General features: G+C 70.1%; 50 protein-coding genes and 1 tRNA gene. 24 read left to right on the top strand and 27 right to left on the bottom strand.

Annotated elements, in window-relative coordinates; all coding sequences use genetic code 11:
- Window positions 1-13: 13 nt before the first annotated feature.
- Complete coding sequence (locus GUY59_RS48465) at window positions 14-820, bottom strand: pseudouridine synthase (RefSeq protein WP_252374860.1); 807 nt, start codon at window positions 818-820, stop codon at window positions 14-16.
- Between the two features lie 6 nt (window positions 821-826).
- Here GUY59_RS48465 and GUY59_RS48460 point away from each other — a divergent pair, with 6 nt between their 5' ends.
- Window positions 827-1,771, top strand: coding sequence for a hypothetical protein (locus GUY59_RS48460; protein ID WP_236667006.1), 945 nt, complete (start codon window positions 827-829; stop codon window positions 1,769-1,771).
- An 86-nt stretch (window positions 1,772-1,857) separates the two neighbouring features.
- Here GUY59_RS48460 and scpB read toward each other — a convergent pair whose 3' ends face one another.
- The 6 genes from scpB to GUY59_RS10220 form a co-directional block, all read right to left on the bottom strand.
- The gene (gene scpB / locus GUY59_RS10245) at window positions 1,858-2,586 is read right to left on the bottom strand and encodes an SMC-Scp complex subunit ScpB (RefSeq protein WP_138199953.1); all 729 of its coding nucleotides are present in this window, start codon (window positions 2,584-2,586) and stop codon (window positions 1,858-1,860) included.
- A gap of 343 nt (window positions 2,587-2,929) precedes the next feature.
- The gene (locus GUY59_RS10240; RefSeq protein WP_138199927.1) at window positions 2,930-3,748 is read right to left on the bottom strand and encodes a segregation and condensation protein A; all 819 of its coding nucleotides are present in this window, start codon (window positions 3,746-3,748) and stop codon (window positions 2,930-2,932) included.
- The gene (locus GUY59_RS10235) at window positions 3,745-4,680 is read right to left on the bottom strand and encodes a ParA family protein (protein ID WP_425465074.1); all 936 of its coding nucleotides are present in this window, start codon (window positions 4,678-4,680) and stop codon (window positions 3,745-3,747) included. The genes GUY59_RS10240 and GUY59_RS10235 overlap by 4 nt, the downstream gene beginning before the upstream one ends.
- A 122-nt stretch (window positions 4,681-4,802) precedes the next feature.
- Entirely contained in the window at window positions 4,803-5,708 is a 906-nt protein-coding gene (locus GUY59_RS10230; RefSeq protein ID WP_171055333.1) for a site-specific tyrosine recombinase XerD, read from the bottom strand.
- Window positions 5,709-5,722: 14 nt separating this feature from the next.
- Window positions 5,723-6,373 (bottom strand): NUDIX domain-containing protein, encoded by a 651-nt coding sequence (locus GUY59_RS10225; protein ID WP_252374859.1) that lies wholly within the window; start codon window positions 6,371-6,373, stop codon window positions 5,723-5,725.
- A complete protein-coding gene (locus tag GUY59_RS10220; RefSeq protein WP_138199925.1) occupies window positions 6,370-8,037 on the bottom strand; it encodes a CTP synthase in 1,668 nt (555 codons plus the stop codon). The genes GUY59_RS10225 and GUY59_RS10220 overlap by 4 nt, the downstream gene beginning before the upstream one ends.
- Window positions 8,038-8,147: 110 nt before the next feature.
- Between GUY59_RS10220 and GUY59_RS10215 the strand changes: the two genes are divergently transcribed.
- The 4 genes from GUY59_RS10215 (at window position 8,148) to GUY59_RS10200 (ending at window position 11,428) form a co-directional block, all read left to right on the top strand.
- Window positions 8,148-8,798 carry an acyltransferase gene (locus GUY59_RS10215; protein ID WP_132332446.1) on the top strand — a complete coding sequence of 217 codons (651 nt, stop codon included), beginning with the start codon at window positions 8,148-8,150 and terminating at the stop codon, window positions 8,796-8,798.
- A 38-nt stretch (window positions 8,799-8,836) separates the two neighbouring features.
- Window positions 8,837-9,961, top strand: coding sequence for a nitronate monooxygenase (locus tag GUY59_RS10210; RefSeq protein WP_138199924.1), 1,125 nt, complete (start codon window positions 8,837-8,839; stop codon window positions 9,959-9,961).
- Between the two features lie 84 nt (window positions 9,962-10,045).
- The gene (locus tag GUY59_RS10205) at window positions 10,046-10,651 is read left to right on the top strand and encodes a pyridoxamine 5'-phosphate oxidase family protein (protein ID WP_138199923.1); all 606 of its coding nucleotides are present in this window, start codon (window positions 10,046-10,048) and stop codon (window positions 10,649-10,651) included.
- Between the two features lie 18 nt (window positions 10,652-10,669).
- A complete protein-coding gene (locus GUY59_RS10200; protein WP_138199922.1) occupies window positions 10,670-11,428 on the top strand; it encodes a GntR family transcriptional regulator in 759 nt (252 codons plus the stop codon).
- On the opposite strand, the gene GUY59_RS10195 is transcribed toward GUY59_RS10200, so the two are convergent.
- A complete protein-coding gene (locus GUY59_RS10195; RefSeq protein ID WP_138199921.1) occupies window positions 11,406-13,769 on the bottom strand; it encodes a GcvT family protein in 2,364 nt (787 codons plus the stop codon). The genes GUY59_RS10200 and GUY59_RS10195 overlap by 23 nt on opposite strands.
- A gap of 68 nt (window positions 13,770-13,837) precedes the next feature.
- Here GUY59_RS10195 and GUY59_RS10190 point away from each other — a divergent pair, with 68 nt between their 5' ends.
- The gene (locus GUY59_RS10190) at window positions 13,838-14,743 is read left to right on the top strand and encodes a phosphotransferase (RefSeq protein ID WP_138199920.1); all 906 of its coding nucleotides are present in this window, start codon (window positions 13,838-13,840) and stop codon (window positions 14,741-14,743) included.
- 4 nt (window positions 14,744-14,747) lie between these two features.
- A complete protein-coding gene (locus GUY59_RS10185) occupies window positions 14,748-15,353 on the top strand; it encodes a DUF4126 domain-containing protein (RefSeq protein WP_138199919.1) in 606 nt (201 codons plus the stop codon).
- Window positions 15,354-15,393: 40 nt separating this feature from the next.
- Here the strand turns inward: GUY59_RS10185 and GUY59_RS10180 are convergent, their stop codons facing one another.
- Complete coding sequence (locus GUY59_RS10180; RefSeq protein ID WP_138199918.1) at window positions 15,394-16,194, bottom strand: alpha/beta fold hydrolase; 801 nt, start codon at window positions 16,192-16,194, stop codon at window positions 15,394-15,396.
- A 4-nt stretch (window positions 16,195-16,198) separates the two neighbouring features.
- On the bottom strand, window positions 16,199-17,005 hold the full coding sequence (locus GUY59_RS10175) for a glucose 1-dehydrogenase (protein WP_252374858.1): 807 nt from the start codon (window positions 17,003-17,005) through the stop codon (window positions 16,199-16,201).
- A 224-nt stretch (window positions 17,006-17,229) separates the two neighbouring features.
- On the opposite strand from GUY59_RS10175, the gene GUY59_RS10170 reads away from it, so the two are divergent.
- On the top strand, window positions 17,230-17,799 hold the full coding sequence (locus GUY59_RS10170; protein WP_252374857.1) for a hypothetical protein: 570 nt from the start codon (window positions 17,230-17,232) through the stop codon (window positions 17,797-17,799).
- A gap of 346 nt (window positions 17,800-18,145) precedes the next feature.
- Window positions 18,146-19,015, top strand: coding sequence for a serine protein kinase RIO (locus tag GUY59_RS50625; RefSeq protein WP_138199916.1), 870 nt, complete (start codon window positions 18,146-18,148; stop codon window positions 19,013-19,015).
- Window positions 19,016-19,124: 109 nt separating this feature from the next.
- Here the strand turns inward: GUY59_RS50625 and uvrB are convergent, their stop codons facing one another.
- Both uvrB and GUY59_RS10155 read right to left on the bottom strand, forming a co-directional pair.
- On the bottom strand, window positions 19,125-21,233 hold the full coding sequence (gene uvrB / locus GUY59_RS10160; RefSeq protein WP_138199915.1) for an excinuclease ABC subunit UvrB: 2,109 nt from the start codon (window positions 21,231-21,233) through the stop codon (window positions 19,125-19,127).
- Window positions 21,234-21,269: 36 nt separating this feature from the next.
- A complete protein-coding gene (locus tag GUY59_RS10155; RefSeq protein ID WP_138199914.1) occupies window positions 21,270-21,503 on the bottom strand; it encodes a helix-turn-helix transcriptional regulator in 234 nt (77 codons plus the stop codon).
- Window positions 21,504-21,660: 157 nt separating this feature from the next.
- Between GUY59_RS10155 and GUY59_RS10150 the strand changes: the two genes are divergently transcribed.
- The 3 genes from GUY59_RS10150 to GUY59_RS10140 are packed head-to-tail and all read left to right on the top strand — an operon-like array spanning window position 21,661 to window position 25,367.
- On the top strand, window positions 21,661-23,295 hold the full coding sequence (locus tag GUY59_RS10150) for an SPFH domain-containing protein (protein WP_138199913.1): 1,635 nt from the start codon (window positions 21,661-21,663) through the stop codon (window positions 23,293-23,295).
- Window positions 23,296-23,341: 46 nt separating this feature from the next.
- The gene (locus GUY59_RS10145) at window positions 23,342-24,583 is read left to right on the top strand and encodes an SPFH domain-containing protein (protein ID WP_138199912.1); all 1,242 of its coding nucleotides are present in this window, start codon (window positions 23,342-23,344) and stop codon (window positions 24,581-24,583) included.
- A gap of 10 nt (window positions 24,584-24,593) precedes the next feature.
- Entirely contained in the window at window positions 24,594-25,367 is a 774-nt protein-coding gene (locus tag GUY59_RS10140; RefSeq protein ID WP_138199911.1) for a sporulation protein, read from the top strand.
- Here the strand turns inward: GUY59_RS10140 and GUY59_RS10135 are convergent.
- Entirely contained in the window at window positions 25,364-26,149 is a 786-nt protein-coding gene (locus GUY59_RS10135; RefSeq protein ID WP_138199910.1) for a class I SAM-dependent methyltransferase, read from the bottom strand. The genes GUY59_RS10140 and GUY59_RS10135 overlap by 4 nt on opposite strands.
- Window positions 26,150-26,324: 175 nt before the next feature.
- Between GUY59_RS10135 and GUY59_RS10130 the strand changes: the two genes are divergently transcribed.
- Entirely contained in the window at window positions 26,325-26,567 is a 243-nt protein-coding gene (locus GUY59_RS10130; protein WP_138199909.1) for a hypothetical protein, read from the top strand.
- Between the two features lie 4 nt (window positions 26,568-26,571).
- Here the strand turns inward: GUY59_RS10130 and GUY59_RS10125 are convergent, their stop codons facing one another.
- Window positions 26,572-27,144, bottom strand: coding sequence for a TetR/AcrR family transcriptional regulator (locus tag GUY59_RS10125; protein ID WP_132332463.1), 573 nt, complete (start codon window positions 27,142-27,144; stop codon window positions 26,572-26,574).
- A 95-nt stretch (window positions 27,145-27,239) separates the two neighbouring features.
- On the opposite strand from GUY59_RS10125, the gene GUY59_RS10120 reads away from it, so the two are divergent.
- The gene (locus GUY59_RS10120) at window positions 27,240-28,064 is read left to right on the top strand and encodes an SDR family NAD(P)-dependent oxidoreductase (protein WP_138199908.1); all 825 of its coding nucleotides are present in this window, start codon (window positions 27,240-27,242) and stop codon (window positions 28,062-28,064) included.
- Window positions 28,065-28,067: 3 nt separating this feature from the next.
- Here the strand turns inward: GUY59_RS10120 and GUY59_RS10115 are convergent, their stop codons facing one another.
- The 7 genes from GUY59_RS10115 to polA form a co-directional block, all read right to left on the bottom strand.
- Window positions 28,068-29,459, bottom strand: a complete 1,392-nt coding sequence (locus GUY59_RS10115; RefSeq protein WP_138199907.1) for a family 43 glycosylhydrolase — start codon at window positions 29,457-29,459, stop codon at window positions 28,068-28,070.
- A 122-nt stretch (window positions 29,460-29,581) separates the two neighbouring features.
- Window positions 29,582-30,184: a dephospho-CoA kinase gene (gene coaE / locus GUY59_RS10110; RefSeq protein WP_138199906.1), complete on the bottom strand. Its 603-nt coding sequence runs from the start codon at window positions 30,182-30,184 to the stop codon at window positions 29,582-29,584.
- 43 nt (window positions 30,185-30,227) lie between these two features.
- On the bottom strand, window positions 30,228-30,695 hold the full coding sequence (locus GUY59_RS10105; RefSeq protein WP_132332478.1) for a GNAT family N-acetyltransferase: 468 nt from the start codon (window positions 30,693-30,695) through the stop codon (window positions 30,228-30,230).
- Between the two features lie 13 nt (window positions 30,696-30,708).
- Complete coding sequence (locus tag GUY59_RS10100; RefSeq protein ID WP_138199905.1) at window positions 30,709-32,358, bottom strand: alpha/beta hydrolase; 1,650 nt, start codon at window positions 32,356-32,358, stop codon at window positions 30,709-30,711.
- Between the two features lie 758 nt (window positions 32,359-33,116).
- Window positions 33,117-34,604 (bottom strand): 30S ribosomal protein S1, encoded by a 1,488-nt coding sequence (gene rpsA, locus GUY59_RS10095; RefSeq protein WP_132332469.1) that lies wholly within the window; start codon window positions 34,602-34,604, stop codon window positions 33,117-33,119.
- A gap of 192 nt (window positions 34,605-34,796) precedes the next feature.
- Window positions 34,797-35,870, bottom strand: coding sequence for a polysaccharide deacetylase family protein (locus GUY59_RS10090; protein WP_252374856.1), 1,074 nt, complete (start codon window positions 35,868-35,870; stop codon window positions 34,797-34,799).
- A gap of 131 nt (window positions 35,871-36,001) precedes the next feature.
- Window positions 36,002-38,692 (bottom strand): DNA polymerase I, encoded by a 2,691-nt coding sequence (gene polA / locus GUY59_RS10085; RefSeq protein WP_138199903.1) that lies wholly within the window; start codon window positions 38,690-38,692, stop codon window positions 36,002-36,004.
- 80 nt (window positions 38,693-38,772) lie between these two features.
- On the opposite strand from polA, the gene GUY59_RS10080 reads away from it, so the two are divergent.
- From GUY59_RS10080 to GUY59_RS10060, 5 genes are all read left to right on the top strand, one after another.
- On the top strand, window positions 38,773-39,168 hold the full coding sequence (locus tag GUY59_RS10080) for a PaaI family thioesterase (RefSeq protein WP_236667004.1): 396 nt from the start codon (window positions 38,773-38,775) through the stop codon (window positions 39,166-39,168).
- 394 nt (window positions 39,169-39,562) lie between these two features.
- Entirely contained in the window at window positions 39,563-40,855 is a 1,293-nt protein-coding gene (locus tag GUY59_RS10075; protein WP_236667003.1) for a branched-chain amino acid ABC transporter permease, read from the top strand.
- Between the two features lie 16 nt (window positions 40,856-40,871).
- Window positions 40,872-41,870, top strand: a complete 999-nt coding sequence (locus GUY59_RS10070; protein ID WP_132340397.1) for a branched-chain amino acid ABC transporter permease — start codon at window positions 40,872-40,874, stop codon at window positions 41,868-41,870.
- A gap of 4 nt (window positions 41,871-41,874) precedes the next feature.
- The gene (locus tag GUY59_RS10065; RefSeq protein ID WP_236667002.1) at window positions 41,875-42,798 is read left to right on the top strand and encodes an ABC transporter ATP-binding protein; all 924 of its coding nucleotides are present in this window, start codon (window positions 41,875-41,877) and stop codon (window positions 42,796-42,798) included.
- On the top strand, window positions 42,795-43,580 hold the full coding sequence (locus tag GUY59_RS10060) for an ABC transporter ATP-binding protein (RefSeq protein ID WP_132340393.1): 786 nt from the start codon (window positions 42,795-42,797) through the stop codon (window positions 43,578-43,580). Before GUY59_RS10065 ends, GUY59_RS10060 begins: the two co-directional genes overlap by 4 nt.
- A 237-nt stretch (window positions 43,581-43,817) precedes the next feature.
- Here the strand turns inward: GUY59_RS10060 and GUY59_RS10055 are convergent, their stop codons facing one another.
- Entirely contained in the window at window positions 43,818-45,119 is a 1,302-nt protein-coding gene (locus GUY59_RS10055) for an ABC transporter substrate-binding protein (RefSeq protein WP_138199901.1), read from the bottom strand.
- Between the two features lie 188 nt (window positions 45,120-45,307).
- On the opposite strand from GUY59_RS10055, the gene GUY59_RS10050 reads away from it, so the two are divergent.
- Window positions 45,308-46,144 (top strand): hypothetical protein, encoded by an 837-nt coding sequence (locus GUY59_RS10050; protein WP_138199900.1) that lies wholly within the window; start codon window positions 45,308-45,310, stop codon window positions 46,142-46,144.
- Between the two features lie 43 nt (window positions 46,145-46,187).
- Here the strand turns inward: GUY59_RS10050 and GUY59_RS10045 are convergent, their stop codons facing one another.
- Together GUY59_RS10045 and GUY59_RS10040 are read right to left on the bottom strand one after the other, a co-directional pair.
- Complete coding sequence (locus GUY59_RS10045) at window positions 46,188-47,489, bottom strand: ABC transporter substrate-binding protein (protein ID WP_138199899.1); 1,302 nt, start codon at window positions 47,487-47,489, stop codon at window positions 46,188-46,190.
- A gap of 466 nt (window positions 47,490-47,955) precedes the next feature.
- Complete coding sequence (locus tag GUY59_RS10040) at window positions 47,956-48,600, bottom strand: ANTAR domain-containing response regulator (protein ID WP_132340385.1); 645 nt, start codon at window positions 48,598-48,600, stop codon at window positions 47,956-47,958.
- A gap of 48 nt (window positions 48,601-48,648) precedes the next feature.
- Between GUY59_RS10040 and GUY59_RS10035 the strand changes: the two genes are divergently transcribed.
- Together GUY59_RS10035 and GUY59_RS10030 are read left to right on the top strand one after the other, a co-directional pair.
- Window positions 48,649-48,731, top strand: a tRNA-Leu gene (locus GUY59_RS10035).
- Between the two features lie 257 nt (window positions 48,732-48,988).
- Window positions 48,989-49,741 (top strand): YbaB/EbfC family nucleoid-associated protein, encoded by a 753-nt coding sequence (locus tag GUY59_RS10030; RefSeq protein WP_138199898.1) that lies wholly within the window; start codon window positions 48,989-48,991, stop codon window positions 49,739-49,741.
- A 132-nt stretch (window positions 49,742-49,873) separates the two neighbouring features.
- Here the strand turns inward: GUY59_RS10030 and GUY59_RS10025 are convergent, their stop codons facing one another.
- Window positions 49,874-51,736, bottom strand: a complete 1,863-nt coding sequence (locus GUY59_RS10025) for a LysM peptidoglycan-binding domain-containing protein (protein WP_161714477.1) — start codon at window positions 51,734-51,736, stop codon at window positions 49,874-49,876.
- Between the two features lie 401 nt (window positions 51,737-52,137).
- On the opposite strand from GUY59_RS10025, the gene GUY59_RS10020 reads away from it, so the two are divergent.
- Complete coding sequence (locus tag GUY59_RS10020; protein ID WP_138208533.1) at window positions 52,138-53,079, top strand: methionyl-tRNA formyltransferase; 942 nt, start codon at window positions 52,138-52,140, stop codon at window positions 53,077-53,079.
- Here GUY59_RS10020 and panD read toward each other — a convergent pair.
- Window positions 53,066-53,473, bottom strand: a complete 408-nt coding sequence (gene panD, locus GUY59_RS10015; protein ID WP_138208534.1) for an aspartate 1-decarboxylase — start codon at window positions 53,471-53,473, stop codon at window positions 53,066-53,068. The two genes, GUY59_RS10020 and panD, sit on opposite strands and share 14 nt — an antisense overlap.
- A 116-nt stretch (window positions 53,474-53,589) precedes the next feature.
- Between panD and GUY59_RS10010 the strand changes: the two genes are divergently transcribed.
- The gene (locus GUY59_RS10010) at window positions 53,590-54,555 is read left to right on the top strand and encodes an ABC transporter substrate-binding protein (RefSeq protein ID WP_212746360.1); all 966 of its coding nucleotides are present in this window, start codon (window positions 53,590-53,592) and stop codon (window positions 54,553-54,555) included.
- Here the strand turns inward: GUY59_RS10010 and GUY59_RS10005 are convergent.
- The coding region (locus tag GUY59_RS10005; protein ID WP_138208536.1) for a non-ribosomal peptide synthetase at window positions 54,548-57,671 on the bottom strand (3,124 nt) is incomplete at its 5' end. The two genes, GUY59_RS10010 and GUY59_RS10005, sit on opposite strands and share 8 nt — an antisense overlap.

Below are 57,671 nucleotides of genomic sequence, written 5' to 3'. Positions count from 1 at the left end.
GCGTCCGGCCAGATTACAGCTTCACGGCGGCGTAGAGCTCGCCGACCTCCTTCAAGCTGAGCGCCCTCATGGTCCCGGGCTTCGTACGGCCGAGCTTGACCGGGCCGAACTCGATCCTCGCCAGGTCGATCGCCCGGTGGCCGGCCTCCTCCAGCATGCGGCGTACGACGTGCTTGCGGCCCTCGTGCAACACGACCTCGACCAGCGCCTGCTGCCCGTGCTCCTGCACGACGGTGAAGCCGTCGGCCCTGGCGATGCCGTCCTCCAGCTCGATGCCCTGCTTGAGCCTGCGGCCCAGGTCACGCGGGATCGGGCCGGGCACCTTGGCCCAGTATTTCTTCTGCACACCATAGCTGGGATGCGTCAGCCGGTTGGCCAGCTCGCCGTCGTTGGTGAGCAGCAGCAGGCCCTCGGTCTCGGTGTCGAGCCTTCCCACGTGGAACAACCGCGGCGCCGGCTCCTCGACGTAGTCGGCCAGGCACGGTCGGCCCTGCGGGTCGTCCATCGTGGACACGACGCCGATGGGCTTGTTGAGCGCGTAGTAGACCAGGTCGGGAGCGGTGGGGATGCGCTTGCCGTCGACGTGGATGACCTGCGTCGCGGGGTCGACCTTGGCGCCGAACCTCCGTACGACCTGGCCGTTCACCGTGACCCGGCCCTCGCCGATCATCTCCTCGCACGCCCTGCGGCTGGCGACGCCCGCCTGGGCGAGCACCTTCTGCAGCCGTACGCCGTCAGGGACCTCGGTCGTGTCGCGCTCGTCGGAGTAGCCCTCCGGGTAGAAGTCGCGGTCACGCAAGGGCTGGCGGGCCGCCTTCACCCGGTCGTGCTGGGGGCTGCCGTAGCCACTGCCGCCACCGCGCCTGCCCCCTACGGTCGGTACGTCGTCCCGCCGGGAGGACCGGCCGGTGCGCCCGGCGTCGCGCCCGGTCCGGGCATCGCCGTCGCGCCTTCCGTAGCGGGACCTGCTGGACTCGGCGTTCCGCGGAGTGCCCTCACGACGCCCGCTCCGGTCGGCCCGGAACCCGCCACGCTCATCACGCCGCTCAACTCCGTAACCATCCCGGCCCGACCTGCCACCCGGTTCGGACCGGTATCCGCCCCGCTCGTCACGCCGCTCAGACCCGCCGCGCTCGGAACGGTAACCGCCGCCGCGCTCGTCACGCCGCTCGAACCTGTCACCACGCGCGGAGCCGTAACCGCGCTCGGACCTGTCACCACGATCGGAACGGTAACCACCCGGACGCTCATCACGACGCTCCGAGCGATAGCCGCCCGGACGCTCATCACGACGCTCCGAGCGATAGCCGCCCGGACGCTCGTCACGGCGATCGGAACGGTGACCGCCCCGGTCGCCACGAGGACGCTCGCTCCGCCCGTAACGATCCTCACGGCCATCGCGCTCGCCGCGCGCGCCGGGGACGTAACGGTCATCGCGGTCGCCGCGGGAGTTGCGGTCGTCACGACCGTCACGGTTGTTGTAGGTGTGGCGGTCGCGGTCGGCTCCTCGCGGGTTACGGCCGCCGGCGTCGTCGCCGCCGGAGGGCCTGCCGTACCGGGCTCGGGTGCCGCCGCGGTCGGCGCGGAGGGCGTCACGCGACGGCCGGGAGTCGCTCCCGGAGCCTCGGCCCCGGTCACGATCGTCACGGCGGGAGTCGTCGCGCCGGAAGTCGTCACGGCGGGACCCGCCTCTGGAGTCTGTTCGGCCGGCCCCACCGCGGTAGTCGTCACGCCGGGAGTCGCCACGGGCGTCGCCACGAGCGTCGTCTGAGCGGAAGGCGGGACGCCCGCCACGACCGGAGCCGCCCGTGCGTCCACGACCGCGTCCATCACCGGACGGGGTACTGCGCCTGTTGATCACTTTGTTGTCTCCTCGAGGTTTTCCACGTCGTCCGGGAGGAAGGGCGCGAGCTCGGGGAGCTCGCTCAGATTCCGTAGTCCCAGACGTTCAAGGAAGTATGAGCTTGTCCGGTAGAGCACCGCTTGGCTCTCCGGGTCGGTGCCGGCCTCTTCGACCAGGCCCCTGGCGACGAGTGTGCGCATGACACCGTCGCTGTTGACGCCGCGTACGGCGGCGACGCGGGAACGGCTCACCGGTTGCCGGTAGGCCACGACCGCGAGTGTTTCGAGCGCGGCCTGGGTCAGCCGCGTCTGCTGGCCGTCGCGTACGAACCGCTCGACCAGCGGCGCGCAGTCAGCACGCGTGTACAGACGCCAACCGCCCGCCACTTCTCTCAAGTCGAAACCCCGTCCGGCGGCGGTGTATTCCGCCGCCAGCCCACGCAGCGCCAGTGCGACCTCGTGGGTGGGCCGTTCGAGCACCTGAGCCAGCGTCACTTCGGCGACCGGCTCGTCAACGACAAGCAGGATAGCCTCAAGCGCCGCTTCGAGCCTCGGCCCCTCCCCCGGCTCAGCATCCGTCGCGCCCGCCGTGGGCTCGGCGCCACCGCCCTCGGCCTTCCCGCCGGCCTCGGGTACCGCCTGGTCAGCCGCTACGGACTGCCCGGCCGCCCCCGGTCTCTCGCCCGGCGCCGGGTCCTCGCTGCGCGCCGGCTGTGGCTCGGGGTCCGCGTCCTGGGCCGGCACCACGTCCGCGGCCGGCGGCGGCTCTTCCAGGGAGGGCGGATCGTCCTGGGACGGCGTCTCTCCATGGACTGGCCTGTCCTCCTGCACCACCGGCCCGTCCACGTCAGCGGTACCGCCCCGAACCGGCGCCTCCGCACCGGACCGCGGGTCGCCCCGGACGGAAGTCTCCGCATCGGACCCCGGGTTGTCCTGGGGTGGGGTTTCGTCGCGGGGTGCCTGGTCGTCGGGTGGGGAGGTCTCCGGCTCCGGTGCGCCCGGCTGGACGAGGGAGCCGGGAAGGGTCATCCAGGCGGGCAGCGGCGGCTCCGAGTCGGGAGACTTGCGGGGGTTGGGCAGTGGGTTGTCAGTCATGGGATGATTTCTCCGCGGATTCTTCGTAGTCGTCCCCCACCGCGACGTCGCCGTCGTCAGCGCCCGTCCAGGTCACGTGCAGGTCGCCCAGCGGCTCGACCTGTTCGAACGTGACCGCCGACTCCCGGAACAGCTCCAGCACGGCCAGGAAGCGGGCGATGACCTCGAAGGTGCCCTCACAGTCGGCCACCAGCGCTCGGAAGGTGGCCCGCCGCATCCGCCGCAGGTGCATGACCAGGATGGCCGCCTGCTCCTTGACGCTGGCCAGCGGCTGGTAGATGTGCCCCACGCTGACCGTGGGCGGCAGCTTGGGCGTGAACGCCCTGGCGGCGATCCTGGCGAGTTGTTCGGGCCCGATGCCGAGGACGAGCTCGGGCAGCAGGTCGGCGAACTGCGGCTCCATCGGCGCCGTACGGGGAAATCGCAGCGACTCCTCGGCCATCCGCCCGGCGAAGATCTTGGCGACCTCTTTGTAGGCTTTGTACTGCAGCAGCCGCGCGAACAGCAGGTCTCTGGCCTCCAGCAGGGCCAGGTCCTCCTCGTCCTCCACCTCGCCCGAGGGCAGCAGCCTGGCCGCCTTGAGGTCGAGCAGCGTGGCCGCGACGAGCAGGAAGTGGCTGGTCTGGTCGAGGTCCCACTCGGGGCCGCGGGAGCGGATGTAGGCGATGAACTCGTCGGTGACCTTGGAGAGCGAGACCTCGGTGATGTCGAGCTTGTGCTTGGCGATGAGGCCGAGAAGCAGGTCGAAGGGACCCTCGAAGACGTCCAGGTGAACCTGGAACCCTTGGGGCTCGGTCTGCTCTGCGGTCACCTGGCCATTGTGGCAGGCGCCGGCCAGCGCGAGAGCACTTCGCGGGCCAGCTCACGATAGGCGTTGGCGCCGAGGGACGACGGGTCGAACGTCGTGATCGGCTCGCCGGCGACGGTCGCGTCGGGGAAGCGCACCGTGCGGTTGATGACGGTGTGGAACACCTTGTCGCCGAACGCGTCCACCACGCGGGCCAGCACCTCGCGGCCGTGCAGGGTGCGGGCGTCGTACATGGTGGCGAGCAGGCCCTCGATCTCGAGGTCCTCGTTGAGCCGCTCCTGGACCTTGGAGATGGTGTCCATCAGCAGGGCAACGCCGCGCAGCGCGAAGAACTCGCACTCCAGCGGCACCATGACGCCGTGGGCGCAGGTGAGCGCGTTGATGGTGAGCAGGCCGAGCGAGGGCTGGCAGTCGATGAGGCACACGTCGTAGTGCGGCAGCAGCGGCTTGATCACGCGGCCGAGCACCTGCTCGCGGGCGACCTCGGTGACGAGCTGGACCTCGGCGGCGGACAGGTCGATGTTGCTCGGCAGCAGGTCGAGCCCCTCGACGCCGGTCTCGAGCAGGACGTCCTCGGCGGTGACGCCGCGCTCCATCAGCAGGTTGTAGACGGTCAGGTCGAGCTGGAGCGGGTTGATGCCCAGGCCGACGGAGAGCGCGCCCTGCGGGTCGAAGTCGACGAGCAGCACCTTGAGCCCGTATTCGACGAGTGCCGCGCCCAGGTTGATGGTGGTCGTGGTCTTGCCGACCCCGCCCTTCTGGTTGACCATCGCGACCACGCGCGCCGGGCCGTGCACGTCGGGCACCACCGGCTCGGGGAACACGGGTCTGGGCCGCTGCGTGGGCCCGAGGTTGACGCCGTTGGAAGGCGCGTTGGTCTTCGTGTCGCCCCAGGGGTTGTCGGGGGTCCCCGGGGTCGAACCCTTGGTCGTCACAGTCACCAGCTCGAACCTCCCTGACGATCCCGAACCGGACCGTCCGGACGGACACTATGGCGTCACCACTTAACGCGGCAAGGCGGCACGCCGAGGGTGCCGCACACCGCAAAGACTATAGATCACTGCCGGGCCCGTGGATGCGCCGCGGCGTAGACCTCGCGGAGCTTGTCGACCGTGACCAGGGTGTAGACCTGGGTGGTCGTCACCGAGGCGTGGCCGAGCAATTCCTGGACCACCCTAACGTCCGCGCCGCCGTCCAAGAGATGAGTTGCGAAGGAATGTCGGAGAACATGGGGAGATATCTTTTTTAGCCCGGCTCGTTCGGCGGCCGCGTGGAGCACCTCCCACGCCCCCTGCCTGGTCAGACGGCCTCCCCTGGCGTTCAGGAAGACGGCCGGTGTGCCCCGCCCGTGGGCGAGCAGACCGGGCCGGGCGCGGACGAGATAGGCGTCGAGGGCGGAACGGGCATAGCGCCCCAGCGGGACGACCCGGGTGCGGCCGCCCTTGCCGCGCAGGCGCACCTGCTCGTCCTCGAGGTCGTCCACGGCCAGCCCGACGGCCTCGGAGATGCGGGCGCCCGTGCCGTACAGGACCTCCAGCAGGGCGCGGTTGCGCAGCGTGAGGGGTGCGCCGTCCGGGCCCGACGCGGCGATGAGCCGCTCGACCTCGTCGACGGCGATGGCCTTCGGGAGCCTGCGCATCGGGCGTGGCGGGCGTACCTCGTGGGCAGGGTCGTGGGCCGTGACGCCTTCGCGCAGAGCGAAACGGTGCAGCCCGCGTACAGCGGACAGGGCGCGGGCGGCGGAGCTGGCGACGAGCGCCGGATGGTCCCCGTCACCCTCGCGCAGCGCGGCGAGGAAGGCCAGGACGTCGGCCTCGCCCACCTCGTCGAGCTCCAGCCGCCCGCGCGCCCGCAGGTGCGCGTAGTAGCGGCGCAGGTCACGGCGGTAGGACGCGAGCGTGTTGGCAGCCACGCCCTGCTCCACCGCCAGATGGGCGAGGTAGCTGGAGAGCACGGCCTCCACGATCGGTCCTTCCGTCACGCCTCCGGGGCGTCGGCGGGGCGCAACAGGGCGAGTCCCTCAACCGAAGCCGCGTACGCGGCGAGGATACCGGCCACGGCCGGGGAATTGTGGATCATTCCCATGAGCGCCTTTTCCACCGCGTCGGGCAAAGGGACCCATTTGACCGGCATGTCGATCTCCTCGTGCCGGTGCACGAAGCCGTTGTCCTCGTCGGGGATCTTGGTCAGGTCGCGGGCCAGGAACACCCTGATGCGCTCGTCGCTCATGCCGGGCGAGGTGCGCAGATCGATGAGCGTGTGCCAGGTGGCGGCGCGGTAGCCGGCCTCCTCGGCGAGCTCACGCGCGGCCGCGTCGACCAGCGGCTCGCCCGGCACGTCGCGCAGGCCGGCGGGCAGCTCCCACATCAGGTGGCGGGTGGGGTGACGGTATTGCCTGATCAGCAGGACGCGGTCCTGGTCGTCTAGAGCGAGCACGGCGACGGAGCCGGGATGGACCACGTAGTCGCGCTCGGCCGCCTCGTCGCGGGGCATCCTGACGGTGTCGGTCACCACCTTGATGACGTGGCCGTCGAACCGCTCCTTCGACTCCAGCACGTCCCATGACTCGGGCGTGTCGGCGATCGGTTCCGCGGTCCGCTGGAAGCGCACGCCGTCGCCGGAGTTCACTGGCCCACCGTCGTCGCGCCCACGCGGCCGTCGGCGTAGGCGAGGGCGGCCCCGATGAGGCCCTTGAACATGGGGTTGGCCCGGGTGGGTCGGGAGCGGAACTCCGGATGCGCCTGGGTGCCGATGAAGAACGGGTGGATGTCGAACGGCAGCTCGGTGTACTCGACCAGGCGCCCGTCGGGCGACACGCCGGAGAAGACCAGGCCGACCCTCTCCAACTGCTCGCGGTAGGCGTTGTTGACCTCGTAGCGGTGGCGGTGGCGTTCGTCGGCCTTGGCCACGCCGCCGTAGAGCCGGCGGGCGAGCGTGTCCTCGGCGAGCTTGGCGGTGTAGCTGCCCAGCCGCATCGTGCCGCCCATGTCGCGCTCGCCGGCGACGACGTCCTCCTGGTCGGCCATGGTGGAGATGACCGGGTGCTTGGTGTCGGGGTCGAACTCCGTGGAGTTGGCGCCCTCGATGCCCGCCATGTTGCGGGCGGCCTCGATGACCATGCCCTGCATGCCGAGGCAGATGCCGAGCAGCGGGATCTTGCCCTCGCGGGCGTGGCGGATGGCGCCGATCTTGCCCTCGATGCCGCGCACGCCGAAGCCGCCGGGGATGAGCACGCCGTCGACGCCGTCGAGCTCGCGCGCGGCGCCCTCGGGGGTCTCGCAGTCGTCGCTCTTGACCCACCGGATGTTGACCCGCGCGTCGTTGGCGAACCCGCCGGCGCGCAGCGCCTCGGTCACCGAGAGGTACGCGTCCGGCAAATCAATATATTTCCCCACAAGGGCGACGGTGGCCTCCTTCGCCGGGCGGTGCACGCGGCGCAGGAGCTGCTCCCACTCCTTCCAGTCGACGTCGCGGAAGGGCAGGCCGAGCCGGCGCACCACGTACGCGTCGAGGCCCTCGGAGTGGAGCACCTTGGGGATGTCGTAGATCGAGGCCGCGTCGACGGCGGACACGACGGCGTCCTCGTCGACGTCGCACATCAGGCTGATCTTGCGCTTGATCGCCGTCTGCACGGGCCGGTCGGAGCGCAGCACGATCGCGTCCGGCTGGATGCCGATGCTGCGCAGCGCCGCCACGCTGTGCTGCGTCGGCTTGGTCTTCAGCTCGCCCGAGGGCCCGATGTACGGCAGCAGCGAGACGTGCAGGAAGAACACGTTGTCGCGCCCCACCTCGTGCCTGATCTGCCGCACGGCCTCCAGGAACGGCAGCGACTCGATGTCGCCCACGGTGCCGCCGACCTCGGTGATGACGACGTCCACCTCGGGACCGGCCATGCCTCTGATCCGGTCTTTTATCTCGTTGGTGATGTGGGGGATGACCTGGACCGTGTCGCCCAGGTATTCGCCCCGCCGCTCCTTGGCGATGACGTTGGAGTAGACCTGCCCGGTGGTGACGTTGGCCGAGCCGTGCAGGTCGGTGTCGAGGAACCGCTCGTAGTGGCCGACGTCGAGGTCGGTCTCCGCGCCGTCGTCGGTGACGAAGACCTCGCCGTGCTGGAACGGGTTCATCGTGCCGGGGTCGACGTTGAGGTAGGGGTCGAGCTTCTGCATGGTGACCCTGAGGCCGCGCCCCTTGAGCAGGCGGCCGAGGCTGGATGCCGTGAGCCCCTTGCCGAGACTGGAGGCGACACCGCCGGTGACGAACAGATGTTTGGTTTGCGATGCGCTGCGCAAAGGGGCTCCCGTGGCTCGAGGTGTGGTCGAAGTGTCCACGGGCTCTCAGGATATCAAACAACGCCCCTCACATGGGCGAACGGCATGACCTGAGGGTAGCTTTGGACTTTATGTCACTAGTACGCCGGGCGACGGGCGCACTGATTCACCGTGCCTACCGGGCGATCCGCCACGCGGGCGCGATCACTCCGGGGAGCCCGGCGGGCCACCGGTTCCGCCGGCTCGGTGACGGCGTCAGCATCGCGTTCCCCCCTGGCGCGATCTTCGGCGAACAGTGGATCGAGATCGGCGACCACACGCTGATCGGCGAGCGGGTGTCGCTCTCGTGCGGCATGGGCCCCGGCGTGGACCTCGGCCCGGCGTCGATCCTGCGCATCGGCGGCGGCTGCTCGATCGGCCGGGGCACGCACGTCGTGGCCCACCAGTCGATCGACGTGGGCGACGATGTCTTCACCGGCCCGTACGTCTACATCACCGACCAGAACCACGTCTATGACGACCCCGACGTGCCGATCGGCAGGCAGTGGCCGCGCAACAGCCCGGTCTCGATCGGCTCGGGCTCGTGGCTGGGCGCGGGCGCGATCGTCCTGCCCGGCACGACGCTCGGCCGCCAGTGCGTGGTGGCCGCGGGCGCGGTGGTGCGCGGCGAGTTCCCCGACCACAGCGTGGTGGCGGGGGTGCCGGCCAAGCGGGTACGCGGCTACACGCCCGAGTTAGGCTGGCACGCGCCGGAGGCCGTCCTGGCCGACAGCGGATCCTGATCTGGACCGAACATCCTTCTGCCGGTTAGCGTCACCTCATGCGAACCGCCATCTGCGAGCGCCTGGGCATCGAGTTCCCCCTGTTCGCCTTCAGCCACTGCCGCGACGTGGTGGCCGCGGTGACCAACGCGGGCGGCTTCGGGGTGCTGGGCGCCATCGCGTACTCGCCCGACCAGCTCGACACCGAGCTCACCTGGATCGACGAGCGGGCGGGCGGCCGGCCGTACGGCGTCGACGTGCTCGTCCCCGGCAAGGTGGACGCCTCGGTGCTCGACCGGCGCGCGCACCTCATGGACTTCATCCCCGAGCGGCACCGCGACTTCGTCACCCACCTGCTGACGAAGTACGGCGTGGGCGCGGCCCCGCAGCCGATGACGGCGGTGGCCGACGAGTTCGGCCGGCGGGTGACCGCGGCGGGGGCGACGGGGCTGATCGACGTCGCGCTCAAGCACCGCATCGGGCTGATCGCCAGCGCCCTGGGCCCGCCGCCGCCCGAGATGGTGGCCAGGGCCAGGGAGGCGGGCGTGCCGGTCGCCGCGCTGGTCGGCACGGTCGAGCACGCGCGCAGTCAGGTCGCGGCGGGCGCCGACCTGATCGTGGCGCAGGGCACCGAGGCGGGCGGGCACACCGGCGAGATCTCCACGATGGTGCTGGTGCCGCAGGTCGTCGACGCGGTGGCGCCGGTGCCGGTGCTGGCGGCGGGCGGGATCGCGTCGGGCCGGCAGATGGCCGCCGCTATGGCGCTCGGCGCGGACGGCGTGTGGTGCGGCTCTGTCTGGCTCACGACGGAGGAGGCGGAGACGCCGCCCGCCGTCAGGCGCAAGTTCCTGGCGGCCTCGTCACTGGACACGGTCAGGTCGAGGTCCCGTACGGGCAAGCCGGCCAGGCAGCTCAGGTCGGCCTGGACCGACGAGTGGGACTCCAGCCAGGAGAGCCCCGGCCCGCTGGGGATGCCGCTGCAGCTCCTGGTGGCCGAGGGGGCCATGGCGCGCATCGCGGCGGCGGCGGAGAAGGGCGAGCCGGGGGCGGTCGAGCTGGTCAACTACTACGTGGGGCAGGTCGTGGGCCAGCTCGACCAGGTCAAGCCGGCCCGGCAGGTGGTCTACGACCTGGTCAGCGAGTTCGGCGAGGCGGTGGAGCGGCTCAGGCGCCTGTCCGGGTGAGGCCCGTGACAGCCGGTCGGCGAGAATGGGGCCCGGCGGCTCGTGGTCGCGCGCCGCGTTCCTTCACACGAGGACGGGGACACCGTGGGCAAGACGTACGACGGCATCACCGCCAGGTTGCGGGCGTTCATCGAGGCGCAGCCCGTGTTCTTCACGGCGACCGCGCCCCTCGCCGGCGACGGCACGATCAACCTGTCCCCCAAGGGGGTGAGCGGTTCGCTGGCGGTTCTCGACGAGCTGACGGTGGCCTATCTCGACTTCGCGGGCAGCAACGCGGAGACCGTCGCCCACCTGCGCGAGAACGGCCGCATCACCTTGATGTGGTGCGCCTTCGACGGGCCGCCGACCATCGTGCGGGTGCACGGTCACGGCGAGCCCGTGTTCAGGGACGATCCCAGGTGGGCCGGGCTGGTCGCCCGCTTCCCCGCGGTCGACACCGGCGCGCACGGGCTGCGGGCGATCGTGGTCGTCCGCGCCGAGCTGATCCGCGACACGTGCGGCTACGCGGTTCCGCTCATGTCGTACGAGCAGGACCGCGACCTGCACGCGAAGCGGTTCGCGCGGGAGGACGACGAGTCGCTCAACGCCTATTTCTCCCGTAAGGAGCACGTCGCCACCAGCATCGACGGTTTGCCCGGCCTGCCGCTGCCCCTGCCCGCCTCGGGGCCGCGGAAGGCCGCCGAGGGCTGACCGGGCTACGATGCGCGTGTGGTCGGGACACCGCCTCGGCTGGAGCGCGGCTCCGGCCTCCCCGCGCACGTGCAGATCGAGCGGTGGCTGCTCGAGTCCATCTCCAGTGGCGAGCTGGCGCCGGGCGATCGGCTGCCCGGCGAGCGCGAGCTGGCCGGGCGGCTCGGCGTGAGCAGGATGACGCTCAGGCAGGCGCTGGCCACGCTGGAACGCGACGGCGTGCTCGTCAGGGTGCCCGGCAGGGCGGGCGGCGCGTTCGTGGCCGAGCCGCGCATCGAGTGCGACCTGACCGGGCTGACGGGGTTCACCGAGCAGATCCGGCGGGCGCACCTGCGGGCCGAGGCGCGCGTCCTGGTGGCGGCGACCGTGCCCGCGCCCGCGGCGGTGGCCAGGGCGCTGCGGGTCCCTCCCGGCTCGCCGGTGCACGAGGTGGCCAGGGTGCGCTCAGCCGGGCGCCTGCCCTTGGCGCTCGAACGCTCCTACTTCCCCGACCTGCCCGGCCTGCTCGACCACGACCTCACCGGCTCCCTCTACACGCTGCTGGCCGCACGCTACGACCTGGCGCCGCGCACGGCGGTCGAGCGGCTCGACCCGGTGATCGCCCGCCCGTCCGAGGCCGCCGACCTTGGCATGACGCCGGGAGCGCCGCTCATGCTGATCGAGCGCACGGCCTACGCGGCCGGCGGCCGGCCCGTGGAGTTCGCCCGCGACCTGTTCCGCCCCGACCGGGTGCGCATCTCGGTGCGCAGCGGAGTCACGGGACCAGCGGGGCCTTGACCACCGTGCCCGGCACCCAGGCGCCCTCCACCTCGATCTCCACCTCGGCGCCCGGCTCGACCGGCAGGTACGCGTAGGCGATCGACTCCCTGGCGGTGTAGCCGTACCCGCCGGAGGTGACGCGGGCCAGCACCTGGCCGTCCGCCCTGACCGGTTCGTTGCCGAGCGCGACCGCCCTCGGGTCGCTCAGCGTCACGCAGCGCAGCCGCCGCCCAGGGTCGGGATCGAGGGCGTCCCTGCCCAGGAACTCCTTGTCCGGTTTGACGCAGAACCCCAGCCCGGCCTCGTACGGCGTCGTCTCGGGCCCGATGTCGGCGCCCCACACCCGGTAGCCCTTCTCCAGCCGGAGGCTGTCGATGGCGTGGTAGCCGCAGGCCGCCATCCCGTGCGGCTCGCCCGCCTCCCACAACGTCCGCCACAGTGCGAGCCCGTACTCGCTGGAGCAGTAGAGCTCCCAGCCGTGCTCTCCCACGAACGTCACCCGAAGCGCCAGCACCGGCACGTCCCCCACGGTGAGCTCACGTGACGACATGAACGGGAAGCCGAGCGGGTCGGGCGTGAGTCCGGACAGGATCTCGCGGGCGCGCGGTCCCCACAGGGCGAAGCAGGCGTACCGGCCGGTGACGTCGGCGATCCTGGCGGCCGAGCCCGTGAGCGCGGCCTGCTTGCGCAGCCAGCCGAGGTCGTGCGTGCCGCACGCGGTGCCGGTGACGACGAGGAACTCCTCCTCGCCGCGCCGGGTGACGGTGAAGTCGCACTCGATGCCGCCGCGCCGGTTGAGCGCCTGGGTGTAGGTGACGGCGCCGACCTCGCGGGCGACCCGGTTGTCGCATACCCACTCCAGCAGTGCGGCCGCGTCGGGGCCGGTGACCTCGATCTTGGCGAACGAGCTCTCGTCGAACAGCCCGGCGGCCGTGCGCGTGGCCCGGTGCTCGGCCCCGGTCGCGGGCGACCACGCACGGCCCGCCCAGCCGGCGGGGCGCTCGCCGTCGTCCCCGCCGGCTTCGTTGGCCGCGTAGTGGTTGACCCGCTCCCAGCCCGCCTTCTCGCCGAAGACGGCCCCGTGGCTCTGGTGCCACGCGTACGCGGGCGAGACCCGCAGCGGCCGCCCCGCCGACCGCTCGTGGCCGGGGTAGCGGATGTCGTAGTACGTCTCGTAGTTCTCGACCGCGCGCTTGAGCGTGTACGACGGCGAGCGGTAGTGGCTGCTGAACCTGCGGATGTCCATGTGCCGGACGTCCATGGCCGGCTCGCCCTCGACGATCCACTCCGCCATCACCTTGCCGATGCCGCCCGCGCCGGCGATGCCGTGGGCACAGAACCCGGCCGCGACGAAGAACCCGCCCACCTCCGTCTCCCCCAGGCAGAACTCGTTGTCGGGGGTGAACGCCTCGGGCCCATTGATCAGCTTGCGGATGCCGACGTCGGCCATCGCCGGCACGCGGATCCTGGAGTTGTCGGAGATCTCCTCGAATCTCGCCCAGTCCTCGGGCAGCAGGCGGCCGTTGAAGTCGGGGGGCACCGCGTCGAAGGTGCCGGGGCCGGCCGTCCAGGGGGCGCACGTGCGCTCGTACCCGCCCATGACCAGGCCCTGCACCTCCTGCCGGTAGTAGACGAGCAGGTCGGGGTCGCGCAGCGTGGGCAGGGCGGTGTGGTCGTGGCAGGCGTCGGTCACCACGTACTGGTGGGACATCGGGACGATCGGGACGCGTACGCCGGCCATGCGGCCGATCTCGGCGGCGAACATGCCGCCGCAGTTGACCACGATCTCGCAGTCGATGTCGCCCTGGTCGGTGCGCACACCGGTGACCCGGCCGCGCGCGGTGGTGATGCCGAGGACGCGGGTCCTGGTGCGCAGTCTCGCCCCGCCCTCGCGGGCGCGCGCGGCCAGCGCATAGCACAGCTGGGAGGGGTCCACCTGCCCGTCCGTCGGCAGGTACGCGGCCCCCACGACTCCTTCGGGGTCCATGAGGGGGAACAGGTCCACGGCCTCCGCCACCGAGATCTCCTGGAGCGGCAGCCCGAACGTGCGCGCCCAGCCGATCTGGCGGCGGATCTCCGCCATGCGCTCGGGGGTGGAGGCCAGCTTGATGCCGCCGCACTCCGTCCAGCCGGCGTCGAGGGTGCGGTAGAGCTCGACGGAGTACTGGTTCATCCGGGTCAGCGTCGGGTCCGAACGCAGCTGCCCGACCAGGCCCGCGGAGTGGAAGGTGGAGCCGCTGGTGAGCTCGTCCCGATCCAGCAGGACGACGTCGCGTTCGCCTAGTTGGGTGAGGTGGCAGGCGACGGACGTGCCGCCCACCCCGCCACCGATGACCACGATGCGGGCCGAGTCGCTCATGGTCGCGAGGCTAATCGCCGTACCCCAAAAGGTCTAGACCGTTTACGCCGGTGGAGCTAGCATCGACCATGGCCGTTGCCCAGGTCCTCGACCGCATCCCCCTGCTGTCCGGCATGCCACGAGCCGTGGAGGAGCTGCCCGGGGGGCTGACCAATCGCAACTATAAGGTGAGCACGCCCGGCGGGTCGTATGTCGTGCGCGTGTCGGCCGGCGACGGCGCGCTGCTGGCCATCGACAGGGACGCCGAGCACGCCAACACCGTCGCCGCGGCCCGCGCGGGGGTCGGCGCGCCGGTGCACGCCTACCTGCCCGGTCAGGGAGTGCTGGTGGTGGGCTACATCGACGCGCGCACGTTCACGGAGGCGGATCTGCACGATCCGGCCAACCTGCCGAGGGTGGCGGAGGTGTGCCGGCGGCTGCACGCCGGACCCCGGTTCGTGAGCGACTTCGACATGTTCGACGTGCAGCGGCATTATCTGCAGATCGTCCAGGAACGCGGCTTCCGGCTTCCGGCCCGCTATCTCGACTTCATGCCCATCGTTGCCGACATCCGGAAATGTCTGGCTATACGGGAGGAGGGCACGGTTCCGTGCAACAACGACCTTCTGCCGGGGAACATCCTCGACGACGGCCGGCGCCTCTGGCTGATCGACTACGAATACGCCGGCAACAACGACCCCTGCTTCGAGCTCGGCAACATCTGGAGCGAGTCCGACCTGCCGCCGGGCCACCTGGAGGCGCTCGTCACCGCGTACTACGGCCGCCCGCTCCGCCACAAGATCGCCCGCGCCCGCCTGCTCGGCCTCATGTCCAAGTACGGCTGGACGCTCTGGGCCTCCATCCAGGACAGCGTGAACGAGACCATCGACTTCGACTTCTGGTCGTGGGGCATGGAGAAGTACGACCGGGCGGTGGCCGAGTTCACCGGTCCCGCGCTGGCCGGCCTCATGGACGACGCGGCCCGGGCAGACTAGGGGCATGCTCGCCGCTCTGACCGGTCTGGGCCTGTCCACGGCCGCCGGGCTCAACGCCTACATCCCGCTCCTCGTCGTGGGCGTGCTCGCCAACGTCACCGACGCCGTGAAGCTCCCCGACGGCTACGGCTGGCTGTCCAACTGGGGCGTGCTGGCCGTGATCGCGGTGCTGCTGGTCGTGGAGACGGTGTTCGACAAGGTTCCCGCCGTCGACAGCGTCAACGACGCCATCCAGACCGTGATCCGCCCGGCGTCGGGAGGCGTGGTGTTCTCCGCCACGAGCGCCGCCGCCGAGCTCGACCACTCGACGTGGATGGCCGAGCACCCGTGGGCCGGTTGGTTACTTGGCATCGTGACGGCGCTGGCCGTACACGTGGTCAAGACCACCGCCCGGCCGGTGATCAACGTCGGCACGGCCGGGACCGGCGCGCCGGTCGTGAGCACGGCGGAGGACGCGGGCTCGCTCGGGATGAGCCTGATCGCGATCTTCCTGCCCGTCCTGGTGATCGTCGCGCTGCTGCTGCTCGCCGTCCTCGGCTGGTGGCTCATCAGAAAAGTACGCCGCCGCCGCGCCCGCGGACGGGCGGCCGGGCGCCGTCACCCGGCCTGACGCCCGCTCCCCGTCACGTCCGCCCCCGCACGCGGCCCTCTCACCACCCCAGGCGGCGCGCCCACCTCTCCACCAGGTGCACGAACTCGGCGGCCCGCTCCTCGTGCAGCCGGTGACCCGACCCCTCCCAGCACACCACCTTCGAAGCCGGATCCCGCAGCAGCGCGGCCTCCCAGCGTGCCCGTTCCGGATCCGACCAGATCGACAACACCGGGCACCCCCTGCGCGCCAGGTAGTCGTCGGAGGCCGGCCGCACCCCGATCGCCTCCGGACCGGTGAACATCGCCTCGAACGCCTCCGCCAGCACGTGCGGCGGCATGCCGTACAGCCGGCGTTTGTGCCAGCGCCTGATGACGGCGGGGGTGGCGGCGTTCGTGCACCACTCGTCAACCTGCTCGGCGACCGTGTGCGCGTGCTCGCCACGCAGGCCCGCGATCATCTGGGGGAAACCGGCGGCGATGTCCGCCGTCATGCCGTAGCCGGGGTCGACGGCGACGATCCCGCGCACCCGCGCCGGATGTTCTACGGCGAGGACGGACACCACCTGGGCGCCCATCGAGTGGCCGACCGCGACCACCTGGGGGACGCCGAGGTGGCCCGCGAGCAGGGCGTGCAGGTCCCCGGCCATCGCGCGGGGCGTGTTGCCGGTCGCCGGCACCGACGAATAACCGTGCCCGCGCAGGTCGACGGCGATCACGCGGTGCCGGGCGGCGAACGCGTCGATGTGCCACGACCACTGGTGCGAGTCGGCGCCCCACCCGTGCACGAGCAGCAGCGGCGGTCCGTCACCGTCATCGGTGTAGAAGAGCCGGACATCCTCCCCGACGTCGGCGTACGGCATCGGCCTACCGCTCCTCTCGCGGCCGGCCGCCGTCCTGCCGGTTCTCCTCCATGCGGCTCCTGTCGGGACGCATCAGCAGTGCCGCCTCCCCCGCCGTCAGCCCTCCGTCGACGGCCAGCTCGGCGCCCGTCACGTACGAGGCCGCGTCGGACAGCAGGAATGTGATCGTCTCCGCGACCTCCTCCGGCTCACCCCACCGCCCGGCCGGCGCGAGAGGGAAGGTGCCCTCGCCGGAGACCGCGCCGATCGGCTCGGTCATCTGTGTGACGATCATCCCGGGATGAACGGAGTTGACCCGGATGCGGTGCCGCCCGAACTCCAACGCCGCGATCTTGGTAAGCCCGCGCACCCCCCACTTCGAGGCGCCGTAGCCGCCCGTGCCGGGCAGGGCGCTGAGCCCCGCGACCGACGACAGGTTCACGATCGCGCCGCCGCCCGACTCCCGCATGGGCCCCACGACCGCCTTGAGGCCCAGGAACACGCCGAGCAGGTTGACCCGCAGCACGTTCTCGAACTCCTCGGCCGGCTGCTGCTCGATCATCAGCATGGTGGCGATGCCCGCGTTGTTCACCAGCCCGTCGATCCGCCCGTGTTCGTCCAGCGTCTTGGCCACCACCGCGGCCCACTGGTCCTCGTCCCGCACGTCGTGGGCGATGAACCGGGCGTCCACCTCCTTGGCCGTGGCCGTACCCTCGTCAACGAGCACATCCGTGAGCACCACCCGTGCCCCCGCCGCGACACACCGCCGTGCCGTCGCGGCTCCCATCCCCCTCGCACCGCCGGTGACGATCACAACCTTGTCCTCAAGCACCGCCCTGTTCCCTTCTGCCGCACAAACGCCTCTGGTCGCGTCGCCTGCGGGCGTGACGCGCTGCCCGGCGACCGATGCCGATGGTGAACTGAAACACAGGCCAAAGTGATCGATCAAGAGCGGTCATGGCCAGGCGCCCCGAACCCGCCCGGCCGCACTATCCTTCACATCATCAACCCCAACAGGAGGTGGCGGAGATCAGCGAAATCCTTATCATCGCCCTGGTGATCCTGGCGTTCCTCCTTCTGCTGGGCGGCGTCGGCATCTATGTGCTCGTCAAGCTGGGAAAGAAGGCCGCGGTCAAGGCCAGGGAGGCCACGACGCGGATCACCACGCACGTCAACGCGATGGGCTCGGGCGAGGCCGCGGAGATCGAGCGTCTCCGGCTCGACCTGCGCCGCGAGATGACCCTCACCCGCCAGGCCGTCGACCAGGCCCAGCGCCAGGGGTGGGGGCTGGGCGACCTGCCGCGCATCATGGCCGACCTGACCAAGCACGTCGACACGCACGACGAGCAGCTGGCGATGTTCGCCCAGCAGCAGCGCGTGTCCTCCTACGTCGACCACGTCACGCTCGACCGGCTCCGGCAGCACCAGGCCACGCTGACGGCCACGTGCGCCCGCATCCGCACGGGCCTGCTGAACGACCAGGTCCACCACACCGCGTCGGGCATCGCCGACCTGACCTCCCGCACCGACCTGGAGATCGAGGCCCGCCGCCGCGACCCCGACCCGCTCGACGAGATCGATGACCTCTACCGCCGCACGGTGGAGGAACGCAGGAACGAACCCTGACCCTCACTCCTGGTGACACAATGAATGCGTCGCGTGAGCTTCGCTGAGGAGGCATTCCGATGACCACGGCCCTCCCGGAGTGGTTCTACCGCTGCCGCACGGCGATATCCACCCCGTTCTGGCCAGGGGCCATCCCTGCCCGCACCGCGAGCCGCGTTTATTCGGTTGCGGCGCGCGGGACGCATCGGCATAGTCGAGGGCGAGTTGATCGCAGCGACACGGAGGGAGGGTGAAACCGTGATGACGATTGTCCGCGTGCCGTTTTCCGCGTCCTCACACCTTCCCACCGGGCGATCGCTGACCTGACCGACGAGCCGGTGGGCCTCACTTCTGGAGCAATCCCACCGTGCCGAAGCATTCGCAACACCGCCGCCGCGGCAAGCACGCCCTCGACGCCGACGACATCGCCTGGCTGGAGAGCACGCCCGAGACCGACGACGGCCCTCCCGAAGGTGATCGCTGGTCCACCTGGGACCAGAGCACGCCCACCGAGAAGGGCCCCCGGCCCTACCCTGACTGGCTGGTCACGGAGCTGGCCGCCGTCGACACCGAGTACGGCGTGCTCAAGACCGGCAAGGAAGCCGATGTCCACCTCATCTCCCGCGGGGTGCCCGGCACCGACCGGGAGTGCCTGCTGGCCGCCAAGCGCTACCGGTCGTCCGACCACCGCCTGTTCCACCGCGACGCCGGCTATCTGGAGGGCCGCAGCACCCGCGAGAGCCGGATGAACCGTGCCATGGCCAACCGCACGGCCTTCGGCAAGCAGGTGATCGCCGGTCAGTGGGCGGTGGCCGAGTTCGCGGCGCTGTGCCGGCTGTGGGAGCTCGGGGTGCCGGTGCCGTACCCGGTGCAGATCGTCGGGACGGAGATCCTCCAGGAGTTCATCGGCACGCGGGACGGCTTCGCGGCGCCGCGGCTCGCCCAGGTGAGCGATGATCTGGACGACCTGTGGGAGCAACTGGTCACGGCCATGCTCACCCTGGCCCGGGAAGGGCTGGCCCACGGGGACCTGTCGCCGTACAACCTCCTGGTGCACGACGGCAGGCTGGTCATCATCGACCTTCCGCAGATCGTGGACGTGATCGCGCATCCGGCGGGTCCGTCGTTCCTCGACCGCGACGCGCGCAACGTCGCCACCTGGTTCGCCGCCAAGGGCGTCACAGCCGCCTCCCCCGACGGACTCGCCACCCTCCTGCGGCGGGAAGCCGGCATGTGACCGCCTCCACCCGTGCGACGCCGCAGCCCGCCCCGGTGACGCGGTCCCCTGCGCCCAGTGCCTCCCCCGAGGCGGGCGCGGGGGGTGGGTGGTTATTCGGCGCGGGTGGTTATTCGACGCCGGCCTCGCGCATGTCGCGCAGTTCGCGCTTCAGCTCCTTGATCTCGTCGCGCAACCGGGCGGCCACCTCGAACTGCAGGTCGGCCGCCGACTGGTGCATCTGCTCGGTCAGTGAGTCGATCAGGGACTCCATCTGGGCCCTCGGCATGTCGCCGGCGATGGCCTTGGCGTGCTGGCCGGCCTGCCGGGCGGCGAAGCCGGGCACCGGTGCCTTGCCGCGCGACTGCTGACGGCCCCCGCCGAGCAGCCGGTCGGTGTCGGCATCCTCGCGCTGCAGCGAGTCGAGGATGTCGGCGATCTTCTTGCGCAGGGGCTGCGGGTCGATGCCGTTGGCTTCGTTGTAGGCGATCTGCTTGGCCCTGCGCCGGTTGGTCTCGTCGATCGCCCGCTCCATCGACGGGGTGACCTTGTCCGCGTACATGTGGACCTGGCCGGAGACGTTACGGGCGGCGCGGCCGATGGTCTGGATCAAGGACGTCTCCGAGCGGAGGAAGCCCTCCTTGTCGGCGTCGAGGATCGACACCAGCGAGACCTCGGGCAGGTCGAGACCCTCGCGTAGGAGGTTGATGCCGACGAGCACGTCGAACTCGCCGGTGCGCAGCTCGCGCAGCAGCTCGATGCGGCGCAGCGTGTCGACCTCGCTGTGGAGGTAGCGGACCCGGATGCCGAGCTCCAGGAGGTAGTCGGTCAGGTCTTCCGACATCTTCTTGGTCAGCGTGGTGACCAGGACGCGTTCGTCGCGCTCGGCCCGCTCGCGGATCTCGTGGACCAGGTCGTCGATCTGGCCCTTGGTGGGCTTGACGACGATCTCGGGGTCGACCAGGCCGGTCGGGCGGATGACCTGCTCGACGACCTCGCCCTTGACCCGGCCCAGCTCGTAGGGCCCGGGAGTGGCCGACAGGTAGACCGTCTGCCCGATGCGCTCCAGGAACTCCTCCCACTTCAGCGGCCGGTTGTCGAGCGCCGACGGCAGCCGGAACCCGTGCTCGACCAGCGTGCGCTTGCGCGAGGCGTCGCCTTCGTACATGGCGCCGATCTGCGGCACGGTCTGGTGGGACTCGTCAAGCACCAGGACGAAATCCTCGGGGAAGTAGTCGAGCAGCGTGTTGGGAGCGCTGCCGGCCTCGCGGCCGTCCATGTGGCGCGAGTAGTTCTCGATGCCGGAGCAGGTGCCGATCTGGCGCATCATCTCGATGTCGTACGTCGTGCGCATGCGCAGCCGCTGCGCCTCCAGCAGCTTGCCCTGCCGCTCCAGCTCCGACAGGCGTTCGGCCAGCTCCGCCTCGATGCCCGCCACGGCGGCCGCCATGCGCTGCTCACCCGCGACGTAGTGGGAGGCCGGGAAGATGTAGAGCTCTTCGTCCTCGGTGATGACCTCGCCGGTCAGCGGGTGCATGGTGCAGAGCTTCTCGATCTCGTCGCCGAACATCTCGATGCGCACGGCCAGCTCTTCGTATTTCGGGATGATCTCGATCGTGTCGCCGCGCACCCGGAACGTGCCCCGCGTGAAGGCGAGGTCGTTGCGGGTGTACTGCATGTCGACCAGGCGGCGCAGCAGTTGGTCGCGGTCGACGTCCATCCCGACGCGGAGCCTGGCCATGCGGTCGACGTATTCCTGCGGCGTGCCCAGGCCGTAGATGCACGACACGGAGGCGACCACGATGGTGTCGCGCCGGGTGAGCAGCGAGTTGGTCGCCGAGTGGCGCAGGCGCTCGACCTCGTCGTTGATCGAGGAGTCCTTCTCGATGTAGGTGTCGCTCTGCGGGACGTAGGCCTCAGGCTGGTAGTAGTCGTAGTAGGAGACGAAGTATTCGACCGCGTTGTTGGGCAGCATCTCACGCAGCTCGTTGGCGAACTGCGCGGCCAGGGTCTTGTTGGGCTGCATCACGAGAGCGGGCCGCTGCAGGCGCTCGATCAGCCAGGCGATCGTGGCCGTCTTGCCGGTGCCGGTGGCGCCCAGCAGCACGCTGTCCTTCTCTCCGGCCTTGACGCGGTGCTCCAGCTCGGCGATGGCCGTCGGCTGGTCGCCGGAGGGAGTCATCTCGGTGACGACCTCGAAGGGCGCCACCTTCCGCTGCAAATCTGTGACCGGTCGCATAGTGCCCACTGTAGGCGGCCGGACTGACAGAAAGCGTCATGCGGACCGCTCGCCGATCCTCGGGAACGGGCTGGTGGAGAAGACCACTTCGACGGGCACCTCGAAATACGCGGCGATGCGCAGCGCGAGGTGGAGGCTGGGGCTGTACTCGCCGCGTTCGAGATATCCGACGGTCTGGTAGTGGACGCCCAGGGCGTCGGCGAGCTGCCTGCGGGTCACGTCCCGCTCCGCACGCAGCAACGCGATGCGGTTGTGGACGGTCTCGCTCATCGACTCCCTTGCCTGCGGCACCGGCGTAGTAGTACGTGCCGTACATGAGCAGCACACCTGCTACGAACAGCAATACATATGTGATGCCGCACTGCAAGCGATCAGCAAGTCATACCCGATACGGTCGAAATCGCCTGTAGCGGAAAAGGAAGGTTCAATGTCACGTCCCAGAGAGGCACTACGCCAAGCAGGTCAGGGCATAGCCCAAGCGGTGGCGCAAGGGGGTGACGTACGCCAGGCAGTGGGTCAGGCCGCGGAGCAGTTCGCCGGCCAGGTGGGGCCTCAGGGCCGGCTCCAAGAAGGCCAGGCACAGAGTTTCGCGCTGAACCCGCACGACTTCGCGGCCGCCCGTGACGGCGGCGCGTCGATCGGCACGCTCATCGAGGCCAGGACGGCGTCGCTGAACGAGGCCGGCGAGATCGTCAACCGCAGCTTCGCCGACAACGGCATGCACGTCATCTCGCCCGTGGTGATCCCCAAGGGCAGCACCGCGAAGGTGATCGTGCCCCTAGGCATCCTCGTGGTGCTGGGCCTGATCGGCGCGCTGGGCAACGTCATCCCGAACACCGACCTGATCTTCGGACCGCACTACTGGTTCGTACTGGTCCTGGCCGCGGTTTTCCTGTGGTGGCGGCGCAGCGTGGTGATGGTGCCGGAGGGCTGCAAGGCGCTGATCACCAAGTTCGGCAAGCTGGTGCACATCGCGGACCCCGGCCGGGTGACGCTGTTCAACCCGTGGAAGCGGGTCAGCTACATCGTCAACACCACGCGCGAATACCCGTTCAACGCGCCGATCAGCGAAGCGCCGACCCAGCAGGGCGTCAAGGCGAGCGTCGACCTGTTCCTGCAGTTCAGGATCGAGAACCCGGCCGAGTTCATCTTCGTGCTGGGCTCGGTCAGCGGCTTCCAGTCCAAGCTGCAGAACGCCATCAGCGAGGTCACCCGCTCCCTCATCTACGCCCAGCGGGCCGAGGAGATCTACGACCTGGTGGGCGAGAGCACCGTGGGCATGCTGGAGAGTCTCAACCAGCAGTTCCTGCCCGCCGTACGCCTCACCGACGTGAACATCACGCACGCCGAGCCCTCCAGCCAGGAATACCGCATGGACCTGGCAGCCCCGGAGATGGTCCGCGTCGCCAAGGAGGCCTACACCTACGAGTACGAGCTCAACCTGCGCAAGGAGCAGAACGAAGGTGACCTGGTCAAGGAGCTGGCGACGCTGCAGGAGACGCTGAGCGCCATCCAGGCCGAGATCGCCGGCTACCAGGCCCGCATGGACACGGCGCTCGAACGCGCCACCCACCAGGCCACGGCGCAGGCCAGGCAGCGGCTGGTCGAGGCCGAGTCCACGGCCAACGCCAACGCCGCGCTTTTGGAGGCGCAGGCGCTGGACATCAGGGCGCTGTCGGCCGCGGAGGCGCCCGAGATTCTCGACTACCGCTTCCAGCAGGACCTGCTGACCAAGCTGGAGTCCGTCTCGGCCCGGCTGCCGCAGGTGGTGCAGGTGGGCGAGCACACCGACATCGACTTCCTGGCCCTGGCGCAGCAGCTCGTGGGCGGGAAGGGCGCGGTGCTGTTCTCCCCCGAGGACATGGCCGCCATCCGCTCCAGGCTCGACGAGATCGGCGCGCGCGTCGCGGGCCGGGAGGACGAGATCGTCGCCCTGCTCAAGAAGGCCGCCGCCGACGTGGGCGAGTCCGTGGAGCCGCCGAAGCCCGACCCGGAGCTCGAACGCACCGTCGAACGCCTCCTTCCGGGCGGCGGCCGGGCCCAGGGAAGTGAGCTCCTGTGAGGAGAGAGCCGAACCGACGTGTCGATGAGGAGCGGGTGAGCGACCGATGAGCAGGGAATTCTCGAAGATCAAGGAGTCACTCGCCTCCTGGGGCGAGATCCGCCAGCTGCTGCGCGGCGGCGAGCAGGGCCAGCTCGTCCCCGTCGTGATCCCCAAGGACCGCCGCGGCTTCGCCTGGATGGCGCTGGTGTTCCTGGCGCTCTACTGCGCCGGCATGGCCGCGCTGACCGACCTCACGATCATCGCCGCGCTCGCGGCGCTGGTCTTCCTGGGCCTGGCGCTGCTCACGATGTGGCGCAAGGCGATCATCGAGATCGAGGAGGGCACCACCGGCGTACGCAGCCGCTGGGGCGCCATCACCAGCACGCTGCCCCCCGGCCGCCACTACCTCTGGCTGCCGTGGGACCGGGTGGACGCGGTCGTCGACACCTCGACCGAGATCCCCTACTCGGCGCCGATCGTGGCCTGCCCCACGGCCGAGAACGTGCCGCTGAAGTCGATCGAGTTCTTCCTGAAGTTCCGCATCGTGGACCCGGTCGCGTTCGTCCGGACGATCGGCGCGGGCAACTTCGACCTGGTGCTCTCCAGCGCGGTGCAGGACGCGATCAGGCAGCGCAGCCGCAGGGTCCACACCGAGCGCGCGTACGACCTGCGCGGCTCCGACGTCGGCGACATGCAGGACGCGCTCAACCGCCAGCTCGGCAGGTACGGCGTGCGCATCACAGGCGCCAACATCCCCGACGTCCAACTGCCCGACCAGTACCAGCAGCACCTGTCCACCCGGGAGAAGGTGGCCAAGGAGATGTCGGCGTACGAGCGCGAGTGGGAGCTGACCCGCAAGCGCCGCATCGACACGCTGCTCATGGAGATCGAGCGTTCCAAGAAGACCCGTGACGCCCGCGTGGTCGAGGTCAAGGCCGCCCACAACACCGCGCGCAAGGACGTGGCACGCATGCTGGAGGAGCAGGAGACCGAGGCGCAGCGGGTGACGTGGGAGATCGAGGCGCGCGGCAGGGCCGAGCTCACCGCCGCCGAGAACGAGGCCAAGGCGCTGCGCCGGCTGGCCGAGTCGTACCGGGACAACCGGGCGGTGCTGCAGTACGAGCTGGCTCGCAAGCGCCTCGACGTGGGCGCGAAACTGGCGGAGAACGCGCCCCAGCCGCTGGTCGTACGCACCCAGCAGGGGCAGTCGGACTCCGCGCTCTCCACCCTCCTCCTGGCCCAGTTGCTCCCCCGCATCTCGGGCACGGGTTCCGGCCACGTGAACGGCCACACATCTTCCTCATAGGAGAACCCCCATGGTGTTCCGCAAGTTGATGGCCGCGTTCGGCGCGGGCGTCGAGGTTGACACGGTGCTGACCAACACGGGAGTACGCCCCGGCGAGCTGCTGCGCGGAGTCGTGCACTTCCGCGGCGGCAAGGCGGCCTACAAGGTCGAGGGCATCCACATCGACCTGACGGCCGTCGTGGAGGTCGAGTCGGGCGACAGTGAGTACAAGTCGACCTACAGCTTCCTGCGCCAGCAGGTGTCGGGCCCGTTCCAGCTCGAAGCGGGCGCGCAGCACCAGCACCCGTTCGAGGTGACCATCCCGTGGGAGACGCCGATCAGCGCCATCGCGGGGCAGCCGCTGCGCGGGATGAGGCTCGGCGTGCAGACGGAGCTGGCGCTGGCGGGCGCGCTCGACAAGGGCGACCTCGACCCGCTGTTCGTCAGCCCGCTGCCCGCCCAGGAGCACCTGATCGCCGCGCTCGACCGGATGGGTTTCCGGTTCAAGAAGGCCGACCTGGAGCGCGGCACGCTGTACGGCTCGACGATGCCGTTCTTCCAGGAGATCGAGTACTACGCCGGCGGCAAGTGGCGGCGTTACTTCAACGAGCTGGAAATGACGTTCATCGCCGGGCCCGGCCGGATGGACGTCATCCTGGAGGCCGACAAGCGCGGCGGCTTCCTGACCTCCGGCCATGACGCCTACAACCGGTTCACCGTCCGGTACGACGACTCGCCCGGCGCGGCGGAGCAGGCCCTGGAGCGCGGGCTGGAGAAGATGGCCCGCCACCGCGGGTGGTTCTAGACCCGCGTCACGGCCAGCAGGTGACCGCTGGCCCCGAGCAGCGACGGCTCGCACTCGACCCTGCGGGCGGCGTCGAGCAGCAGCTCACGCCGCCCGTCGTCGTCCAGCCAGGCGTTCACGTCACCGTAGAGCCAGAACACGCCTTCCAGGCCGTAGCGGCGCGGCTCGGGCAGCCCGGCGTCGGCGAACTCGCCGGGGATCTCCTCCGGGGTGTGCAGGTAGCCGCGGAATCCCGTCTCGACGGGTGAGATGATCGTCCCGGTGTCGACGGAGCGGTAGTCGGCGGCCCGCGCGGACTCCTGCGTGAACGTCCCGTGGTAGACGCTGTCGTGCAGGGCCGCGTACCTGCTGATGAAGGCGGCGGCGACCGTGCCGCCCGGCCGGGTGGCACGCCGTGCCTCGGCCAGCGCCCTGACACGGTCGGCGCGTTCCGCCAGGTGGTAGAGCGGCCACAGCAGCAGCACCGCGTCGGCCTGGCCGCCGGGGACCGGCAGGTCGCGGGCGTCGCCGAGCCGCGCGCTCACCCCCGGCAGCGCCGCCGCCTCCTTGACGTGCAGAGGCACCGGGTCGATCACCTCGACGGCGTACCCGTCGGCCGCCAGCCATTCGGCGTGCACGCCGGCGCCCGCCCCCACGCCGAGCACGCGCGCGGGCGCCGGGGGCAGGGTGCGGCGCAGCACGTCGCGCGTGCGGTGGAGCTCCAGCCGGCCGCGCCCCTCGCGCAGCCGGGTCAGCTCTCCGCCGCGCTCGTGGTAGGCGCGGACGTCCGGATCCATGATCATGCCGCCCGATCCCACGTGCGGCCGCTGTCCGGGCTCGACGCATTTTCCGCCCGCCACGGCCGGGTGTCCGAGGAAAAATCCACACCCGTTGTGTGTCGTATGTCGATGAGTTCCGCCGCCGTTCGATGTCTATTTAGAGGGTGCCGGCGAACGGCACGTGTGAGAGGAGCCCGACATGTTCACCACGACCGAGCTGGCCCAGGTGCTCTTCGCGACCTCCCTGCAGCCGTCGGACCGGCTGTCCCCCGTCCAGATCCGCGAGGCCGTGGACGAGCGGCTGTGCGCGTGCGGCGGCGACCTTGCCCGGTGCGCGGCGTACGTGGCGCAGGAGGCCGGCGACCATCCCGAGACCTACGTGAGGCGGATGCGCTGGGCGCTGGACGCGGTCGCAGGCGCCTACATGCTGGCAGCCGCCTGACCCGTCACGCGTCGGTGGTGCCCGACATGGGACGGCCCAGCAGGCCCGCGGCCACGGCCGCCACGTGCGGGGCGAGGTCGTCGAGGTCGGCCTTGGCCAGCGCAGGGGTGGCCACGACCGAGCGCAGGATGCCGATGCCGACCAGCCAGGCGCTGAGCAGTTCCGCCCGCAGCTCGGCGTCGTCGCCCTCGGCCAGGTTCTCCAGCGCGCTGACGTAGGTGGTGCAGACCTCCTCCCGGATGCGCTGCCTGGTGTCCTCGTGGGCCGAGGACCGCAGCATGGCGACCAGCGGGTGCTCGCCACCGTAGCGGGTCCAGTCGGCGAAGATCACCGAACGCACCATGCGGGCGACCAGCTCCTCCTCCGGACCGTCGAGCAGGTCGGCGGGAATGTCGGCGGTGGCCTCGTCGAAGAGCCGCTTCTTGTTTCCGAAGTAGCGGAAGATCAGGCCGGCGTCGACGCCGGCGTCCCCGGCGATGTCGCGCACGCTCGTGGCGTCGTAGCCCTCGCGGGCGAAGCGCAGCCTGGCGGCCTCCAGCAGGCGCGCTTTGGTGGCCTCCCGGTCTCTCTTCCGCACGCGGGACTCCCCTCGTAGTCATCGACCGTTGACATTGTACGGCCATGGTGTGTTACGTTCCCTCAAGTCAGCGTTCGATGACTTGAGGGAGAAATATGCGGACATATGTTGTGTCGGGTGGCACAGCCGGTATGGGAAGAGGGTTGGCCCGCCACTTCCTGCGCCGCGGCGACCAGGTGACGATCATCGGCAGCGACCCCGCGAAGGGGCGGCGGTTCCTCGACCAGGCGGCCCGCGCCGGCGCCGGCGACCGGACCGCGTTCGTCCAGGCCGACCTGACCTCGGTCGCGGAGAACGTACGAGTGATCAAGGAGATCACGGCGCGGCACGAGTCACTGGACGGGCTCGTCCTCACCGCGATGCGGCACTTTCCCCGGCGGGTCGAGACCCCCGACGGCTTCGAGGCCACCTTCGCGCTCTACTACGTCAGCCGCATGGTGCTCGGCTACGGCCTGACCGGGCTGCTGGAGAAGGGCGAGAACCCGATGATCGTCAGCGTGTGCGGCGTCGGCGCCACCAAGGGCCGCATCCACTGGGACGACCTGTCGCTCAGGAACGGCTTCGGCCACATCAAGGCCGTGCTCCAGGCGGGCCGCGCCACCGACCTCCTCGGCGTCGCCTACTCCGCCGGCCATCCGGACGGGCGTACGCGTTTCCTCCTGCACCACCCGGGCTTCACCGACAGCGGCGCCGACAGTCTCGGCGGGCCGGCCAAGGCCGTGGTCAAGGTGCTGGCCAGGTTCTTCGCCCAGCCGATCGAGAAGAGCATCCAGCCGATCATCGAGCTCATGGACGACGCGCCGGGCCGCGGCCTGCTCGCCTACGACCGGCGCACCCCGATCGACCCGTCGTTGCCGACCCTCGATCCGGGTGACGCGCGCCGGCTGTACGAGCGGACCGCCCACGTGCTGCGGCCGTGAGGCTCAGTACACCTCGATCCGGTCCATGCTGATCACGGTGCTCCCCGAGGCGGGGTTCTTCTCGCCGGTGACACGGACCCGCAGCGTGTGCCGGCCGGGCGGCAGGACCGGGCTCAGGTAGTTGAGCTGCTCGCCGACCCGGATGGCGCTGTAGTAGTCGACGCGCTGCTCGGGGCCGCCGTCGATGGAGATCGCCGCGATGCCGTTGCCGCGGTCGCGCACGCTCAGCAGGGCCGCACGGGTGCCGGTGAACGTGACGGTGGCGCTCGCGCCGGCCTCGCCGCTCCAGTGGTCGTTGCTCCAGAAGCACTGGTTGCCGCAGCCGGAGCCCGACTGCCACGCGCCGGAGTAGGACACCTCCGGGTCGGTGTCGTTGATCACCGAGGTGGCCGCGCCGGGATCACCGGAAGGAAGGTCCTGCGTGGCGCCGGCGGCCAGCGGGCGGCCGAAGTCCGGCGTGCCGTCGGCTTTCCAGGTGAACTTCTGGACGCGGGTGGTGCGGAAGTCGTAGGTGTAGGTGCTGGTGTTCTTGCCGTGGTAGGCGATCCAGTCCTCGGTGCCGTCGGGCGATCGGAAGAACGAATGGTGACCCGGCCCCCACACGCCGGTGGCGTCGTTGCGCGAGAACACCGGCCCCGGATGCTGACGCCAGTTGGCGGCCACCATCGGGTCGGCGCCGTCCGCGACGCTCTTCATCCACAGCTGGTAGTCGGGCTTGCCCGTGTCGCAGGTGGAGTAGGTCAGGAACGTCCTGCCGTTGCGGTAGAGCGGGGTCGGCCCCTCCCGCACCTCGGTGCAGCCGCCGTCGGCAGGGATGGCGACCCTGCCACCCGTGACCGTCCACGGGTTGCTCATGCGGGCGATGTAGAGCTGCGCCGGGCCGCCCATGCCGCGGCCCGGACCGGCCCAGACGAAGTACTGCTGCCCGTTGTGGGTGATCGGCTCGCCGTCGATCGCGTACTCGCCGAAGTCGGCGATCTTGGCCTTGAAGGTGTACGGGCCCATCGGGTCGTCGCCTGCGGACTCCAGCACGTACATGCGGTGGTTGGCGTCGACCCCGTCGGAGGCGGTGTAGTAGACGTACCAGCGGGACCCGACATGGCGGAAGGCGGGCGCCCACATCTGGGTGTTGCGGCTGGGGTCGCTGTCGCGCCACACCACCTGCTCGGGCGCCGACAGCAGGGTGGCCAGGCTGGGCGACTTCCAGATGCCGATCCGGTCGCCGCGCGTGGTGGCCACGTAGTAGTCGCCGTCGTGGTACATCAGGCTGGGGTCGGCGCTTGGGTTGACGGGGTTGCGGAACGACTGCGTCGCCGCGCTCCCGGCGGCGGTGCCGGGGAAGATGCCCATGAGGACGATGAGGGTTGCGGCTAAGACGGCGGACAAGCGCGGCATCGGGGTCCTTCCACGAAACCTGTCGAGGGATCTTTCCGATGGTCATGGATCGTGGTCAGCCCGTCAACGCCCTGGAACGACCCTCGCCCGGGCGCGGCTCCCGCGGGGCGGCCCGCCCGTGCTCAGTCGAGTGCGGCGCGTCTCGTCAGCTCGTCCCAGACCTCCGCCACGCGGGCGTCCAGCTCGTCCAGGGAGCCTTCGTTCGGCACGACGATGTCAGCCGCCGCCAGCCGCTCCTCCCGGCTCGCCTGGGCGGCGATGCGGGCTCTGGCGTCGGCCTCGGGCATGCCCCGGTGCTCGGCGAGCCGCCTGACCCGCACCTCGTCGGCCGCGTCGACGACGATGACGACGTCGTACATCGAAGCCAGGTTGTTCTCCACCAGCAGGGGCACGTCGTAGACCACGATCGCCTCGTCGGGCGCCTGCCTGCGCAGCTCCTCCACCCGCTCCCCCACCAGCGGATGGACGATCGCGTTGAGCTCGGCCAGCCGCTCGGCGTCGTCGAACACGACGGACCCGAGCCGCTGCCTGTCGAGCGAGCCGTCCGGGTGGAGCACCTCGTCGCCGAACGTGGCCACCACCTTGGCCAGGCCCGGGGTGCCCGGCTCGACCACCTCACGCGCGATCTTGTCGGCGTCGATCACCATGGCGCCCCTGACGGCGAGCCGCCTGGAGACCTCGCTCTTGCCCGAACCGATCCCGCCGGTGAGCCCTGTCGTCAACACGCACCCGAGCCTATCGGCCGCTGCGCGGGCACGGAGCCGGTGGTCACGGCGGGGGCGAGGGATCCGCGGGCCTGCGCAGGTGCACCAGGGTCAGGTGATCGTCCATCCGCTCGCGGTGCGTCTCCCGGTAGCCGAGGCGGCGGTAGAGCCGTACGTTGCCCTCCGACAGATGGCCCGTGAACAGGTCGAACGCGGACGCCTGCGGCACAGCCTCGTGCAGGGCGCGCAGCAGAGCCGTGCCCAGCCCCTGCCCCTGGCGGTCCGGCGCGACCACGAGCCGGCCGACCACGCACGTCGTGCCTGACAGCTGCCCGCGCACCGCGCCGACGATCCTGCCCGCGTCGAGGGCCTTCAGCACGACGGCGCCCTCGATGGCCTTGCGCATCTGCTCCAGCGACTCGACGAGCGGCATGATGTACGGGTCGCCGTAGAGCTGGGCCTCGCTCACGTAGGCCGCCCGCTGCACGGTGAGGATCTCGCCCGCGTCCGCGGCCACCGCCCGTTCGATCAGCACGCGCAGCACCTTACCCCCCGGCCGCGCCCCGCGGGCTCATGCCTTCCACCAGCGCTTCCCCGCACGAGGCGCCGCGGGCGGGCAGATCGCCCTTGACCAGGTAGTCGTGCACGCGGGTGCGCAGGCAGGTTGCGCGGAGTTTGCCCACGCCCTGCAGCAGGTAGGCGTCGTGCCCGTCGCCGTGCCGCAACACGACCGAGCCGGGGATGCGCCCGGCCGCCCGGGCCGCTGCGGACGCGGGCGTCTCGACGTCCAGCCGCCCGATCCCCACCAGCACGGGCTTGCCCGCGTACGGCCTGGAGTGCCTGGGTTCCCGGCTCGGCCCCGCCCCCGTCAGGCCCAGGCACCGGCCGGCCTCGTGCCTCCCGCTCAGCCACCCCACCCGGGGCGCGATCGCGCGCAACCGCTCCTCCATGGCGAGGTAGTGCCGGTATGAGGGCGCGTCCTGACACATCATCATCCGTGACACCGATCCCGCCTCGCCCTGGATGACGCCTGCCGACGGCTGCCCATGCCCGTCGTCCGCCGGCGCAGGGGATGCCAGGGACGCCAGAGGGCCGGCGTCGCCGGACGAGGCCGCCGACAGGGCTGCGGCGAGCTCGGGCCAGCGTTCCAGGGTGAGGCCGGCGTACACGGCCGCGGCAAGCCGGCGGGCGTTCACCGGGCTGCGCTGCCCGGCAGGCAAGGGCACCCGCCGGGCCAGGTCGTCGAAGACCGCCACGGCGTCGTCCCGGCCCAGCGGGCAGCCCAGGCGGGTACGGCACCAGTCGCGGAAGGTGTGGAGCTGGCGCTCCACCGCGCGGGCCCTGGCGATCACCCGCCGCTCCGGCACCGGTTCGGTGAGATCGGGCACGCCCTCCAGGTACATCCGCCCCACGCGGGCCGGGAACGACTCCGCGTACGCCTGCCCGTGGACCGCCCCGTAGAAGTTGCCGAAGTACCGCAGCCGCTCCTCGCCGAGAGCGGCGCGCAGGGCGTCGAGGTCGTGGGCGACCTGCCACGGCGTGAGCCGGACGGCGCCCGCGGCGGCGCGGCAGCTCCTGCCGTAGGCGGCGTTGTCGCGGGCGTAGGCGCGCCAGTCGGCCGGGCGCCGGGCCAGTTGCAGCCGCAGCACGTCGGGGGGCGGCACGGCGCATCGTACGGCCGCCGCGCTGTCCCGGTCGCCGGACCCGCGCGAGTCCATGATCACGACGTCGAACCACCGCGTGAGCTCGCTCACCGTGTCGGGCCTGGCTCGCACGTCCTGCACGGAGGACGTCGCGCCGGTGTTCACCACGAGGTGGCCGAGGCGGCGCCGCGGGTCCCGCGCGGGCATCCTGGCGACGTCGATCTCGGTACGGGCTCCGCGCGGCCTGGCCCAGTCGGCGGGCACGGACAGCTTGGCGCACTGCAACCCGTCCCCGCAGCCCCACCAGGCCAGTTCGCGCCGCCTTCCCTTCTCCTGCCGGGCCGCACCGCCGCCGCCCGCACCCGCCACGACGCCGGCACCGGTCACCACCGGCACAACGCCCGCACCCGCCGCGACGCCCGCACCCGTCATCACCGGCGCGACGCCCACGCCCGCCGCGGCCGGGGCGCCGCCCTGTGTGCCGTCCGTGCCGGCGACTGCCGGCACGGCTCCTGGCACGACCGCCAGCGCGACCGCCGGCACGACCGTCATCCGCAACCTTCGCTGACCCTTGCCCACCGTGCCGCTCCTGCAGAATTGTGCCGACAGCGCAGGTCAGCAGTCTGTCAGCGCTCCGCGGGCAGGTGGACGGCTTCGCCGAAGGCCGTCAGAGGTTTTCCCGGCCGACGTCGCGGATCGTCCGGAAAGCGGCGCGTATGCCCGTCACCAGGCGAGCCCGGCGCCGCCATGGCCACCATCTGGCTGAGGCTGTCCGCCTCTCCCAGGAGACGATGTCGTTGCCGCGCTCGGCGATGCGCCGCTTCGCCGCCGGCGCGCCGTGGGTCACCCCGGCCGCCACAACGCGCTGGCCGGCACCCTCGCGTAGTGAGGCCACGACGACGACCCGCCGGTTCGGTCAGCCGGTAGAGGCCGTCGTCGGTGGGCACCAGGTCGCGGCGACCGGTTCGGCCCCCGGCCCCCACCCGTCGAACTGCCTGTACCTCTCCGCGAGGTAGGCCGGCTGCGCCACCGGCGAGTCGGTGCAGCCGTACGCGAGCGCCTGCGGCCCCCACAGGTCGTCGAGGTCGCTCTGCGGAAGGCCGAGGTGAAAGGGCTCGATGAGGTTCGTGCCGGGCGACCCCGGATACGGATGCGGCAGGAGTGCCTCCGCGTTGACCGCCGGCTCACCGCACGGGCCTGCGTACCGGCAGGGGTCCCCGTGGTGGCTCCTGCGCGCGAAAAGCCCCGCAAGCGTCTGCGTGCGGGGCTTTTCAGCAGGCCAGGGATCGAGCCGTAGCCTTAGGCGGACGTCAGCTCTGGCCGCCGGCGAGCTTCTCGCGCAGGGCCGCGAGCGCCTCGTCGGAGGCGAGCGCACCACTGGCGGGAGCCGACGACGAGCCGCCGCCGCCCGACTGGGCGGGCGAGTCGCCGCTGTAGGACGAGGGAGCGGCCTCGCCGGCCTCCGCCTCGGCCTTGCGGGCCTCCTCGATCTGCTTCCTGTGGGCCTCGAAGCGCTGCTGGGCCTCGGCGTACTGCCGCTCCCACTCCTCACGCTGCTTGTCGAAGCCCTCGAGCCACTCACCCGTCTCCGGGTCGAAGCCCTCGGGGTAGATGTAGTTGCCCTGGTCGTCGTAGGTGGCCGCCATGCCGTAGAGGGTCGGGTCGAACTCGACCTCGGTGCCGACACCCTCGTTGGCCTGCTTCAGCGACAGGCTGATGCGACGGCGGTCGAGGTCGATGTCGATGATCTTGACGAAGATCTCGTCGCCGACCTGGACGACCTGCTCCGGGATCTCCACGTGGCGCTCGGCCAGCTCGGAGATGTGGACCAGGCCCTCGATGCCCTCCTCGACCCGGACGAACGCGCCGAACGGCACCAGCTTGGTGACGCGGCCCGGAACGACCTGGCCGATCTGGTGGGTGCGGGCGAACTGCTGCCACGGGTCTTCCTGCGTGGCCTTGAGCGACAGTGAGACGCGCTCGCGCTCCATGTCGACGTCAAGGACCTCGACCGTGACCTCCTGGCCCACCTCGACGACCTCGGACGGGTGGTCGATGTGCTTCCAGGACAGCTCGGACACGTGGACCAGACCGTCGACGCCGCCGAGGTCGACGAAGGCGCCGAAGTTGACGATCGAGGAGACGACGCCCTTGCGGACCTGGCCCTTCTGGAGGGTGTTGAGGAACGTCTGGCGAACCTCGGACTGCGTCTGCTCCAGCCAGGCACGGCGCGACAGGACCACGTTGTTGCGGTTCTTGTCGAGCTCGATGATCTTGGCTTCGAGCTCGCGGCCGACGTACGGCTGCAGATCGCGGACACGCCGCATCTCGACCAGGGACGCCGGGAGGAAGCCACGGAGGCCGATGTCGAGGATGAGACCACCCTTGACGACCTCGATGACGGTGCCGGTGACGATGCCGTCCTCGTCCTTGATCTTCTCGATCGTGCCCCAGGCGCGCTCGTACTGGGCGCGCTTCTTGGACAGGATCAGACGGCCCTCTTTGTCCTCCTTCTGGAGAACCAGGGCCTCGACGTGTTCGCCGACCTCCACGACGTCAGCAGGGTCGACATCGTGCTTGATCGAAAGCTCGCGCGAGGGGATGACACCCTCGGTCTTGTAGCCGATATCGAGAAGGACCTCGTCTCGATCGACCTTGACGACGGTGCCCTCGACAATGTCGCCGTCGTTGAAGTACTTGATGGTCTCGTCGATCGCTGCGAGGAAGGCTTCCTCGGACCCGATGTCGTTGACCGCTACCTGCGGGGTGCTCGAGGTGGCCTCAGTGCTGGACGTCATGTGTGGAATTGCTCCGAACGCGGACAGGATGTCGATGTGGCGGATGCGCGGCAGGCCCTCTTCCGCATCAAGCCGAGGAATGACGACATCGACGTGACCGAGCGCGAGCCCGCTCCGTCTGAGGCGCGCGCGAGCCCACAGCGCAGCGATCAGCATATGAGACGTTGGCCACGGGGTCAATCCAGGGAGGGGTCAGTACGCGATGACCTGGCGCCCTCGCTTGGCGTCGATATTACCGCGTAGTTTCTTCGGGATGGAGATCCTTTCGGGATCTCCGTCGGAAACGTAGCGCTCACCAGGGTGCTTGCGCAGCCAGTCGAGCCAGTGGTCGGAGCACCACTTGCGGCACTCGCCCTTCTTGGCGTTGCTCTGGATGCGCTGGATCGCACCCCGGTCGAACTTTTTCGCGTAGGGCGAAACCGACGGCTCGGCTCCGGCGAGGAACACGCCCGCGAAATCGTAACGTGTGCCGTCCCACGCGCCGGCCCGCGCGGGCTTCTTCCCGCGGGGCAGCGAGCCGTACGGCAGCGCCATGGTCCTGGAGGCCGGCACGCCCAGCTCCTTCAGCAGGCGTTCGAGCCGGACGATCTGCTCGCGTACCTTCCGTCGCTTGATCGCCCGGAGGTCGGGGTGGCTCCAGGTGTGGTTGGCGACCTCATGGCCGTGGTCGACCAGCCAGCGCACGGCCACCGTCTGCGACGGCCTGTCGCGTAGCCCGAACGGCTCCTTGTTGATCCAGAACGTGGCCACCGGCCGGAAGGACGGGTGTTTCCTCGCGACCTCCTGCATCACGGCCACGGCCGTGCCGGGCGCGGGGTTGCCGGCGGCGTCGAGGGCGAAGTGGCTGGGGTGCCCGTCGTCGAACGTGAGCACGACGGGGAACCTCCCCGCCGGCACCCTGATGTCGCCGGCGACGAACTCGCCGGCCGTGATCGGCACGTAACCCTCCTTCGCCAGCCGCTCCAGCTCCTTCCTGAGCTGGGTGGGGGTCCTGTCGATGGAGGCCCGCCGTCTCGCGGTGATGCGGTGGTACATCAGCACCGGCACCAGGCCGGCCTCGTTGGCGCGCACCTGGCGGGCGAACTCGGGCGTGGACACGACGCCGGGCGGCTGACCCACCGGTGACGGGCTGGGCGGCGAGCCGGCCGACGGGGAGGACTGCCGAGGGCCGGCGCCCACCTCGGCGGCGTCGTCCGGCCGTGCGTGCGGCCGCGGCTCGTCAGGTAACAGGCTGAGCCCGATGATCGCGACTGTTATCACCACCACGTTCGCAACGCCGATGATCCGCGTGAGAGACGCTGGTAACCGCACAGAACTCCCGGGCCGCTCGGGTGAGAAACACGATCAGGTTAGTGCAGATCTCCCACGGCGGACGGCCCGCCAGGTCGTTGGCCGGGTCAGTGGCCGGCGTCCTCCCAGGTGCGCCCGACGCCCACGGAAACCTCCAGCGGCACGCGCAGGTGGTAGGCGGCGTTCATCTGGTCGCACACGAGCTGCGTGAGCGGCTCAAGCTCGCCGGGCGCCACCTCGAACACCAGCTCGTCGTGGACCTGCAGCAACATCCGGGAGGCCAGCCCCTCCTCGCCGAGCGCCTGCCGGACGTGGAGCATGGCGACCTTGATGATGTCGGCCGCCGAGCCCTGGATGGGAGCGTTGAGCGCCATGCGCTCGGCCATCTCACGGCGCTGGCGGTTGTCGCTGGTCAGGTCGGGGAGGTAGCGGCGGCGGCCCATGATGGTCTCGGTGTAGCCGTCGGCGCGGGCCTGCTGGACGATGGCGTGCAGGAAGTCGCGCACGCCGCCGAACTCGGTGAAGTATTCCTCCTTCAGCGCCCGTGCCTCGGCCACCGGGATGTTGAGCTGCTGGGCGAGCCCGAAGTCGGACAGGCCGTAGGCCAGGCCGTAGTTCATCGCCTTGATGCGGGCACGCAGCTCGCCGTCGATCTGCTCAGGCGGCAGGTCGAACACCCTCGCGGCGGTGGCCTGGTGGAAGTCGTGACCCGACTCGAACGCCTCGATCAGCGACTCATCGCCCGACAGGTGGGCCATGATGCGCAGCTCGATCTGGCTGTAGTCGGCCGTCAGCAGCGTCTCGTAGCCCTCGCCGACCACGAAGCCCTGCCGGATGCGGCGGCCCTCCGCGGTGCGGATCGGGATGTTCTGCAGGTTGGGCTTCTCCGACGACAGCCGGCCCGTGGCGGCCATGGTCTGGTTGAACGTGGTGTGGACGCGCCCGTCGTCGGCGATCTCCTTGATCAGGCCCTCGACGGTGATGCGGAGCCTGGCCTGGTCGCGGTGGCGCAGCATGATGGTGGGCAGCTCGTGCTCGGTCTGGGTGGCCAGCCAGGCGAGCTGGTCGGCGTCGGTGCTCCAGCCGGTCTTGATCTTCTTCGTCTTGGGCAGGTTGAGCCGGACGAAGAGGATCTCCTGCAGTTGCTTGGGCGAGCCGAGGTTGAACTGCTCGCCGACCGAGCGGTGCGCCTCCTCGACGGCGTGCTTGACGGCGGCGCCGAACTCGGCCTCCAGGCCCGCGAAGTATTCGCTGTCGACGGCGATGCCGGCGCGCTCCATCTCGGCCAGCACCGACAGCAGCGGCAGCTCCACGTCGGCCAGGAGCTGGGTGCCGCCCCTGCCCTCGAGGAAGGTCTCCAGGGATTCGGCCAGCTCGCGTACGGCGTGGGCGCGCAGCGCGAGGTCCTTGGCCGGGGCGTCCTCGTCGTCGCCGAACAGCGCGGCCTGGCCGTTGGACTCCTCCTCGGCGCGCAGGTCGCGGTTGAGGTAGCGCCTGGCGAGGTCTTCCAGGGCGAACGTGCGCTGTCCCGGCATCGCGAGGTAGGCGGCCAGCGCGGTGTCGCAGCTCAGGCCGCGCAGCTCCATGCCCTGCGCCCAGAGGGCCAGGATGGGGCCCTTGGCGTCGTGGACGGCCTTGGGGTGGGCGTCGTCGCCCAGCCAGGCGCGCAGGGCCGTCTCGTCGGCCTCGGTGAGCTTGACGGGGTCGATGTAGGCGGCCGTGCCGTCGGGCGAGGCGATGGCGATGCCCTCGATGCGCCCGCTGCCGCTGCCGTAGGCGCCCCTGAACGCCAGGCCCGTGCGGCCGGCGGGCAACGCCGACAGCCAGCCCGCGACGCGGTCGGGGCCGAGCAGCACGGTCTCCACCTCGAAGCCCTGCTCGGGCTCCTGCTCGCCGGTGCCGAGCACCTTGAACACGCGCTCACGCAGCTCGCCGCGGATCTGCAGCGTGTCGAACAGTTTGTTGATCTCCTCGCGCTCCCACGTGCCCTGCGTGAGCTCGCCGGGACCGACCTCGAGCGGGACGTCGCGCAGCAGCTCGGTGAGCCGCCGGTTCATCAGCACCTGGGCGACGTGCTCGCGCAGCTTGTCGCCGACCTTGCCCTTGACCTCGTCGACCCGGTCGACCAGCGCGGTCAGCGAGCCGAACTCGCGCACCCACTTGGCCGCCGTCTTCTCACCCACGCTGGGAATGCTCAGCAGGTTGTCGCTGGGGTCGCCGCGCAGCGCCGCGAAGTCGGGGTATTGCGCGGGGGTCAGGCCGTATTTCTCCTGCACCGCGTCGGGCGTGAACCTCGTCATGTCGCTGATGCCGCGCCGGGTCATCAGGACCGTGACGTTGTCGTCGACCAGCTGGAGCGCGTCGCGGTCGCCGGTGACGATCAGGACGTTCATGTCCTGCGCGGAGGCCCGGGTGGCCAGGGTCGCGATGAGGTCGTCCGCCTCGAAGCCGGCCTTGGACAGCCGCGGGATGCGCAGCGTGTCGAGCAGCTCGAAGATGAGCTGCATCTGCCCGCGGAAGTCCTCGGGCGTCTCGCTCCTGTTGGCCTTGTAGTCGGAGTATTCCTCATGGCGGAACGTCGGCTCCGACCTGTCGAAGGCCACCGCCACGTGGGTCGGCTGCTCGTCGCGCAGGATGTTGGTCAACATCGAGGTGAACCCGTAGACCGCCTCGGTGTGCTGACCGTCGGTGGTCATCAGGTTGGCGTCCTTGAGCGCGTAGAACGCGCGATAGGCCAGGGAATGCCCGTCAAGCAGCAGCAGGCACGGGCGGCTGGGGGTCACTTCACTCTTCGGCACACCCGCAGCCTAGTCTGCGTCTGCGACAGAAAACCCGAGCTCGGAAGAGTGGAGACGTCCCTTTGACACAGACCAATCCCATGGACGTAGCGATGGTCGTCGACATGCACGCGGGCACGCTTCCCGAGCGGATGGGCATCGAGTTTCTCGAGGCCACGCCCGAGCGCGTGTCCGGCCGGATGCCGGTCGAGGGCAACACACAGCCGTACGGGCTGCTGCACGGCGGCGCGTCCGTGGTGCTGGCCGAGACCCTGGGCTCGGTGGCGGCGGCGATCCACGCCGGGCCCGGCCGCATCGCCGTGGGCATCGAGATCAGCGCCACCCACCACCGCTCCGCGAGCTCCGGCCACGTGACCGGCGTCGCGACCCGGTTGCACGCCGGCCGGACGCTGGCGACGTACGACATCGAGATCAGCGACGAGCAGGGGCGTCGGGTCTGCACCTCTCGCCTCACCTGCATACTGCGCGACCGCTGACACGAAGTTCACGTGCGCCCAGCCTTTGCGCACGCCCCCCGCGGGTCGCTACGGTTGTGCGAACAGCCCGCGGGGAGGCCCAGTAGAAAACGTGTACGGCCGGGGAAGCCCTACACGGCCCCAAAGGCCGCCCCGCGGGCTCGTCGACATCCGCAGCCGAGCGTTATCCGATGTTTTCCTAATGCGCCAGGCGTCTCCCTGATCCTGCCCCTGACCTGCTCGTTGGTTGCTCACATCAGTGACACGCACATGTCACTAATTGGTGACGAACGATACTGAAACGGGCGCACCCAGAATAGGCTCCCGCCATTGCATCCCAGTTGTGCCTGCGATGCGCGCGTGTCGAGATGGAGGGGGCAACACCCCGCCTTGACCTATTTTCGAGGGAGCACCATTGCGCAGAGCCGTGATCGCGTTCACGGCCTTCCTGGGTGGACTCATCTTCCTGCTCGCCGGCCCCGCCCACGCGGGCCCGGCCGACTGCCAGGGCGTGAGGGGAACACTCAACTTCCAAGGCCAGCCAGTGAACGGCGCCAAAATCTCCGTGACCACCGAGGACGGCAAGCCCGTCGCGGAGGCCACCACCGACGCTCAGGGCAGATGGGATGTCCAGGTCGAGGATCCAGGCCGGTACAAAGTCACCCTGGATCTCGGCAGCCTTCCGCAGAACGCCGAGGCGCGCGGCGGCACGAACGTCCGCACGCTGAGCGTCCATGAGGGCAACTGCTCCACCGCCCTGTTCCCCCTCCAGCCGAAAGGCGGTGAAGGCCAGGACCAGGGGCAGGAGAGCACCGACAACAGCGCGTTCTGGACCCGCGCCGCGCAGCTCACCTTCGAGGGCTTCAACCTCGGCCTGATCATCGCCCTGGCCGCGCTCGGCCTGTCGCTCATCTACGGCACGACCGGCCTGACCAACTTCGCCCACGGCGAGCTGGTCACCCTGGGCGCGATCCTCGCCTACGGGTTCAACGCGGGCATGGGCCTGAACCTCATCCCGGCCGCGGCCATCGCCGTCATCGTCGCCGGCCTGCTCGGCTATCTGCAGGACCGCTTCTTCTGGGGACAGTTGCGCAGGCGCGGCACCGGCATCATCGCCATGATGATCATCTCGATCGGCGTCGCGCTCTTCCTGCGCTACCTGTTCCTGATCGTCTTCGGCGGCCAGACCGAGGCGTACACGCAGTACAACGCGCAACCCGGCGTGCAACTGGGGCCGATCTCGGCCGCGCCGAAGAACTTCGTCGCCATGGGCATCGAGCTGGTCGTGCTCATCATCGTCGGCATCGCGCTGCTGCGCACCCGCACCGGCAAGGCGGCCCGCGCGGTGGCCGACAACCCGGCGCTCGCGTCGTCGTCCGGCATCAACGTCGACCGGGTCGTGCGCATCATCTGGACGATGGGCGGCGCCATCGCCGCGCTCGCGGGCATCATGCTCGGCCTCTCCCAGAACCTGAAATACACGATGGGCCAGGAGATGCTCCTGCTCATCTTCGCCGGCGTGACGCTCGGCGGTCTGGGCACCGCGTTCGGCGCGCTGATCGGGTCGCTGGTGGTCGGCCTGTTCATCCAGGTCTCGACGCTGTGGGTGCCTCCAGAGCTCAAGAGCGTCGGCGCGCTCGCCGTTCTCATCATCGTGCTCCTCGTCCGGCCGCAGGGCATCCTGGGCCGCCGCGAGCGGATCGGCTGATCGGGGGAGGATCAGAATGGACTGGATCACGATCATCAGCACCACCATCAAGGCCTCGGTGGGCGTCGAGACGGTGCTGTACGGCATCGCCGCCATCGGTCTCAACATCCACTTCGGCTACACCGGCCTGCTCAACTTCGGCCAGGCCGCGTTCATGGGCGTGGCCGGCTACGGCCTGGCGGTCACCGTCGTCGTCCTCGGCATGCCGTTCTGGGTCGGCGTCATCTTCGGCCTGATCGCGGCGGTTATCCTGGCGTTCCTGCTGGGCATACCGACGCTCCAGCTGCGCGCCGACTACCTCGCCATCGTCACCATCGCGGCGGCCGAGATCGTCCGGCTCGTCTTCCGCTCCGTGCAGTTCAAGGACGTCTTCGGCGGCTCCGACGGCCACCGCGGCTTCACCGACGGCTTCTACGCGCTCAACCCCTATCCCGCCGGAAACTACGGCTTCAACCTCGGCCCCGTCCCGCTGTTCTTCAACCACCGCACGATGTGGGTGATCACCGTCGGCTGGGTGCTCATCGCCCTGGCCTGCCTCATGGTGCATCTGCTGATGAAGAGCCCCTGGGGCCGCGTGCTCAAGGCCATCCGCGAGGACGAGGACGCCGTGCGCAGCCTCGGCAAGAGCGTCTTCTCCTACAAGATGCAGGCGCTGGTGCTGGGCGGCGTGATCGGCTGCATGGGCGGCTTCATCTACGGTCTGGGTTATGCCTCGGTGCAGCCTGACGTGTTCGGCACCGAGACGACGTTCTACATGTACACGATGGTCATCCTCGGCGGTGCGGCCCGCGTGCTCGGCCCGGTCATCGGCTCGATGGTGTTCTGGGTCCTGCTCGTCTTCATCTACGGTGTGCTCTCCGAGGCGGTCCGCGTTGGGTACATCACCTTCATGGACACCAACCAGGTCGGCGCCCTGCGCTGGATCCTGGTCGGCGCCGGCTTGATCCTGTTGCTTGTCTACCGGCCACAGGGCATCTTCGGTGACAAGAGGGAGATCGCAATCGATGCACGCTGAGACCATGAGCACCGACCGGAAGGCGGCCGCCCTTGCCGCCTTCAAAGACCTGGCCCGCGACCCCGGCGTGCCCAAGCCGGACCCCATCCTGGTGGTGGACAACGTCGTACGCCGCTTCGGCGGCCTCACGGCCGTCGACGTCGGCCACGTGGAGATCCAGCGCGGCTCCATCACGGCGCTGATCGGCCCCAACGGCGCCGGCAAGACCACGTTCTTCAACCAGCTGACCGGTTTCGACACGGCCGACTCCGGCACGTGGACGTTCAACGGGCGGTCCATGAACGGCGTGCCCGCCCACAAGGTGGCCCGGCGCGGCATGGTCCGCACGTTCCAGCTCACCAAGGCGCTCTCGCGCCTGACGGTGATGGAGAACATGCGACTCGGCGCCCAGCAGCAGAAGGGCGAGAACTTCTGGCGCGCGCTCGTGCCACGCGTGTGGCGCGCCCAGGAGGACGAGATCACCGAGCGGGCCGAAGAACTGCTGGCCCGCTTCAAGCTCGACGCCAAGCGCGACGACTTCGCCGGATCGTTGTCCGGCGGCCAGCGCAAGCTGCTGGAGATGGCCCGCGCGCTCATGGTCAACCCCGAGCTGGTCATGCTCGACGAGCCCATGGCGGGCGTCAACCCGGCGCTGACCCAGTCGCTGCTCGGCCACGTCAAGGACCTGCGCGAGCAGGGCATGACGGTGCTGTTCGTCGAGCACGACATGGACATGGTCCGCGACATCAGCGACTGGGTGATCGTCATGGCCCAGGGCGCGGTCATCGCCGAGGGTCCGCCCGCGACGATCATGTCCGACGATCGCGTCATCGACGCCTACCTGGGCGCCCACCACGACGCGCCGCTGTCCGAGGGCGAGCTGGAGGAGCAGCTGCAGCAGGCCGAGGCCGCGCTGGAGGCCGAGATCGAGGAGGAGACGCAGAAGTGAACGCCGGCCCAGAGTCGAAGGCGGCCGTCACCGACCGCAGTGCGCACCTGGAGGGCGCCGAGGACGCCGTGCTCCGGTGCGACGAGCTGATCGCCGGCTACCTGCCGGGCGTCAACATCCTCAACGGCTCCGACCTCTACGTCAAGGACGGCGAGCTGATCGGCATCATCGGCCCCAACGGCGCCGGGAAGTCGACGCTGCTCAAGGCCGTGTTCGGGCTCGTCAACATCCGCAGCGGCACGGTGCTGCTCAAGGGCGAGAACATCACCAACATGAAGGCGCACACGCTGGTCGCCCGCGGGGTCGGCTACGTCCCCCAGACCAACAACGTCTTCCCCAGCCTCACCATCGAGGAGAACCTCGAGATGGGCGCCTTCCAGACACCGGGGAAGTTCAAGGAGCGCTTCGAGTTCGTGTCCGAGTTGTTCCCCGCGCTCAGGGAGCGGCGCAAGCAGCGCGCCGGCTCCTTGTCCGGCGGCGAGCGGCAGATGGTGGCGATGGCGAGGGCCCTGATGACCGAGCCCTCCGTGCTGCTGCTCGACGAGCCGTCCGCCGGGTTGTCGCCCAAGCTGCAGGACCTGGTGTTCATCCAGGCCCAGCAGATCAACAAGGCGGGCGTGACGGTCATCATGGTGGAGCAGAACGCGCGCCGCTGCCTGCAGATCTGCCACCGCGGCTATGTGCTCGACCAGGGCCGCAACGCCTACACCGGCACCGGGAGGCAGCTCGCCGACGACCCCAAGGTCATCGAGCTCTACCTCGGCACGCTGGCCAGAGCGTAGATCCGCCGTCAGGCGCGAACGGCGGAAGGGCTCCCGATGGGCCCTTCCGCCGTTTTTCCATGACCGATGTGAATCGTTCGGTGACAGTCGCTCTGATGCTCCCCGGCCCTCCTCGCCGGCTGCCAGGGTGCACGGCATCACGTGGGAGTTCCGGCGGCCGATTGTCCGGCTGCGCGTGACACGTCGAAGGGCCCGGTCTCGGACCGGGCCCTTCGACGTTCACGCGGGTGACCGGGGTCAGCCCTCGATGTTGCCGGTGCGGTACTCGAGCGCCTTGACCGGGTACTTGTTGTTGTCGCCGTACTCGTAGATGCCGATGGTGGCGACGGCCGGGTCACCGGCGTCGTTGAACTCGACCGGGCCGCTGATGCCGTCGTAGTCGATGTCCTTGCCGGCCTTCAGCAGGTCGACGCACTCCTTGAAGTTCTTGCACTTCTCGCCGCCCTTGCTCACCTCGGCCAGCTTGGCCGCGATGTCGGCGCCCGCGTCGCTCTTGGCGGCCTCGGCGGCCAGCGCGATCAGGTTGGCCGCGTCATAGGACTCGGGAGCGTAGGTGAAGTCCTCGAGCTTGGGGTCGACCTCGAGGAGGTTCTTCCTGAAGGTGTCGGGAGCGGAGGCGCCGGGGTAGGTGCCCTTGACGCCCTTGAGCGTGCCCTTGGGCATCTCCACGTAGTTGGTGTTCGACATGTTGCCGTCCACCATGTACCACTTGTGCTTGCTGGCCGGCATGCCCTGCTTGACCAGCTCGCCGATGACCTTTGCGGTCTCCTCGAAGCCGATCAGGACGATGCCCTTCGGGTTCTTCGCCTTGATCTTGGCGATGTCGGCGGAGAAGTCAGGGGCCTTGGGGTCATAGTCGACCCGCTCGACCACCTGGGCGCCGGCCTCGGTGGCGACCTTCTCCACCTGGTCGGCCAGGCCGGTGCCGTACGAGTCCTGCATCGCCATGATGGCGACCGTGTCGTTGCCGTCGGACACCACGAGGTCGCCCAGCACGCGCCCCTGCAGCTTGTCGGGCGGCGAGGTACGGAAGTAGAGGCCGTTGTCCTTGATCGTGGTGAACTTGTCGGAGGTGTTGGCGGGCGAGAAGTGCACCACACCGGCGCCCGTGATCTTGTCGATCACCGACTCCGACACCGACGACGACGCGGCGCCGATGATGGCGTCGGCCTTCTGCGCAAGCAGCTTGTCCACCGACTGCGACGCGATGTTGGTCGTCGTGTCGCCCGAGTCGGTGTCGAACTTCTCAACGGGCTTGCCGAGCACTCCCCCGGCCTCGTTGATCTCCTTGAGCGCGAGGTCGACGCCCGCGAACTCGGGCGGGCCGAGGAACGCCAGCGAGCCGGTCTGGGGCAGCAGCGTGCCGAGCGTGAGTGTGCCGTCACCCTTCGCCGCGGCCGGTGCCGAGGAGGATGTGGCAGGCGCGGCACTTTCGGAAGTTTGCGTGGCCGTGTCGCCGCCACCACCGCAGGCTGTCAGGGCCAGGCTGGTGGCAGCCGCGACAGCCAGCGCCCGTCCCACGGGAGCAATGCGGATCATGAAGTGTCTCCTTCATTTCAGGCCGGGGATCCGTCAGCACCGCCGAACGTTCCCGATCGAATGACGGAAACGTACAAAACTCCCGCATGCTCCAACTAGATGCCGTGAAGAACTGTCGGCACTTGGATGCGGAGTCGTAATCAGTCCTCAACTTACGGACCTGCGGAAGCAGCTTTAATCTGCGTCAGGTGAAGCGTGTTACCACATTCCTGGCCGTGGTGGCCCTTGTCGCCGGTTGTGGCTCCTCGGAGCCGCCGGCTCCTTCGGGCCCGCCCGACGGCGTCTCCGTCACGCTCGGGCAATGGCGTTCCGACGAGCCGGCACACCGGCTCCAGGTGGCCGTGCGCAACACCCGGGACACCCCGGTCTATTTCGCCGACGTCCAGCTGGTGACGCCGTCGTTCCGTACGGTGCCCGCGAGCAGGGCCGACGCGGCCATCGGCAGAACCGAGCGCACCGACCTGCCCATCCCGTACGGCGCCGCGAACTGCTCCCCCGGCGGCCTGCCCGAGGTGCGGCCCGCCACCGTCGTGGCCCACCTCCGCGTCGGCTCGGAACCGCTGCGCGAGGTCGCTTTCGACCTGCCCCACCCCGACCCGCTGCTCGCCAGGCTGCTGCGCGACGAGTGCTCGGAGTTCCTCATCCAACAGGCCGTGAGCATCGCGTTCGGCCAGGAGTGGACGGAGTCCGGCAAGACCATGCGCGGCGAGCTGGTCGTCACCCGGCGCGGCGCCGGAGCGGTGAGGCTGGCCGCCATGGGCGGCACGACGCACTACAACGTCGCCTACGACGGCCGCTCGCTCGGCCTGCTGCCGCCCGCCGAGGAGCGCCTGGAGATCCCGGTCGAGCTCACCCCCGCCCGCTGCGACGGCCACGCGTTCGGCGAGGCCAAAAAGGCCTTCCAGTTCCCCGTACGGGCGAGCATCGACGGGGGCGAGGAGCGCGTCATCGTCGTGGCGCCGCCCAAGCCGCTGCAGGACCGCCTGATCGGCTACGCCTCCAGGGCGTGCGGCTTCGGCCGCTGAGCGACCCGCCGCTCGCGGGACCGCTCAGCGGCCGGACCCGAGGTCAGCCCTCGATGTTGCCGGTGCGGTACTCCAGCGCCTTGGTGTCGTAGGTGTTGTTGTCGCCGTACTGGTAGATGCCGATCGTGGCGACGGCCGGGTCACCGGCGTCGTCGAACTCGACCGGGCCGCTGATGCCCTCGTAGTCGATGTCCTCGCCGTCCCTGAGCAGGGCTGCGCACTCCTTGAAGGTCTTGCACTTCTCGCCGCCCTTGCTGACCTCGGCCAGCTTGGACGCGATCGACGCGCCGGAGTCGTCCTTCGCCGCCTCGGCGGCCAGCGCGATCAGGTTCGCCGCGTCGTACGACTCCGCCGAGTACGTGAAGTCGTCGAGCTCGGGGTTGAGCTTCTTGAGCTTCTTCCTGAAGTCGTCGGGAGCCTCCGCGCCCGGGATGGTGCCCTTGACGCCCGTGAGCGTGCCCTTGGGCATCTTCACGTAGTTGGTGTTCGACATGTTGCCGTCCACCATGTACCACTTGACCTTGTCGGCCGACAGTCCCTGCTTGACCAGCTCCGCGATGACCTTGGCGCCCTCCTCGAAGCCGATCAGCACGACCGCCTTCGGGTTCTTCGCCTTGATCCGTGCCACGTCGGCGGAGAACTCCGGCGCCTTCGGGTCGTAGTCGACCCGCTCCACGACGCTCGCCCCGGCCTCCTCGGCGGTCTTGGTGACCTGGTCGGCCAGGCCCGAGCCGTACGAGTCCTGCATCGCGAGGATGCCGATGGTGTCGTTGCCGTCGGCGGCGATCAGGTCGCCCAGCACGCGGCCCTGCAGCTTGTCCGGCGGCGCGGTGCGGAAGTAGAGGCCCTGGTCCTTGATCGTGGTGAACTTGTCGGAGGTGTTGGCCGGCGAGAACTGCACCACGCCGGCGCCCGTCACCTTGTCGATGATCGACTCCGACACCGACGACGACGCCGCCCCCACGATCGCGTCCACCTTCTGCGCCAGCAGCTTGTCCACCGACTGCGACGCGATGTTGGTCGTCGTGTCGCCCGAGTCGGTGTGGACGGTCTTGACCGGCTTGCCGAGCACGCCCCCGGCGTCGTTGATCTCCTTGACGGCCTGGTCGACGCCGGCGAACTCGGGCGGGCCGAGGAACGCCAGCGAACCGGTCTGCGGCAGCACCGTGCCGAGGGTCAGCGTGCCGTCGCCCTTCGCCGCGGGAGCGGAGGACGCGGCGGACGAAGACGCCGGCTCGGACTGCTGCGCCGACGTGCCGTCGCCACCGCCGCCGCAGGCCGTGAGGGCCAGGCTCGCCGCGGCCGCGACGGCCAGCAGGCGTCCCGCTGGAGCAATGCGGATCATATAAAAGACTCCCCCAATCTCAGCGAAGGAACGTCCCCTTCGCCGGGTTTCCGAGCTCAGGATGCCTCTCGGATGGGACGGCCGGGGGTTGTTGCTCGGCTTTTATGCTGATTCGTAATGTCCTAAATACCCATTGTAATGGGACGTTTCACCACAGTTACTGACAGTTCGCACGAGGAACATCCCGGAGCCGAAATATCAGGATCAGGGCCGTAATGGTGGGAAAGTTGGGACGTAAGGGATTACTCCCGACCGCCCGCAATCACGACCGCGCTCGCCCGCCGGCGCCCTCTCCCGCGCCACGACCGCCACACCAGCCGAGCCGACGCCCAGGCCACCGTGCACCGCGCCGCCGGCGACAGGCCGGAGCGCTTGGGGGCGGAGCCGGTTGACCGCGATGCGGAACGCCGGTGGTGTCGTGGCCGGCAGCGGTCCGGCGGACCGTCTCACGCCAGGCGCGGGCGCCTCAGCCCCGATCGGCCGCGTCGTCGATAACGATCTGAGCAACCTCGCGCATGCTCAGCCGCCGGTCCATCGACGCCTTCTGGATCCACCTGAACGCCTGGGGCTCGCTCCAGCCGTGCTGCGTCATGAGCTGCCCCTTGGCGCGCTCGACCAGCTTCCTCGTCTCCAGCCGCTCCGACAGGTTCGACACCTCGGCGGCCAGCGCCACCATCTCCTCGTGCCTGCTGACCGCCATCTCGATGGCCGGCACCAGGTCGGCCTTCGTGAACGGCTTGACCAGGTAGGCCATCGCCCCCGCGTCCCTGGCTCGTTCGACCAGGTCACGCTGGGAGAACGCGGTCAGGATGAGGCAGGGGGCGATGCGTTCGCCGACGATGCGCTCGGCCGCGGAGATGCCGTCGAGCACGGGCATCTTGACGTCGAGAATGACGAGATCGGGTCTCAGCTCGGCGGCCAGCCGGATCGCCTGCTCGCCGTCGCCGGCCTCCCCCACGACGACGTAGCCGTCCTCCTGGAGCATCTCCTTGAGGTCAAGGCGGATCAGGGCCTCGTCTTCCGCGATCACTACTCGCCGCTGCGTACTCACGAGCGCAAGAGTACAGATGTCCGGTAGATTAGATCCACGCTGGCACCCGTCGCTGATCATTTTCGGCGGCGGAGTACAGTGCTGATCCGGACAAGTCCGGAAAAATCAGCCGGAATGATGGAATGGCAGACATGGACGCCTCAAAAGCGTCTGCTCGAAAGGGCGTGCGGGTTCGAATCCCGCTTCCGGCACCTCTGCCCCACCACGTGCCGTCGCCGCCGGTCACCATGCTGACCGCGCACAGGCACCCCGTCACGCCGACAGAAGCTTCCCCGCGTGCGCAGCCGTCCTCGCCGTCATGGGCCGCGCACTCGGCTTGGGGGCATGCCCGCCTTCTGGGCCACGCCCGGACGCGAGTCCGCCGGGTGGCTCGACCGCTACGTCCGGCCGTCATCCGGGTGCCCTAAACTAACGCGCTGACAGGGACGCGTGATCATTGGAGTGCCGCATGACTACGCCCTCCGGACGGGATGACGATCGCGAGATCTTGGCTGCGATCAACGGCAAGGTCGAGCAGATGGTGCGGGAGTCCTTGGCGGCGCGGGATCGCGATCGCGAGGTCGGCGGTGTCGGCCGGAGCGACGACGGGATGATCAAAGCCAAGGCCGACGCCGACGGCGCGATCGTCTCGCTCACGCTCGATCCGCGCGTGATGCGGCGTGACGCGGTTCGTCTCGCCGAGGATGTGGTCGCGGTGCTCGACGCGGCGCATCAGGACGCGCGGCGGCAGGCGCGGGAGGTGCTCGACGGCGCCGGGCTCGCCTCGATCACGTCGGACCCGCTCGGCGAGAGCCTGGCGGCCGACCGGGACGGGCGGGCGGTGAGCGGCGTCCTCCGCAGCCTTCTGGAGATGTCCGGCGCGGACGATGGGGAGCACGAGGACTTGCGCCGAATGCCCGACTTCCTGGAGAAGAAGTACGACGAGCTGCAGAGCGTGGCCGGCACGGGTACGAGCGCGTCCGGGCACGTCACGGCGACCGCGGACGCGCACGGACGCGTACGCGAGCTCGGCATAGGTCCACGCGCCATGCGGCTGGACAGTCACGTGCTGGCGGAGGACATCCTGGCGGCCGTGCGCGACGCGCGGCGCGCGGTCGTCGCCGAGGCGGAGGAGAAGGTGTCCGGCGCCATCCCCGAGCCCGGCAGCGGAGCGGGCGACGACGTCCCGCGCTCGGACGGCTCCCGGGGCAGGCGCCGGTGACCCTGGGCGGTGCCGCACACGCCCGCCGGCCAAGCGCCGATGCCCGGGACGGCACCGCACGCGCCCGCCGGCGAGGCACCGTGGCCCGGGACGGCGCCTCGCGTGACCGCTGCTGAGGCGCCGTCCGGGTCCCTAGGAGGCCTTCTGCTTGTCGAGTTCCGGGACCACCAGTTGCTGCCCGGGTGACAGGGCGCCATCCTTGATGCCTTCGAGCTGCCAGTTGGCCTGCGCGAGGAGCGACGCGTACCGTGCGTCGCCGTATTCGCGCTCGGCGATGTCCCACAGCGTGTCGCCGGTCCGCACCGTATGGGTGGTGGCGCCGACCGGTTGCCTGGCGTCGGAGCGTGATGGTTCGCCGCCGGAGTTGTTCTCCCAGTTCCGGTAGTCGGGGATCGTCAGGTCGACGGGCTCGCTCTGGCCGCGGGGCACCAGGGTGTAGTTGATCGTGCCCGGGAGGAGACCGAGGATGCGGCCCTTCCAGAAGGGGTTCAGGTTGAGGAAGGCGTTGACCGGCGCGATCTGCCTGGCCCGGTAGGTGAGGCTGTTCTTCGGGAGCCAGATCTTCGAGCCGTCGCTGAGCTTCATCTGGGCAAGATGGTTGCCGGGCAGAACACGTCCGTAGCGGACGTTGGTGGCCGACATCGCACGGCTCGGGTCGACGGGCCAGAGTTTCTTGAGTCCCCACTTGTCCGCGTTGCGCCAGGCGAGGTGCTTGAGGCCGGTCGCGTCACGGAGCAGTCCGTAGTATCCGGCGCCGAAGACCGCACTGACGCCGCCGACAATGACGCCGTCCTTGAGCGCGGCGCCGAAGCTCTTGTTCTCGAACATCATGCTGAGTGCGGTGGCGGCACCGGCGTTGATGCCGAGTTCGAGCGCCATGTTGAACCCGAGAGGGTGTGCCTGCGCGAACCTGGTGACCGAGCCGAGCCTCTTCATGAGGGAGAAGGCGCCGCCGAGGCCGAGGAGGAAGGACAGGGTGCCCAGCATGCCAGGGGAGACCGAGAAGGGATCTTCGACGCCCCGGCCGGCGTTCGCCAGCGAGGAGTTGACGTAGTTTGCGCCGACGACGCCGATCCCGTTCATCATGAATCCGCTCAGCACCGAGCCGCGTCCGGCCACGCTGGTTCCGAACCCCTTGCCGAGCTGCTTGAGCCTCGCGCGCAGTATTTTGATCACCAGCATGGCGCGCTGTCTGAGGGCGTGGGCGAACCTCACGAGGAAGGCGCGTACCGCGGGGTTGAGGATCGCCGCTCCGGCCATGATCACGCCGATCGCCGCGAGCGTCTGCAGGGTGCGCTTGACGACGTGCTTGGACCTGTGGGTCTCCTCGGCCGCGTTGCCGAGGATCTCGGCGGAGTGCTCGGAGCGCGCGGCCCACTCCGCCAAGGTCTGGGCCTCGTGCCGGCCGCCGGCCGGGTTGACGTGCTCTCTCCAGGCCGCGTGGTAGGTCTGGGCGGCATCTCCGCCCCAGCGTGCCTTCTCGACCTCGTCCTCGACCGCGTCGATGTCGGGCTGCAGTTGCCGGAGCCGGTGGGCGGTCTCCTCGCACGCCCGCTGCATCTCCAAGAGCTTGCGTTCGTAGTCGTCGCCGAGGCCCAGCAGGTCGAGGGTGGCGTTGAACGTCACGGACAGGGTGCCGGGGTCGGGCAGCTCGACGTTCTCGCGGAAGGGGGGCGGGTCGTCGGGCGGGAGGAGGCGCTCGCTCCAGCCGTAGTTGGCGGCGGAGTATTTCAGGTTGCTCCCGCCGTTGCGCAGGGCGCTGGAGCGCCGGTACATGGTGTCGGACAGGTCGCGGAAGAACTGGTTGTAGCCGCTGGCGAGTTCCGCAGCGCCGTCCTGGACGAGGGCGTACGTGTTCACGTCGCCCTTCGCGTGCGTGACGAACTCCCTGCGGATCAGGCCGAGTGTTTCGCCCGCGTCCTGGCTTCTCATGCCGGCCCGCTTGAGATGCTCAAGTCCTTCGGGGCCGGCGTAGCTGAAACCACTACTGGCCATGCACTTCCTCATTCACTTGACGATGTGGCCGCTCGACGGGATCACCGCCGCGGTCTCGTGCCGGCACGCCGTGGCCCGTGGATCCGGATCCTGTGGGATCGGTCGCCCGATGTGTGAACGACACGGCAGCCTCCGCCTCTCGATCAGTGAGGCGAAACAAGCCTGGCCCGGGGCGCCGAGACCCGATGCCAGCTGACGGCTTCGTTCGAAGGAGCGGCTTGTTTGGCCCGTAACCTGCTAGACATTAGTTGATCAGCAAATCTTCGGTCAACTGGGGTTTTACCACCCAACGTCGGTCATTTTCGCCATGCCAAAACGAGCCGGTAGCCAGCAGATCACCCTCCTCGCGACCAGATATTTAGGTTAGGCTCACCTAATTGGCTTATCCACAGGAGGCGCACATGCGGGTTGCGATGTTCGGCTACCAGACTTGGGGACACCGTACGTTGCAGGCACTGCTGGAATCCGGCCACGAGGTGGTGCTCGCCGTGACGCACCCCAGGAGCGAGCACGCCTACGAGAAGATCTGGGACGACTCCGTGGCCGACCTGGCGGCCGGGCACGGCGTCCCCGTGCTGCTGCGCTCCAGGCCGGACGACGAGCTGGTCACCGCGCTCAAGGAGGCCGAGCCGGACATCATCGTCGCCAACAACTGGCGCACCTGGATCCCGCCGGAGATCTTCCGGCTGCCCCGCCACGGCACGCTGAACGTGCACGACTCGCTGCTGCCCGCCTACGCCGGCTTCTCGCCGCTGATCTGGGCGCTGATCAACGGTGAGGAGGAGGTGGGCGTCACCGCCCACCTGATGGACGAGGAGCTGGACGCCGGCGACATCGTGCTGCAGCGGGCCGTACGCGTCGGCTCTTCCGACACGGCCACGGACCTGTTCCACCGGACCGTCGCCCTGATCGGGCCGATCGTGCGGGACGCGCTCACGCTCATCGAGAGCGGCCGGGCGGCACCGGTTCCCCAGGACCGATCGAGGGCCAGCTTCTTCCACAAACGGTCCGTCGAGGACAGCCGCATCGTCTGGAGCTGGCCGGCGCGGGACATCGAGCGGCTGGTACGCGCCCAGTCCGACCCGTACCCGAACGCTTTCACGTTCTACCGGGGTGAGCGCATCCGCGTGCTGAAGGCGTCGGTGTCGAAGGGCCGGTACGGAGGGACCCCCGGCCGGGTGTTCATCCACGAGGGCGACGGAGTCGTCATCGTCGCCGGCCCGGAGGCCCGCAGGGGGCGCGGCCACGGGCTGGTGATCGAGCAGGTCCGCACGGAGTCGGGTGCGGACCTGCCCGCCACGGAGTTCTTCCGCACGATGGGCGGTTACCTCACCGACCGGTGACCTGGGCGGACGAGCCCGGGGCCGGGGCGGCCAGGTCCGCCCCGAGGCCGACGATCCGGTTGCGCCCGTCGACGTGCACCACCAAGGGGACGTACGAGGCCGCCTCGTCGTCGGCCACGTGCCGGAAGGACATGATGATTACGAGGTCTTCGGGAGACACGAGGTGGGCGGCGGCCCCGTTGATGCCGATGACGCCCGAACCGGCCTCTCCTTCGATGGCGTACGTGACCAGCCGTGAGCCGTTGGTGATGTCGACGACGTGGACCTGCTCCCCCTCGATGAGCCCGGCCGCGTCCATGAGGTCCTTGTCGATGGTGATGGACCCGACGTAGTGGAGGTCGGCCTGCGTCACGGTGGCCCTGTGGATCTTCCCGCCGAGCAGGATGCGCTGCATCTTCAGCTCCCATGATCAATGTTAGGTAATGCTATCCTAAGTTGCATCCCATCGCCTGGCCAGAAGGACCACAGATGATCAGTTTCCGCACGCTTCGGCGAGCCTTAGTCAGCACTGTGTCAGGGGTCCTCCTGGCGGCCTCGCTGATCTCCTGTTCCGGCACGCAGGCTGAAGCCCCGCAGGCCGCCGCGCCGGCCGACCCCGCGTTCCCGGTCACCATCGACCACAAGTTCGGCAGCACCACGATCGAGTCCCGGCCGTCCCGGGTCGTCACCGTCGGATGGAACGACCAGGACTTCGCGCTCGCGCTGGGCGTGGTGCCGGTCAGCACGCGCGCGTGGTTCGACGAGTACGCGAACTTCCCCTGGGTAAAGGCGGCGCTGGGCGGCAGGAAGCTCTCCACGTTCTCGGCCGAGCTGAACTTCGAGGCCATCATCAAGCAGCGGCCCGATCTGATCATCGCCATCTACGAGACCGTCAACAAGGAGACGTACGACAAGCTCTCCCAGATCGCGCCGACGGTGATCCAGTCGGGCGACTACGCCGACGAGCAGACCCCGTGGGACGTCCAGACGCTCACCACCGGCAGGGCGCTCGGCAAGCCGGCCGAGGCGCGGGCGCTCGTCGACAAGGTCAACGCGAAGATCGCCGAGGCGAAGCAGGCGCATCCCGAGTTCGCCGGGAAGGTCCTCGTGGTGGACTTCGGGCCGGAGAACGGGCAGCACTGGCTGATCCCGGCCCGCGACCCGCGCCGCGCGCTGTTCGACGCGCTCGGCTTCGCCGCCCAGAGCGAGTCGGAGGAGATCAGCGAGGAGCGGCTCGACCTGATCGACCGGGACGTGTTGTTCGTCAACGGCGCGACCAGGGCCACGATGGTGAAGTCGCCGGTCTTCTCCCGGCTGAAGGTGGTCAGGACCGACCGCACGATCTACACGGACTTCTCCACCCCGCTCGGCGGCGCGCTGTCCTACAGCGGGCCTGACGCGCTGCTCTACGCGCTCGACGTGCTCGTGCCGCAGCTCGCCAACGCCGCCGACATGGACCCCTCGACCCCCGTCAAGGACCTGTCCGCCGTCACATGAGACGGGCCAGCAACGGCCCGAGGATCTCCAGGGTGCCGGCGTCCAGCAGCTCCGAATGCCGGCACCCGATCTCGGCCACGCGCAGTTCCCCCGCCACGTAGGGGCGCCACCGCTTCGAGGCCGCGCCGGTGAACCCCTGCTCGGGCACGGTCGCGTCGACGAAGAGCACGTCTCCGGGATAGACGTCGTACCGGGCCCGCGCCATCATGCGGTCGCCGGCCAGGTAGCTCTCCACGACCCGCTCGATCTGCTCGTCCTCCAGCGCCGCGACGCCGTCGCCCATGGAGCGCAGGAAGGCGACGGCGTCCGCGGCGGACATGCGTGCGTCCGGCACCCGGTAGCCCATCTCGGCCAGCAGCGCGGCGACGTCGGCCGCGCCGCCGCTCACCTCCACCGGCGTGTCGAGCATGCCGAGGAGGCGGATGTCGCGGCCCTGCGCCGCCAGCCGCACCGCCACCTTGTGCGCGACCGCGCCGCCGAACGACCATCCGAGCAGGGCGAGCGGCCCTTCGGGAGCCACACCGGCGATGAGGCCCGCGTACTCGGCGGCGAGGTCGTCCATGGTCGCGGGCAGGCCGCTGTCGCGGCTCAGCCGGGGCGACTGCAGCCCGTACAGGGGGACACCGTCGGGCAGGTAGCGCTTGAGCGGGGCGAAGGGCCAGCTCAGCCCGCCGGCGGGCGGGAAGCAGAACAGCGGCGTCCGGGTGCCGTCGCCCGGCCGCAGGCTCAGCAGTTCGGCCATGGCGTCGGCCACGGGCACGCCGCCGCTGATCCGTCTGGCCAGGGCGGCGGCGGTGGGGGCGGCGAACAGGTCCCCCACCGGAAGGTCCGCGCCCAGCCGGGCACGCAGGGCGGCGGCCAGGCGGACGAGCAGCAGCGAGTGCCCGCCGAGGGCGAAGAAGTCGTCGTCCACGCCGACAGGCCCGGTGCCCAGCACCTCCCCCAGGACCGCGCAGACGGCCGCCTCGGTACGTGTGCGCGGCTCGGCGCCGCCCGCCGTCTGCGCGAGGTCCGCCTCGGGCAGGGCGGCGCGGTCCACCTTGCCGTTCGGGGTGAGCGGCAGCTCGTCGAGGACGACGACGGCGGAGGGAACCATCCATGAGGGCAGCCGCCCCGCGAGGTGGTCGCGCAGCGCGGGCGCGGGCGCGGTGACGTACGCGACGAGCCGGTCCTGCCGGGCGACGACCGCGACCTGCGACACGCCGGGGCAGGTGGCCGCGACCGCCTCGATCTCGCCCGGCTCGACGCGGTGGCCGCGCACCTTGACCTGGTGGTCGGCCCGGCCGAGGAACTCCAGCTCGCCGCCGCCGTTCCAGCGGGCCAGGTCGCCGGTGCGGTACATGCGCCCGCCGGTGAACGGGTCGGCGACGAACCTGGACGCGGTCAGGCCGGGGCGGCGCAGATAGCCGCGGGTGACCTGGGCGCCGCCGAGATACAGCTCGCCGGCGACGCCTGGAGGCGCCGGGCGCAGCGCCGTGTCCAGCACGTACGCGGTCGTTCCCGGCAGGGGCCGTCCGAGCGTGGGAGGCTCGTCCCCGCGGACCGCCGCGGCGGTGGCCCACACGGTCACCTCGGTCGGGCCGTACAGATTCGTCACGGACACGGCGCGTGCGCTCAGGTCGCGGGCCAGGGAGGGCGGCAGCGCCTCGCCGCCGGCCAGGACGCGCACGCCGCGCAGCTCGGCCTCGGGCGGCAGGGTCGACCACAACGACGGCGTGGCCTGCATGACGCTGACGCGTTCTCTGCGCAGCAGCCCGGCCAGCATGTGCGGGTCGCGCACCTCCGCGTCGGAGGCCAGCACCACGCAGCCTCCCGCCGTCAGCGGCCCCATCAGCTCCAGGACGGAGATGTCGAAGGAGAGCGTCGTCACGGCGAGCAGCCGCTCGCCTGGCCCGGCCACCGGCAGCGCGGCGAGGAAACACTCCAGGTCGCGCTGGGTCACGACCACGCCCTTCGGGCGGCCGGTGGAGCCGGAGGTGTAGATGACGTACGCGGCCGAACGCGGGTCGCGCGGCGGCGGGACGAAGGAAGCGGGCACACCGGAGGGCGTGATGCCCTCGGGGAAGAGCTCGCGGGTGCGCTCGTCCACCACGATCGCGACCGGTCGCGCGTCGGCCACCATGAAGCGCAGCCGCTCGGCGGGGAACGCGGGGTCGAGAGGAAGGTAGGCGGCCCCCGCCTTGGCCACACCGAGCACGGCCACCAGCAGCGCGGCCGAGCGCGGCAGGGCGATCCCGACGAGGTCCTCGGGTCCGAGGCCGCCGAGCCGGGCGGCGAAGGCGTCGGAGGCGGCGTCGAGTTCGGCGTAGCTCATCGTCTCGCCGGCGAAGACGCAGGCGTCCGCGTCGGGGGTGAGCCGGGCCTGGGCGGAGAAACGTTCGTACCACGGCTGCCCGCCCGTCCGCGGCGGACCGCCGTCCTGCCATCGGGCGAGGTCGGCGCGGTCGTGCCCGGCGAGCACGCGAGCCTCCCCGACCGGCCGGTCCGGCCGGTCGGCGACCTCGCCGAGCAGCACGAGGAGACGGTCGACGAGCCGCCGCGCCGTCGCGGGGCGGAACCGGCCGGCGTCGTATTCGAGGATCACCTCGAAGGGCTCACCGTCGACGAAGGTGACGTTGAGGTCCACCTTCGGATCGGCGGCGACCGCGGGCGCCTCCCCCACCGGCAGGCCGAGCACCGTGCCGCGGCCGGCGGGCCGGCGCAGATAGCCGAGCATCACCTGGAACAGCGGGTTGCGGCCCTGCGCGCGTGCCGGGTTGACCGCCTCGACCACCTGCTGGAAGGGCAGGTTCGCGTGCTCGAACGCGGCCAGGTCGCTCTCGCGCACCCGGCGCAGCAGCTCGGTGAACGTGGGCGCGCCGGACAGGTCCGTACGCAGCACGACGGTGTTGACGAAGAACCCCACGAGGTCGTCCAGCACGGGATCGGCGCGGCCCGAGGCCGGGGTGCCGATCGGGATGTCGTCCCCGGCTCCGAGGCGGGACAGCAGGGTGGCCAGCGCCGCGTGCAGCACCATGAACAGGCTGGCCGACTCGGTCCGTCCCAGCTCGCGCAGCGCGGCGACCAGGTCGTGCGGCAGCTCGGCGCTCACCTGGCCTGCGGGCGGGGCCGCGGGT

It is taken from the genome of Nonomuraea sp. K271, from assembly GCF_009908215.1.
Lineage (GTDB): Bacteria > Actinomycetota > Actinomycetes > Streptosporangiales > Streptosporangiaceae > Nonomuraea > Nonomuraea longispora.
The sequence above is the reverse complement of the archived record's forward strand: the minus strand, read 5'-3'. Positions and strand labels throughout refer to the sequence as shown.

What these genes read in the sequence shown, in the direction of transcription:
- GUY59_RS10040 (WP_132340385.1), bottom strand. Translation starts at nt 48,600, where the DNA reads ATGATCAGCGACGGGTGCCAGCGTGGATCTAATCTACCGGACATCTGT.
- GUY59_RS10215 (WP_132332446.1), top strand. Translation starts at nt 8,148, where the DNA reads ATGTCACTAGTACGCCGGGCGACGGGCGCACTGATTCACCGTGCCTAC.
- GUY59_RS10115 (WP_138199907.1), bottom strand. Translation starts at nt 29,459, where the DNA reads ATGCCGCGCTTGTCCGCCGTCTTAGCCGCAACCCTCATCGTCCTCATG.
- GUY59_RS10140 (WP_138199911.1), top strand. Translation starts at nt 24,594, where the DNA reads ATGGTGTTCCGCAAGTTGATGGCCGCGTTCGGCGCGGGCGTCGAGGTT.
- GUY59_RS10030 (WP_138199898.1), top strand. Translation starts at nt 48,989, where the DNA reads ATGACTACGCCCTCCGGACGGGATGACGATCGCGAGATCTTGGCTGCG.
- rpsA (WP_132332469.1), bottom strand. Translation starts at nt 34,604, where the DNA reads ATGACGTCCAGCACTGAGGCCACCTCGAGCACCCCGCAGGTAGCGGTC.
- GUY59_RS10180 (WP_138199918.1), bottom strand. Translation starts at nt 16,194, where the DNA reads ATGCCGTACGCCGACGTCGGGGAGGATGTCCGGCTCTTCTACACCGAT.
- GUY59_RS10130 (WP_138199909.1), top strand. Translation starts at nt 26,325, where the DNA reads ATGTTCACCACGACCGAGCTGGCCCAGGTGCTCTTCGCGACCTCCCTG.
- GUY59_RS10045 (WP_138199899.1), bottom strand. Translation starts at nt 47,489, where the DNA reads ATGATCCGCATTGCTCCAGCGGGACGCCTGCTGGCCGTCGCGGCCGCG.
- GUY59_RS10055 (WP_138199901.1), bottom strand. Translation starts at nt 45,119, where the DNA reads ATGATCCGCATTGCTCCCGTGGGACGGGCGCTGGCTGTCGCGGCTGCC.
- GUY59_RS10080 (WP_236667004.1), top strand. Translation starts at nt 38,773, where the DNA reads ATGGACGTAGCGATGGTCGTCGACATGCACGCGGGCACGCTTCCCGAG.
- GUY59_RS10145 (WP_138199912.1), top strand. Translation starts at nt 23,342, where the DNA reads ATGAGCAGGGAATTCTCGAAGATCAAGGAGTCACTCGCCTCCTGGGGC.
- panD (WP_138208534.1), bottom strand. Translation starts at nt 53,473, where the DNA reads ATGCAGCGCATCCTGCTCGGCGGGAAGATCCACAGGGCCACCGTGACG.
- GUY59_RS10020 (WP_138208533.1), top strand. Translation starts at nt 52,138, where the DNA reads ATGCGGGTTGCGATGTTCGGCTACCAGACTTGGGGACACCGTACGTTG.
- uvrB (WP_138199915.1), bottom strand. Translation starts at nt 21,233, where the DNA reads ATGCGACCGGTCACAGATTTGCAGCGGAAGGTGGCGCCCTTCGAGGTC.
- GUY59_RS10070 (WP_132340397.1), top strand. Translation starts at nt 40,872, where the DNA reads ATGGACTGGATCACGATCATCAGCACCACCATCAAGGCCTCGGTGGGC.
- GUY59_RS10135 (WP_138199910.1), bottom strand. Translation starts at nt 26,149, where the DNA reads ATGATCATGGATCCGGACGTCCGCGCCTACCACGAGCGCGGCGGAGAG.
- GUY59_RS10195 (WP_138199921.1), bottom strand. Translation starts at nt 13,769, where the DNA reads ATGAGCGACTCGGCCCGCATCGTGGTCATCGGTGGCGGGGTGGGCGGC.
- GUY59_RS10155 (WP_138199914.1), bottom strand. Translation starts at nt 21,503, where the DNA reads ATGAGCGAGACCGTCCACAACCGCATCGCGTTGCTGCGTGCGGAGCGG.
- GUY59_RS10065 (WP_236667002.1), top strand. Translation starts at nt 41,875, where the DNA reads ATGAGCACCGACCGGAAGGCGGCCGCCCTTGCCGCCTTCAAAGACCTG.
- GUY59_RS10185 (WP_138199919.1), top strand. Translation starts at nt 14,748, where the DNA reads ATGCTCGCCGCTCTGACCGGTCTGGGCCTGTCCACGGCCGCCGGGCTC.
- GUY59_RS10100 (WP_138199905.1), bottom strand. Translation starts at nt 32,358, where the DNA reads ATGACGGTCGTGCCGGCGGTCGCGCTGGCGGTCGTGCCAGGAGCCGTG.
- GUY59_RS10025 (WP_161714477.1), bottom strand. Translation starts at nt 51,736, where the DNA reads ATGGCCAGTAGTGGTTTCAGCTACGCCGGCCCCGAAGGACTTGAGCAT.
- GUY59_RS10210 (WP_138199924.1), top strand. Translation starts at nt 8,837, where the DNA reads ATGCGAACCGCCATCTGCGAGCGCCTGGGCATCGAGTTCCCCCTGTTC.
- GUY59_RS10120 (WP_138199908.1), top strand. Translation starts at nt 27,240, where the DNA reads ATGCGGACATATGTTGTGTCGGGTGGCACAGCCGGTATGGGAAGAGGG.
- GUY59_RS10190 (WP_138199920.1), top strand. Translation starts at nt 13,838, where the DNA reads ATGGCCGTTGCCCAGGTCCTCGACCGCATCCCCCTGCTGTCCGGCATG.
- GUY59_RS10150 (WP_138199913.1), top strand. Translation starts at nt 21,661, where the DNA reads ATGTCACGTCCCAGAGAGGCACTACGCCAAGCAGGTCAGGGCATAGCC.